Source organism: Dyadobacter arcticus (assembly GCF_011762185.1).
GTDB lineage: Bacteria > Bacteroidota > Bacteroidia > Cytophagales > Spirosomataceae > Dyadobacter > Dyadobacter arcticus.
In genome coordinates this window covers 403,043-460,713 of record NZ_JAASQJ010000001.1, presented here as the reverse complement: position 1 = coordinate 460,713, position 57,671 = coordinate 403,043, and the positions used below count along the sequence as shown (strand labels likewise).

At 44.1% G+C, this 57,671-nt stretch carries 45 protein-coding genes and 1 riboswitch (2 of these 46 running past the window's edge); of the genes, 21 read left to right on the top strand and 24 right to left on the bottom strand.

Annotated features, from left to right (window positions below; genetic code table 11):
* A protein-coding gene (locus FHS68_RS02030) for an aminopeptidase P family protein (RefSeq protein ID WP_167266784.1) crosses the window boundary here: on the top strand, positions 1-732 show its 3' portion. It extends 651 nt beyond the left edge of the window; only the last 732 of its 1,383 coding nucleotides appear in the window; the start codon falls outside the window, past its left edge; the stop codon is at positions 730-732.
* A gap of 318 nt (positions 733-1,050) precedes the next feature.
* Here the strand turns inward: FHS68_RS02030 and FHS68_RS02025 are convergent, their stop codons facing one another.
* From FHS68_RS02025 to FHS68_RS01995, 7 genes are all read right to left on the bottom strand, one after another.
* Entirely contained in the window at positions 1,051-2,604 is a 1,554-nt protein-coding gene (locus FHS68_RS02025; protein WP_167266782.1) for a M20/M25/M40 family metallo-hydrolase, read from the bottom strand.
* A 22-nt stretch (positions 2,605-2,626) separates the two neighbouring features.
* Positions 2,627-4,063: an APC family permease gene (locus tag FHS68_RS02020; RefSeq protein ID WP_167266780.1), complete on the bottom strand. Its 1,437-nt coding sequence runs from the start codon at positions 4,061-4,063 to the stop codon at positions 2,627-2,629.
* A gap of 50 nt (positions 4,064-4,113) precedes the next feature.
* Entirely contained in the window at positions 4,114-5,895 is a 1,782-nt protein-coding gene (locus tag FHS68_RS02015) for a DUF885 family protein (protein WP_167266778.1), read from the bottom strand.
* A 214-nt stretch (positions 5,896-6,109) separates the two neighbouring features.
* Positions 6,110-7,366: an NAD(P)/FAD-dependent oxidoreductase gene (locus FHS68_RS02010; RefSeq protein ID WP_167266776.1), complete on the bottom strand. Its 1,257-nt coding sequence runs from the start codon at positions 7,364-7,366 to the stop codon at positions 6,110-6,112.
* Between the two features lie 125 nt (positions 7,367-7,491).
* Positions 7,492-8,493 carry a 4-hydroxyproline epimerase gene (locus FHS68_RS02005; RefSeq protein ID WP_167266774.1) on the bottom strand — a complete coding sequence of 334 codons (1,002 nt, stop codon included), beginning with the start codon at positions 8,491-8,493 and terminating at the stop codon, positions 7,492-7,494.
* Between the two features lie 32 nt (positions 8,494-8,525).
* Complete coding sequence (locus FHS68_RS02000; protein ID WP_167266772.1) at positions 8,526-10,004, bottom strand: aldehyde dehydrogenase (NADP(+)); 1,479 nt, start codon at positions 10,002-10,004, stop codon at positions 8,526-8,528.
* A gap of 2 nt (positions 10,005-10,006) precedes the next feature.
* Complete coding sequence (locus FHS68_RS01995; protein ID WP_167266770.1) at positions 10,007-10,945, bottom strand: dihydrodipicolinate synthase family protein; 939 nt, start codon at positions 10,943-10,945, stop codon at positions 10,007-10,009.
* 271 nt (positions 10,946-11,216) lie between these two features.
* Between FHS68_RS01995 and FHS68_RS01990 the strand changes: the two genes are divergently transcribed.
* From FHS68_RS01990 to FHS68_RS01975, 4 genes are all read left to right on the top strand, one after another.
* On the top strand, positions 11,217-12,308 hold the full coding sequence (locus tag FHS68_RS01990; protein WP_167266769.1) for a Gfo/Idh/MocA family protein: 1,092 nt from the start codon (positions 11,217-11,219) through the stop codon (positions 12,306-12,308).
* Between the two features lie 517 nt (positions 12,309-12,825).
* Positions 12,826-16,041, top strand: coding sequence for a SusC/RagA family TonB-linked outer membrane protein (locus FHS68_RS01985; RefSeq protein ID WP_167266767.1), 3,216 nt, complete (start codon positions 12,826-12,828; stop codon positions 16,039-16,041).
* A 39-nt stretch (positions 16,042-16,080) separates the two neighbouring features.
* On the top strand, positions 16,081-17,658 hold the full coding sequence (locus FHS68_RS01980) for a RagB/SusD family nutrient uptake outer membrane protein (protein WP_167266765.1): 1,578 nt from the start codon (positions 16,081-16,083) through the stop codon (positions 17,656-17,658).
* A gap of 226 nt (positions 17,659-17,884) precedes the next feature.
* Positions 17,885-19,888 carry a sialate O-acetylesterase gene (locus FHS68_RS01975; RefSeq protein ID WP_229211741.1) on the top strand — a complete coding sequence of 668 codons (2,004 nt, stop codon included), beginning with the start codon at positions 17,885-17,887 and terminating at the stop codon, positions 19,886-19,888.
* A 57-nt stretch (positions 19,889-19,945) separates the two neighbouring features.
* Here FHS68_RS01975 and FHS68_RS01970 read toward each other — a convergent pair whose 3' ends face one another.
* The 7 genes from FHS68_RS01970 to FHS68_RS01940 all read right to left on the bottom strand — a co-directional run bounded on the left by FHS68_RS01970 (position 19,946) and on the right by FHS68_RS01940 (position 27,159).
* The gene (locus FHS68_RS01970; protein ID WP_167266763.1) at positions 19,946-20,725 is read right to left on the bottom strand and encodes a TIGR00266 family protein; all 780 of its coding nucleotides are present in this window, start codon (positions 20,723-20,725) and stop codon (positions 19,946-19,948) included.
* Positions 20,726-20,777: 52 nt separating this feature from the next.
* The gene (locus FHS68_RS01965; protein WP_167266761.1) at positions 20,778-21,023 is read right to left on the bottom strand and encodes a hypothetical protein; all 246 of its coding nucleotides are present in this window, start codon (positions 21,021-21,023) and stop codon (positions 20,778-20,780) included.
* A 74-nt stretch (positions 21,024-21,097) separates the two neighbouring features.
* Complete coding sequence (gene gltX, locus FHS68_RS01960) at positions 21,098-22,648, bottom strand: glutamate--tRNA ligase (RefSeq protein WP_167266759.1); 1,551 nt, start codon at positions 22,646-22,648, stop codon at positions 21,098-21,100.
* 162 nt (positions 22,649-22,810) lie between these two features.
* Positions 22,811-23,179: a Rid family detoxifying hydrolase gene (locus FHS68_RS01955; protein WP_167266757.1), complete on the bottom strand. Its 369-nt coding sequence runs from the start codon at positions 23,177-23,179 to the stop codon at positions 22,811-22,813.
* A gap of 53 nt (positions 23,180-23,232) precedes the next feature.
* Positions 23,233-23,751 (bottom strand): acyl-CoA thioesterase, encoded by a 519-nt coding sequence (locus FHS68_RS01950; protein WP_167266755.1) that lies wholly within the window; start codon positions 23,749-23,751, stop codon positions 23,233-23,235.
* A 16-nt stretch (positions 23,752-23,767) separates the two neighbouring features.
* On the bottom strand, positions 23,768-24,610 hold the full coding sequence (locus tag FHS68_RS01945; protein WP_167266754.1) for an outer membrane beta-barrel protein: 843 nt from the start codon (positions 24,608-24,610) through the stop codon (positions 23,768-23,770).
* Positions 24,611-24,714: 104 nt separating this feature from the next.
* A complete protein-coding gene (locus FHS68_RS01940) occupies positions 24,715-27,159 on the bottom strand; it encodes an outer membrane beta-barrel protein (RefSeq protein ID WP_167266753.1) in 2,445 nt (814 codons plus the stop codon).
* Positions 27,160-27,401: 242 nt separating this feature from the next.
* Here FHS68_RS01940 and FHS68_RS01935 point away from each other — a divergent pair, with 242 nt between their 5' ends.
* From FHS68_RS01935 to FHS68_RS01880, 12 genes are all read left to right on the top strand, one after another.
* The gene (locus FHS68_RS01935) at positions 27,402-28,439 is read left to right on the top strand and encodes a sensor histidine kinase (protein WP_167266752.1); all 1,038 of its coding nucleotides are present in this window, start codon (positions 27,402-27,404) and stop codon (positions 28,437-28,439) included.
* Position 28,440: 1 nt separating this feature from the next.
* Positions 28,441-29,157 carry a LytR/AlgR family response regulator transcription factor gene (locus tag FHS68_RS01930; protein WP_167266751.1) on the top strand — a complete coding sequence of 239 codons (717 nt, stop codon included), beginning with the start codon at positions 28,441-28,443 and terminating at the stop codon, positions 29,155-29,157.
* Between the two features lie 286 nt (positions 29,158-29,443).
* The gene (locus FHS68_RS01925) at positions 29,444-30,718 is read left to right on the top strand and encodes a Glu/Leu/Phe/Val family dehydrogenase (RefSeq protein ID WP_167266750.1); all 1,275 of its coding nucleotides are present in this window, start codon (positions 29,444-29,446) and stop codon (positions 30,716-30,718) included.
* Positions 30,719-30,908: 190 nt separating this feature from the next.
* On the top strand, positions 30,909-32,000 hold the full coding sequence (locus FHS68_RS01920) for a sensor histidine kinase (protein WP_167266749.1): 1,092 nt from the start codon (positions 30,909-30,911) through the stop codon (positions 31,998-32,000).
* Between the two features lie 29 nt (positions 32,001-32,029).
* A complete protein-coding gene (locus FHS68_RS01915; protein WP_167266748.1) occupies positions 32,030-32,329 on the top strand; it encodes a Dabb family protein in 300 nt (99 codons plus the stop codon).
* Positions 32,330-32,554: 225 nt separating this feature from the next.
* On the top strand, positions 32,555-32,863 hold the full coding sequence (locus tag FHS68_RS01910) for a hypothetical protein (RefSeq protein ID WP_167266747.1): 309 nt from the start codon (positions 32,555-32,557) through the stop codon (positions 32,861-32,863).
* An 83-nt stretch (positions 32,864-32,946) separates the two neighbouring features.
* Positions 32,947-34,590 carry a fatty acyl-AMP ligase gene (locus FHS68_RS01905; RefSeq protein ID WP_167266746.1) on the top strand — a complete coding sequence of 548 codons (1,644 nt, stop codon included), beginning with the start codon at positions 32,947-32,949 and terminating at the stop codon, positions 34,588-34,590.
* A 104-nt stretch (positions 34,591-34,694) separates the two neighbouring features.
* A complete protein-coding gene (locus FHS68_RS01900) occupies positions 34,695-34,943 on the top strand; it encodes an acyl carrier protein (protein WP_167266744.1) in 249 nt (82 codons plus the stop codon).
* 49 nt (positions 34,944-34,992) lie between these two features.
* Complete coding sequence (locus tag FHS68_RS01895; protein ID WP_167266743.1) at positions 34,993-36,198, top strand: cytochrome P450; 1,206 nt, start codon at positions 34,993-34,995, stop codon at positions 36,196-36,198.
* Positions 36,192-37,601 (top strand): MBOAT family O-acyltransferase, encoded by a 1,410-nt coding sequence (locus tag FHS68_RS01890; protein ID WP_167266741.1) that lies wholly within the window; start codon positions 36,192-36,194, stop codon positions 37,599-37,601. The genes FHS68_RS01895 and FHS68_RS01890 overlap by 7 nt, the downstream gene beginning before the upstream one ends.
* Before the next feature lie 28 nt (positions 37,602-37,629).
* Positions 37,630-38,598 carry a hypothetical protein gene (locus FHS68_RS01885; RefSeq protein ID WP_167266740.1) on the top strand — a complete coding sequence of 323 codons (969 nt, stop codon included), beginning with the start codon at positions 37,630-37,632 and terminating at the stop codon, positions 38,596-38,598.
* Positions 38,599-38,609: 11 nt separating this feature from the next.
* The gene (locus FHS68_RS01880; RefSeq protein ID WP_167266738.1) at positions 38,610-39,995 is read left to right on the top strand and encodes a high affinity choline transporter 1; all 1,386 of its coding nucleotides are present in this window, start codon (positions 38,610-38,612) and stop codon (positions 39,993-39,995) included.
* Here the strand turns inward: FHS68_RS01880 and FHS68_RS01875 are convergent.
* Positions 39,988-40,782 (bottom strand): SDR family NAD(P)-dependent oxidoreductase, encoded by a 795-nt coding sequence (locus tag FHS68_RS01875; protein ID WP_167266736.1) that lies wholly within the window; start codon positions 40,780-40,782, stop codon positions 39,988-39,990. The genes FHS68_RS01880 and FHS68_RS01875 overlap by 8 nt on opposite strands.
* 112 nt (positions 40,783-40,894) lie before the next feature.
* On the opposite strand from FHS68_RS01875, the gene FHS68_RS01870 reads away from it, so the two are divergent.
* Positions 40,895-41,773 (top strand): PIG-L family deacetylase, encoded by an 879-nt coding sequence (locus FHS68_RS01870; RefSeq protein WP_167266735.1) that lies wholly within the window; start codon positions 40,895-40,897, stop codon positions 41,771-41,773.
* 5 nt (positions 41,774-41,778) lie between these two features.
* Here the strand turns inward: FHS68_RS01870 and FHS68_RS01865 are convergent, their stop codons facing one another.
* The 9 genes from FHS68_RS01865 to rocD all read right to left on the bottom strand — a co-directional run bounded on the left by FHS68_RS01865 (position 41,779) and on the right by rocD (position 53,956).
* Positions 41,779-42,549 carry a class I SAM-dependent DNA methyltransferase gene (locus FHS68_RS01865; protein WP_167266734.1) on the bottom strand — a complete coding sequence of 257 codons (771 nt, stop codon included), beginning with the start codon at positions 42,547-42,549 and terminating at the stop codon, positions 41,779-41,781.
* Positions 42,546-43,466, bottom strand: a complete 921-nt coding sequence (locus FHS68_RS01860; protein WP_167266732.1) for a glycosyltransferase family 2 protein — start codon at positions 43,464-43,466, stop codon at positions 42,546-42,548. Before FHS68_RS01860 ends, FHS68_RS01865 begins: the two co-directional genes overlap by 4 nt.
* The gene (locus FHS68_RS01855; RefSeq protein ID WP_167266729.1) at positions 43,463-44,560 is read right to left on the bottom strand and encodes a DegT/DnrJ/EryC1/StrS family aminotransferase; all 1,098 of its coding nucleotides are present in this window, start codon (positions 44,558-44,560) and stop codon (positions 43,463-43,465) included. The genes FHS68_RS01860 and FHS68_RS01855 overlap by 4 nt, the downstream gene beginning before the upstream one ends.
* Positions 44,557-44,943, bottom strand: coding sequence for a sugar 3,4-ketoisomerase (locus tag FHS68_RS01850; RefSeq protein WP_167266727.1), 387 nt, complete (start codon positions 44,941-44,943; stop codon positions 44,557-44,559). Before FHS68_RS01850 ends, FHS68_RS01855 begins: the two co-directional genes overlap by 4 nt.
* A gap of 250 nt (positions 44,944-45,193) precedes the next feature.
* Positions 45,194-46,393 carry a hypothetical protein gene (locus FHS68_RS01845; RefSeq protein ID WP_167266725.1) on the bottom strand — a complete coding sequence of 400 codons (1,200 nt, stop codon included), beginning with the start codon at positions 46,391-46,393 and terminating at the stop codon, positions 45,194-45,196.
* A 42-nt stretch (positions 46,394-46,435) separates the two neighbouring features.
* The gene (locus FHS68_RS01840; RefSeq protein WP_167266723.1) at positions 46,436-49,531 is read right to left on the bottom strand and encodes an AAA family ATPase; all 3,096 of its coding nucleotides are present in this window, start codon (positions 49,529-49,531) and stop codon (positions 46,436-46,438) included.
* Between the two features lie 143 nt (positions 49,532-49,674).
* Positions 49,675-51,189 carry a GH3 auxin-responsive promoter family protein gene (locus tag FHS68_RS01835; RefSeq protein WP_167266720.1) on the bottom strand — a complete coding sequence of 505 codons (1,515 nt, stop codon included), beginning with the start codon at positions 51,187-51,189 and terminating at the stop codon, positions 49,675-49,677.
* Positions 51,190-51,305: 116 nt separating this feature from the next.
* Positions 51,306-52,697, bottom strand: coding sequence for a S41 family peptidase (locus tag FHS68_RS01830; protein WP_167266718.1), 1,392 nt, complete (start codon positions 52,695-52,697; stop codon positions 51,306-51,308).
* Entirely contained in the window at positions 52,694-53,956 is a 1,263-nt protein-coding gene (gene rocD / locus FHS68_RS01825; RefSeq protein WP_167268676.1) for an ornithine--oxo-acid transaminase, read from the bottom strand. The genes FHS68_RS01830 and rocD overlap by 4 nt, the downstream gene beginning before the upstream one ends.
* A gap of 113 nt (positions 53,957-54,069) precedes the next feature.
* Positions 54,070-54,163: riboswitch (TPP riboswitch) on the top strand.
* A gap of 73 nt (positions 54,164-54,236) precedes the next feature.
* On the opposite strand from rocD, the gene FHS68_RS01820 reads away from it, so the two are divergent.
* From FHS68_RS01820 to FHS68_RS01810, 3 genes are all read left to right on the top strand, one after another.
* A complete protein-coding gene (locus tag FHS68_RS01820; protein ID WP_167266716.1) occupies positions 54,237-56,681 on the top strand; it encodes a TonB-dependent receptor in 2,445 nt (814 codons plus the stop codon).
* A 91-nt stretch (positions 56,682-56,772) separates the two neighbouring features.
* Positions 56,773-57,444, top strand: coding sequence for a DUF433 domain-containing protein (locus FHS68_RS01815; RefSeq protein ID WP_167266713.1), 672 nt, complete (start codon positions 56,773-56,775; stop codon positions 57,442-57,444).
* Positions 57,441-57,671, top strand: the 5' portion of a protein-coding gene (locus tag FHS68_RS01810; protein WP_167266712.1) for a PIN-like domain-containing protein. Its footprint extends 171 nt past the window's final position; 231 of the gene's 402 nt are visible here — the first part of the coding sequence; its start codon is at positions 57,441-57,443; the stop codon falls past the right edge of the window. The genes FHS68_RS01815 and FHS68_RS01810 overlap by 4 nt, the downstream gene beginning before the upstream one ends.

Sequence of the window (57,671 nt, the reverse complement as noted above, 5' to 3'; positions counted from 1 at the left end):
TCGTATCCAGTAATCATGACGGTGAACGGGGAAATCTTGCACACACACGCCCGCGATCTTGCCATGCAGGACGGACAAATGAGCCTCTGCGACGCTGGCGCTGAAACCGCCATGCGTTACTGCGGCGACTTAACCCGCACAATTCCAACCGGCAAAAAATTCACTACGCTGCAAAGGGAAATGTACGAAATTGTGCTCCATGCCCAGACATCGGCCATCGAGGCTTGTAAGCCAGGGATTTTATTTAAGGATGTCCACACATTAGCCGCAACCAAATTATTGGAAGGGTTGAAATCCCTGGGAGTCGTCAAAGGCGATCCTGCCGAAGCGGTTGCAAACGACGTGCATACCTTATTCTTCCAATGCGGCCTGGGTCACATGATGGGACTGGACGTTCACGATATGGAAAACCTGGGCGAGCAATATGTAGGTTATACCGACGATCTAAAAAAAGGAACCACATTTGGCTGGAAGTCACTGCGATTGGGCCGCGCATTGGAACCTGGTTTTGTAGTAACTATTGAGCCTGGCTTATACCTTATCCCAACATTGATCGATCGCTGGAAAGCGGAAAACAAACGATCGGAATTCGTGGACTATAACAAGCTGGAAATGCTCCGGGACTTTACCGGCATCAGGATTGAAGATGATATTGTCATTACCGAGGATGGCAATCGGGTGCTTGGAAAGCATTTGCCAAAGGAAGTTGACGAAGTGGAGGCGATGAGATGACCCTACACAAAAGTCAATTTGGTTTGTTAACTTTCTCAAAATATCAAATCCCACATGGATATCCGCTGGCAGCAAAGGTTTCAGAATTTTGAGAAGGCATTTTTGTTTTTACAAACCGCTGTAAATCAAGAAGAATACAGTCCAATCGAGTGCTAAATGACGAGTTAATGCTCCCTTACAAATTTGATGTGCTGAACATCGATTCAATTACTAACCCTGATCTTCTCGACCACATCAACCGTGTAGGAATTTCCCTTTTCAAAACCAGTAGCCACCGTATCCCCCTGCACGGCTAACATATCTCAACTGTCTTGTAATTTACCGGCCTACGCTGTTTGCAGGGCGTGGCTTTGGTAATTCCTTTCTCGGAATTTTCTGATCCATTTGAGCAGTATTGTATACGAACGCTGCTACAACAGTCGCCATTTGCTTCAGATCGTCCATGACAAGCCTCTCGTACGTATCCATGTTGGTATGATGCGTGCGGGTACCATATTCAATTCCATCCTGGATAAACTGAAAACCAGGCAAGCCTAGCGCATCAAAGCTTTGATGATCGGTACCACCGGTATTTCGGGAAGTAATGGTTGGATGATCGATGATATCGGAGAAAGAGGCCAGCCACTTTTCGAAAATGGGACGTGGGCCTTCATTTCCTTGCAAATAGATTCCACGGATGCGGCCGGTACCGTTATCAATGTTATAATACGCTGATAATTTCTCATGAGCTGGAAGTAATTTCATCGTCTGCGGGTCACCGAAAGTGTTTTTAACATAATTTCTGGAACCGTGCAGGCCTTGTTCTTCACCAGACCATAATGCAATGCGGATTGTTCTTTTTGGCTTCAAACCGGCAGTCTGCAAAATTCTGATTGCTTCCAGCATTACCGTACAACCCGCAGCATTATCTGTTGCTCCGGTGGCGCTGTGCCACGAATCCAAATGCCCGCCAAGCATTATAATTTCATCTTTCAGTTTAGGATCTGAGCCTGGGATTTCAGCTATAACATTTCCGGTAGTGAGTTTTTTATCATAAAAAGTCGTTGCAGATTCGGCTTCCAGCATCACCGGAATGCCGCTTTCTATCAAACGGGCAATCAGACCGGCGTGCTCGGGAGCGATTTCAAATGCAGGACCTGCCAGCGGCGAATCGCCCTTGTATGACGCGCCGTTGCTGGTAAAGAATGTGCCGTGCCTGCCAGTACGACCTGCAAGTTCCAGCTTGATTTTTTGGGTTTTCAATGTGCTGTCAACCTTGGTCCGGAATGAGCGCATTGTTCGGATCCGTTCCATTTGCTCAGCCGTAAAGTTCCCCTGACCAAAAGGTGCAGAGTTGGTCATTTTTTCAAGATCTTCGGTAGTATATCTTGTTGCGTCGGCTTTAAAATTCGGGTCCGTATCAGCGGCGCCTTTGGTAAGAACGATTTTCCCGGTCAACGTTCCTTCTGTATACTTTTTAAGATCCTCTTCATTTTGGATATCCACAATAGCCACTTCGCCGCTGATTGGGCCAGAAGTGCCGGAAGTCCATGCTTTTGGAATACCAATTATTGGCATATAATAAGGTTTAGTCATCGCGAGATAGCTTTTTTCTACCTGCCAGCCTTTCCCGAATTCACCCCAATCCTCTATTCTTGAATTCTGCAATCCCCATTTTTTCAACTCGCTTACCGACCATTCAGCAGCGCGCTGAAAACCGGGGGAATTGGTCAGTCTGGGTCCGGAAATGTCTGTCAAATGGTGCGCGATCTCCTTCACTTTTGAGTTGTCAAGCCCTTCCTTGCGGATCTTGGCGAGAGCTTCCTGGTCTATTTCCTGGGCAAACAGGAAGCCCGGGCAAAGCAGTAACAAAGAATAGAATGTCGATTTCATAGGAGTGATAAATTAATGGCTGTTATACTGTAATCTCTTTCTTGGCAATAACATAATAAACAGGAATGCCGAGTAATACAATGATCAACCCTGGCCAAGTGTATTCGGGCTTATAAATAATCAGAAGCACGCAAAAGGCAACTCCCATGATAATGTAGATAATGGGCAAAAATGGGTAACCAAAGGCTTTATAGGGACGAGGCGCATCTGGCATTTTTCTTCTTAGTATAAATATTCCGACAATGGTCAGCATGTAAAACACCACCACTACAAAGGAGATCATATCAAGCAGGTTACCATACTTCCCGCTGAGGCTCCAAAGGCACGCGATCACGCATTGTACCCACAACCCAAATTCAGGTACAGCGTTCTTGTTTAAAGTCCCTACTTTTTTGAAAAACATGCCATCTTTCGCCATGGAGTAATATACCCTCGCACCTGACATGATCAGACCATTGTTACATCCAAATGTGGAAATCATGATCATAATGGCAATAATGATCGTTCCTGAGCTGCCGAAGATAACTTGTGATGCTGTAACAGCCACCCGATCTTTATCCGATGAAGCAATTTCCTGCAAAGACAAAACACCGGTGTACATTACATTGGTCATCACATATATAACGGTGACAATGATCGTCCCCAGTGCAAGGCTTAGCCCAATATTACGCTGTGGATTCTTAATTTCGCCGGCAATGAAAGTTACATTGTTCCAGGAATCGCTGCTGAAAATAGACCCTACCATGGAAGCTGCAATCGCTCCAAATGCCGCAATGGTTGTGTAAGATTCCACGCTGCCATCAATGCCCAGTTTATGTAAATCCCACATGGTTGCCGAGTCCCAGTTAGCAGCCCATATTTCAGGTTTCATGAATATCAATCCAAAAACAATAAGACCTAGAAGGCTCAGCAATTTGGTCAGGGTGAATGTTGTCTGGATGATTTTGCCGCTATTTACACCACGTGTATTGATAAACGTCAACAGGATAATGAGTACCAGTGAGAGCAGCTGGGCGGGGGATATTTTGAGAAAACCCAGATTAATGGCTACCAAATCTTCACTGAACATAGGTAGGAGATAGGCCGTAAATTTTGCAAAAGCAACGGCTACTGCGGCGATGGTTGCCGTTTGGATTACGGTGAAAAAGCTCCATCCATAAAGAAAGCCTATCAACGGGTTATAGGCTTCTTTAAGATAAACATATTGCCCTCCGGCCTTTGGAAACATGGCACTCAGCTCGCCATAACTCAACGCGGCCGTCAATGTCATGAAACCCGTGATCAGCCAAACAAACATCAGCCAACCGACACTTCCCGTATTTCTAGTGATATCTGCACTTACAATAAATATCCCCGAACCGATCATGCTCCCAGCAACCAGCATGGTAGCGTCGACTAGTCCTAACGAAGGTTTGAATGAAGTTTTTTCAGCGGCATCGACAGTACTTTCCGGTGACATAAAGAGGTTTAAATTGGTTAGGCTGATTTTTGAAAATGTAAGCTACAATATTATTTGAAACTATAAAACTTCCATTTCGTTTTGAAATCAGGCTTTAAAGGCTGGTTGATTAGCGTCGCCCTGACCATCTCGATAGGCATATTGTTCTCCTTCATAATCGCTTCATGGAATTGTTTGTAAGTCATTTTGCCGCTTTCGACCAATTCCTTTTTCAGGCCGAATATTTGCAAACCTCCCAATAAATAGGCGATCTGGTAAAGCGGGCCGTAACTTCCTTCAAAAGATCGTCGTACTTCGCCTTCCGCATTGGCGCGTTCGTGTCCTACCCTGTCTACCAGGAAATCGATACATTCCTGAGGTGTCCATTTTCCCAAATGATAGTTTAACGAAAAAATGATCCTGGCGCAACGGTGCATCCGCCAGAACAGCATCCCGATCCTCTCCTCGGGCGTTTTGGCAAAGCCTTTTTCATAAAGTAACAATTCCCAGTACAACGCCCAGCCCTCCGTCCAAAACGGCGTGCCGAATTCGTCGCGGTAAGGTTTGTATCGGCTGCCCATATAATATTGCAAATGGTGGCCGGGTACCAATTCGTGATGGACTGTGGAACGCGAAAAGTAAGGATTATTCCCGCGCATGCTCATCAGCTTATCCTCATGCTCCATGGTGTTGGTAGGATAGGAGATAATGATATCCCTGCCTCCAAGGAAAAATGGATTAACCAGCTGTCTTTCAGGAGACATCATTTGCATTCCCCACGTTTCGTCGGCGATTTCCGGGTAGTCGTAAAGGTTATTTTTTGTGATAAAATCTTTGGCGTCATTGTAAAGCTTCATGATCAGCTGCGGCTGCTCACCAGCAGGCACATAGCTGTTCTTTACTTTTTCCTGGGCCTTTTTCCAATCGGTACCATAACCCATCTCCTGCGTTGCTTTCAACAATTCTTTGTCGCACCACGCGAATTCCTTGTTAGCAAGCTCAATCAATTCGTCTGGAGTATAGCTGATCATTTCCACGCCCAATTGCCGCATCAATTCATCACGTCCAATCGGCGTCCCTTTGATGCCGCTTTTGTCCTCCTTCTGCGTTGAATTGAGTTTCCCTTTTGCTTTTATCGTTTTTGCATAAGCGGTAAGCGCGCTGTCCAATGCTTGATAAGGTTTGGGGACCCACCATGAAAAGAGTGGATCATAGCCGTTGTAAAATTCATAAGTGCCTTTTAACCTGGTTTCGATTCCGGTAACTGCTTCTTCCCCACGTATCGCCAGCGGCATATCAATGGATTCTACTTTTTTAACAGATTCAGCAGATTCCTTTACGATTTTTAATAGATCATTCAAGTCGCCAGCTATCTTTTGTCCGTCCACCTTATTGCCACGTCGACGCTGTTTTTCCAAGTCATAAATCACATTTGCGAAGGGAATGTATTTGGCGATTTGGGCATATTCCTTTTCTTCTAGAGATAATGTTAATAAGTGATCCTCGATGTTTCTTTTTAGCAGAATGTAATCGACTTTACCATAAATGCTCATGGCTTCGAAGTCGACTTTGGAGAGTTTGTCGAGGTAGCTTTTGTCTACCTCGTTTAGCCTTTTTCGCTGTTCGGGCGAATTGAGAACCGTTACTGGCGTTGCAAAACCGCGGCCTCTGACGAGCATTGGAGAATAAAAGGAAGTGACTTCCCTAATGTCCTGGGTGTATTGGATCACTAGTCCAGCCACCTCGCTGCTTTGCTCGTAGAGGTTGAATTTGGATTTTGGGGTTTGGGAGAAAGATTTGGCTGAGACTAGAAGTATTAAAGTGAGAATTTTTAGAAAGTAATGGTACCGCATTGAAGTGATGTTTATTTGCCACGAATACACGAATTTTCACGAAGTTGAACGTAGTCCGAAGTTGGTCGTAGTCTCCGAACTACGACCCTGCGTCAACCGGTCTCCAGACCGAAACTAGCATAGTGCAACTGGTCTGGAGACCAGAAGACGCGCGAACGTATCGGGCCGCCGGGCGGTCAGGAGACCACGTTCAACTTCCAATATTAACGTTGCCTCAATTATACCTTTCCGGATCGTAAAGCTGAACATCCAATGCCGTGGACGCTCGATCTGCCAATTCCGCCACAACCTTCCCCGTCGCAGGTCCGAGACTTATCCCCATCATGCCATGTCCGCCTGCCACGATCAGGTTTTTCAATTTCTTGCTATAACCCAAGTACGGCAATCCATCTGGCGAACAGGGCCGAAAGCCGTACCATATCTTCTCTTTCACAGGAACCGGAATGTCTAGTTCAGGATAATATTGCGGAATTGCGTTGGCGATCCCTTGGACCCGGTTCATATTGACCTTATCATTTACAGCGGCCAATTCCATCGTTCCACCAAACCGCACCTGACCATTCATTGGCGTCACGGCAACGCGCGCTTCGATCAATAATGCGGGATGTAGGATAGGATGTGACGAGTTGGATTCCATAAAAGAATATCCCTTTCCCGGCATCACCGGAATCGAAAGTCCGGCAAGTTTGGCCAGTTGCGGCAGCCAGGAGCCTCCGGTCATGACGACAAGGTCGCCTTCAATTTTTCCTTGCGAAGTAACCACCGATTTAATGTCACCATTTGAGATCTCATAACCTGTTACCTCTGCATTGGTAATGACATTTGCACCTTTACTTTTAATGTTTTGCAAAAGCTGGTTGAATAAAGCTGTTGGATACAGGTGTGCATCACAATGATAATGAACTGCACCAGCAATATCGAGCTTAATATTTGGCTCGATTGCCTGTACCTGTTCTTTGGAAAGCATTTCAACATCCAAACCCAATTTTTGCGCATCCTTCGCAACGTGTGCCTCCTCCTCGCCCGCTTTTTCGGTTTTGTAAAGCATCAGTATGCCTTTCTTTTCCAGGCCAAAATCAAAACCTTGTTCTCCGGCAATATCTTCATAAAGCTGTTTGCTCAGCAAATGGTAATCTCGCAAATATGGTGCTGCACGCTCCACATTGGCGGGTGTTGCGCTTTTCATGAATTTCAATCCCCAGGAAATAAGGGAGAAATCGAGGGAAGGCTTCACGTAAAAAGGGCTTCTACTGTTAAACATCCATTTAATGCCTTTAGAAATCATCCCCGGAGCAGCCAGCGGGATAAAATGGCTCGGGACGATCATTCCCGCATTGCCTTGCGAGCAATTATCCGACAAATCGCCTTTATCTACAAGCGTAACTTTCCACCCACTTTTCAGCAGATAATAAGCCGAAGCCAACCCGATAATTCCGCCACCGATGATTGTTGCTGTTCCTTTGTTTGTCATTTTTAGAAATAGGGAGGAAAGGGAGAAATGGGAAGAACGGGAGGAAGGATTAAAAAGCTGACGGATCTTAACCCTTCGTCCCTTTCCTCCTTTCCTCCCTTTCCTCCTTTTTCCCCTCTTCCTTTTTAAATAACCTGAAACCCATACGCATACGGATCTTCTTCGTCGTCTATGAAAATATTGTTGTATCCTGTCACTACTGCCCAGCCTTCTATTCCTGGGATGATGGCGGGCTTATCGCCGATTGTAACTTCGTCTTCAACCGTACCGATGAACTTGGAACCTATAATGCTTTCGTGGATAAAGTGATCGCCTTTTTTCAATTTCCCTTTAGCATGCCATTGTGCCATGCGGGCTGACGTGCCCGTGCCGCAGGGAGAACGGTCAATTGCTTTATCTCCGTAAAAAACCGCATTTCTGGCAGTTGAAGTAGGGTCTAAAACAGCTCCTGACCAGAGAAAATGGCTTAGCCCGTTGATATATTCGTTTTCGGGATGTACAAATTGATATTGCTCGTTCATACGCTTTCGGCAAACGCGGCTCCAACTGATCAGCTGATCGGCGGTATAATGTTCCAGGCCTTTGAAATTTTCCTGCGGATCGACGATCGCGTAGAAGTTACCGCCATATGAAACGTCCACCGTTAATATTCCTAGATCCGGACATTCGACTGTAAGATTTTCAACGGCAAGGAACGACTTAATGTTGATGAGCTTTACCGAAGTTACCCTTTTTCCTTCTTGTTTATATTCCACCAAAACCAAGCCGGCTGGCGTTTCCAGGCGCAGTTTGCCGGGAATCTTTGGAGTTACCAGTCCTTCCTGAATGGCAATTGTAACCGTACCGATCGTTCCATGTCCGCACATTGGAAGGCAGCCGCTTGTTTCTATATATAGTACCCCAATATCATTTGCGGGATCGACGGGCGGGTAAAGTATGCTCCCGCTCATCATATCGTGGCCACGCGGCTCGAACATCAGGCCTTTACGGATCCAGTCAAATTCTTTCAAAAAATGAAGCCGTCGCTCCATCATGCTGTTTCCGTTAAGCAATGGTCCGCCTCCAGCAACAACACGGACGGGGTTGCCACAGGTATGGGCATCGATGCAGAAAAAAGTTTTACGCATTTTTTTGGCTGTTAGCTATTAGCTGCTAGCTATTAGCTAACAGCTCCCTTGCTCATTTCATTATCAACCATTCTCCAAATCCCTAACGGATTCTCATCTTTTAATTCTTCGGGCAGAAATTCATTGGGCCAGTTCTGGAAGCTGAGCGGTCTTACGAAACGTTTGATCGCATCGGCGCCGACGGAGGTGTATTGGCTGTTGCTGGATGACGGGAAAGGTCCGCCGTGGTGCATGGATTTGCAGACTTCTACGCCTGTCGGGAAATTGTTGAAAATGATCCTTCCGCATTTATTCTGAATTAGCGCAACCAGGTCCTGATTTGCAGCAATATCTCCCGTTGTAGCTAGCAATGTTGCAGTAAGCTGACCATGTACTTTTGAAGCCACGGCGTAAACTTCCTCTGCACTTCTACATTTAACAATCAATGCAAATGGGCCAAAAACTTCCTGCTGTAAATCATCATTGATCAAAAAATCCAGTCCGGATACCGTAGCGACGGTTGCGGTTCCCTGTCCTTCTTCGGCTTCGGCGGTTGCGTTGGCCAGCAGGCTCACGCCCGATTGTGAAATGACTTTTTCGCGATTGCTCCAATATCCCTTTGCTATGCCGCTATTCAACATAAATGCAGGTAAAGCTTTCAAAATTTCTTCTTCCAAAGATTCTGTAAACTGATCTAATCCAGCACCTTCCTCGCTGATCAACAGCCCAGGATTGGTGCAGAACTGCCCCACGCCCAGTGTGAGCGATGCAGCATATTGTTTCGCCAGTTCAGAAGCCGAAGTGCTTAATTTTTCAGGAAATAGAAAAACAGGATTAATGCTGCCCATTTCGGCGAAAACGGGAATAGGCTCCGGGCGCTTGCTTGCGATTTCGACCAATGCCAGGCCTGCACGGTTTGAACCCGTAAAACCAACTGCTTTAATGATGTTATGACTTACCAATGCCTGCGCCTCTTCATTGGTTTCACAAAAAATGTGTGAAAAGGTACCGCTCGGAAATCCGCTTTTTTCAACTGCCCGAATGATCGCGTCAGCCATGATCTGGGATGTTTCGGGATGGCCGGGGTGCGCTTTGACAACAACGGGACAACCTGCTGCAATGGCGCTAGCGGTATCACCACCGGCCGTTGAGAATGCAAAAGGAAAGTTACTGGCGCCAAAAACCGCTACTGGTCCCAATGCGACGTTCGTTTTGCGGATATCAGGTTTTAGAGGTGTGCGTTCGGCATTGGCGGTATCAATGCTGGCATCCAGCGAATATCCCGACTCCACAGCTTGCGCATAGCTTCTCCATTGAAAAATAGTCCGCCCTTTTTCGCCGGCTAACCTGGGTTCGGATAAATTGGATTCCTTTTTCGCGGTTTCAATCAGCTCAGGGCCAAGTGCCTCTATCTCGTCCGCGACTGCGCGCATTAATGCGACACGTTTTTGGATGGAATATGTGTTAATCTCAACAAAAGCCTCCTGAGCGTTCTGTAGAGTTTTCTCTAAACGTTTCTGAAATTCAGTCATAGTTAAGCCGGATACGAATCTGCTGTCAAATTCAAATATTCTGGCAATGTAGGTTGTGTTTCGATTGCCTTGTCAATAATTGCCAAAACTTTTTCTCTCTCAGCACCTTCTAAAATCAAACGGGGAGCACGAACATATTCTGATCCGATACCCATTTTAGCTGCTGCCAATTTAATGTTTTGAACCAATTTAGGGTGGATATCGAGTTCAAGCAACGGCAGGTACCAGCGATAAACCGCCAATGCTTCCTTATACATTCCCGCTTTAACCAGATTAAAAATCGCGACGGTTTCTTTTGGAAATGCATCCACCAAACCACCTACTACGCCATCCGCACCAAGCATTACCTCTTCCATAATCAGCGTATCCACTCCACAAAAAATCCTGAAACGGTCGCCAAAACGGCTAAACAGGCGGGTAACATTGCTCACATCACGGGTCGATTCCTTAATCGCATGAATATTAGGCTCTTTTGCCAATTCTTGAAACATTTCAAGGGTTACTTCTATCTTATAATCCACCGGATTGTTATAAATCATCAGCGGAAGCGCAGTGTTTTGCGCAATGGTTTTGAAATAGGTAACTGTCTCATGATCATCCGCTTTGTAGCGCATGGGAGGTAGCAACATTAATCCATTGGCTCCAATTGACTCGGCTTCTTTTGCAATGCTCACCGCCTCGGCAGTAGATTGCTCAGCGATACACAATACCACTGGGATGTTTTCAGGAAGTGCCTTTTTAGCATATTTGACAAGCTCCGCTTTTTCGGCCCTTGTCAGCGTACTGGCCTCGCCTAGGGATCCGGCAACAATTATCCCGCTAATGCCGGCTTCCACCTGCGCATCGAGGTTTTTGCCAAATAGTTCAAAATCAATTGTATCATCTGCTTTAAACGGTGTTACCAGCGCAGGAAAAATGCCGTACCAAGATTCTTTGTTCATAATATAGTTACGTTGGAATTGCCAAGGTTGAATTTAGTTCAAAGGTAAAACAATGGCAAACGCAATGCATTCTCGGCTTTTGATCAATTCTTTACCGATTTTAACTTAGACACCTTCTCAATTTAGGAACGATCATCCATTTTTTTTCATTCAAATAGGGGTGTCTGCCAAAACAGATTAAAATCCCTATTTTTGAAACACAAACTACGCTTGGTTTTATTGTTCTGTAATCTGTTCCTGCTAGCCCGGAATCTTAACATTATCTATTATTATGTCATCTTTTGAAAATGAAAGCCCAATTCGGGTATTGGTGGTGGGCTGTGGCAACATGGGCGCGTCCCACGCATTCGCATACCAGCTTCTGGACGGTTTTGAAATTTGCGGGATCGTTTCCACCGGAAAAAGCAAAGAAATCTTAAATGAAAAACTGGGTGGTGGATACAGCCTGTTCATTGATTATGATGTGGCATTGGCGGATACAAAACCGGATGCGGTTTGTATCTCCACTTATCCCGATACCCACGAAGAATTTGCTGTGAAAGCATTGGAAAGCGGTGCACATGTATTCATTGAAAAACCTTTGGCCGATACCGTTGATGGTGCCAAGAGGGTTGTGGAGGCTGCTGTGAAGGCAGGTAAAAAGGTAGTTGTCGGATACATTTTACGCGTACACCCTTCCTGGGAACGCTTTGTGGCGGAAGCGCAGGGGCTGGGCAAGCCGCTCGTGATGCGGATGAACCTCAACCAGCAGAGCCATGGATACATGTGGGGCGTGCACCGCAACCTGATGAAAAGCCTGAGTCCGATCGTGGATTGCGGCGTACATTATATAGATGTAATGTGCCAGATGACCCGTTCGAAACCACTCCGAGTGAATGCGATCGGCGCGAGAATGACTGAGGATATACCGGCAGGAAATTACAATTATGGTCAATTGCAGATCTGGTTTGAAGATGGTTCCGTCGGCTGGTATGAAGCGGGCTGGGGGCCAATGATCAGCGAAACTGCCTTTTTTGTGAAAGATGTGATCGGGCCAAAAGGGTCTGCCTCCATTGTTGCCAAGGATGCAGGCGGCAGCGGAAAATCTTCGTCCGTAGAAGCACATACTAAAACCGAATCGATCCGGGTACACCATGCGGAACTGAATGACCAGGATGAATTTGTACACCAGGATACCTGGATCAACCTGGAAGATGAGCCGGATCACCAGGAATTATGCAACCGGGAACAACGGTATTTTCTGAAAGCAATCAAAGAAGATTTCGACCTTACCGATCACTTGCAGGATGCAGTGATGAGCCTGTCGATTGCTTTTGCGTGTGATGAATCGGTTCGTTCGGGTCGCACCGTAGATTTGGTATAGCTGCAAAGGTGCCCGTTTCGTCCCAAAAAGTAACATAACTACCTGATACATTGAACTTAAATAGCAATGTTAAGTTAATATTATGCAAACGTTTGCACAAATATTTATGTTTTTTCATCAAACATGTTGAAAAATTCTTTTTAAATATTATAATATTGCAACGCATTTTTAAGACTTTATAATAAATGCGTCTGACATCAAAAGCTTTTCACAACTCAAGCCCGCAGATTATCCCCAATGATCTGTTGTCATTTAAAATTTAGGTCAGCAAAAATTTATCGCAGCCAAGGCCTTAATAGTGCATAATCCAACTAGCAGATATGCAATATCGAAAATCCATCAAACTGGAGAACTGGATCAGCAAAAATGTAATTAATTAAACATTACCTATAACTTTTTGATAGCTCACTTAATTCTTAAACTATTAAACATCCACCTATGACAAGAAAATAACCTAACGCAGTTTTGCAGAACGCTTAAAAAGAAAAAGAAAAGTTTACTACTTAACCGACCTTAAATGAAAATTACCAATACCAACTTATGGTTGTTCCGCATGCGGGGCATCCGAAATTCTCTTTTACTCCTGCCCATACTCACATGCTCTTATGTGGCAGTCGCCAGTAATAAAATCGACTCCGATGCTACCGTTCTTAGGGTAGATAAAATATTAAAAGGAAAAGTAACAGACAAAGACAATAATGACGCGCTTCCAGGTGTGAACGTGGTACTGAAAGGTACCAGCACAGGAACAACCACCGACGGTACAGGAAATTACACATTATCTGTGCCTGACAATGGCGGTACCCTGGTTTTCAGCTTTGTGGGCTATATCGGCCAGGAGATGGAAATTGGAAACCGTTCTACGCTCGACCTTGCGCTTGTGTCAGATTCAAAAGCACTTAGTGAAGTGGTGGTTATTGGTTATGGTACTTCCAAAAAATCAGATTTGACGGGATCCGTTGGTTCAGTTAAGGAAGATCAATTGAAAGAACGTCCGTCCCCGTCCCTAAACCAGGCTCTACAAGGCAAAGTATCAGGTGTACAAGTGAACGTGAATTCGGGCCGCCCGGGAGGAAGAGCAAATGTGCGTATCCGGGGATTTAGCTCCATCAACTCCTCCAACAATCCGTTGTATGTGATCGATGGCGTTATGCTTCCTCAGGGAAATCAGAATCAGCAAAGCCAGGCGATCGACTTTATTAACCCGAACGACATCGTTTCGGTTGAAGTTTTGAAGGATGCCTCGTCTACCGCCATTTATGGTGCCAGAGGCGCAAATGGTGTTATCTTAGTGACAACCAAAAAGGGGAAATCTGGCGAGGGTATTGTTACGTATAACCTTGACATTAGCATACCGACAGCTGGTCCAAAAAGAGCGAAAGTCCTGAATGCAAAGGAGTATCTGGCTGTTGAGGATCTGGCTTATGCCAATATTCAGAAGTATGACCCTGCTGGCTGGGCAGCCGGAAAATACGCGCCGCAAGATCCGAAAGTACGTCGCGAGGCATTGAGAAAAGCACACCCTGATGTTTTCGATGCCAACCTTAACCCAATGTATGATACGGATTGGTTTAAAGAAGCAACGCAAAGCACTGTTTCCCAGAACCATCAGCTTGGTTTTAGTGGGGGAAATAACAAAACAACCTATTCGTTGTCCCTTAACTATCGCGATGATCAGGGCTTAATCAAAAAATCTTATTTAACGCGTTATGCGACTCGTTTCAGCATTGATGACCAGGTTAAGAAATGGCTGAAAATTGGTGCGACACTGAGCTATAACAACCAGGCTGAAAATCTTGTAGATATCAATGATGCCGTTCCTCGCCAGATGGTGGAGGATTTCCCTTTCCTTCCTGTGAAATATCCGGACGGAACTTATGCGAACAACAGGGATTATCCTCAGGCAGAAGGCGCCTTCAGTTCGATTCACAGATTAAATGGTCGTAAGTATATCCGTAATACACAAACAACTTTGGGAAGTTTGTATTCAAATATTACGCTGGCACCTGGCCTGGAGATGCGTTCTATCCTTGGGGTGAACGTTTTGACCCAGGAAGTCAATCAGTCGCAAACGCGGACGCTGGCTATCGGGGAATCGGGTACAGCCAGTAAGGAGAACAGAAAGGAAACGTTCTGGTCATTTGAAAACTATCTGACTTACAATAAAACCTTTGGAGGCATACACGCGATCAACGCGCTTCTTGGTATTTCATGGCAGGAAACGAACATTTCGACTACCGGTGCCAGCATTCGTAACTTCTCTACGGACTATTTTGGATTCGATAACTTGGGAGCAGGTGCCACATTGCCTGGCGCAGGTTCTGGCGCTGCAAGGTTTGCATTTAACTCTTACTTTGGACGTATCAACTATACATTGAAGGAGAAATACCTTTTGACAGTAACTGGTCGGGGTGACGGATCTTCCAAATTTGGGGAGAATCATAAATTTGCCTTTTTCCCGTCTGCGGCGTTGGCATGGAAGGTTTCCGATGAAGAATTCATGAAAGCAAATTCGCTTATTTCCAATTTGAAAATCCGGACTAGCTATGGTTTGACAGGTAACTCAGAAATCCCGTCGTATTCGTCGTTGTCATTGCTGAGCTCAACCTATGCTACTGTTTATGGCGATGCAAGGTTCAATGGAACAGGTATCAACAGGCTGGCAAACCCTGATCTAAAATGGGAGAAGACAGCACAAACCGATGCAGGTCTGGAAATCAGCTTCTTAAAAGGAAGAATCTCGGTTGAAGCAGATTACTATTACAGAAAAACAACAGACATGCTTTTAGATGCCCCAGTTCCCCGTACCACTGGTTATGCTGTAATCAGGAAGAACATTGGTTCGATGGAGAACAAAGGGGTTGAGCTTGCGATTAATACGGTCAACATTGAAAGAGGAAATTTGAGCTGGAACACCAATTTCAATATTTCCTTTAATAAAAGTAAAGTATTGTCGCTTGCAACACCTTCTGACATCTTCGGTGTAGGCGGACCTGGCATCACGAATCAAACAAGCATTATCCGTATCGGGGAACCGGTAGGTGCTTTCTGGGGACTTACACGTCTGGGTGTTTGGAGTGAGGCCGAAAGAGACCAGGCCGCTAAATTCACAAGCTATCGTAACAACCTCACCATGTTGCCAGGGGATATCAAGTACAAAGATTTCAACGGTGACGGTGCAATAACAGATGCTGACCGCAGCATTATCGGTAATGGTAGCCCGAAAGGCTGGGGAACATTAGCCAATACGGTTCGTTATGGAAACTTTGATTTAACATTTGATATGCAGTTCTCGTATGGAAATGACGTGATGGACATGAACCTACACGCCAGCGAAGACCGCGTTTCTATTGCAAACAGCTATGCGACTGTTCTTGATGCATGGACTCCTCAAAACCAGAGCTCTCCAATAGCCGAAATTCGCGAAACACGGGCGGGTTACGTAACTAACGTAGATACACGCTGGATTTTTGATGGATCTTTCCTTCGCGGAAGAAATTTATTGCTAGGGTATAATTTCCCATCCGAAATGGTTAGTAAGATTAAGTTGAGTAAACTGAGAATCTATGTTTCAGCGCAGAACTTCTTCCTGTTAACCAAATATCCACATGGAGACCCTGAACAGACTCCAATTCGTGGTGGAGATGCCGATAATGTATTCTCACAAGGTATGATCTGGCATAGTTATCCCAAACCAACCACTTACATGGCTGGTCTGCAGATCGCATTTTAATGAACGGATTATCTAATAAAATCAAAACAGGTATTCATTATGAAGTTATATAATTTAAAAAGAATAGGATCAGCACTTCTCTGCGGCGCTATTTTGCTGGGGCCGACGAGCTGCTCAGACTTCCTTGACGAAAAAGATCCGTCTAACCTTACGCCAGAAAGCTTTTATACCATTCCAGACCACGCGGAGGCAGCAGTTGCCGCAACTTATTCGGGTTTGAGGTTCTATGGCGATGGAGCAGGTATTTTCTCGGCTAATTGGCAGTTGCTCGAAGCGGTAACAGGTACAGCGACAACGGAGACTGGTCAGAATTCAGATTTGAACAACCTTTACTCGTTGACATATGATGGTAATACCGCGCATATCAACAACTGGTGGAACGGGTTATACCGTCTGATTGCGAATGCCAACCTTGCATTGGAAAAGATCCCTACGATTCCGTTTCTGGCTCCTGCAACAGATGCTCAAAAAGTTAAACTAATTGGAGAAGCGCGCTTTCTAAGAGCTTGGGCTTACTTTACTGCCGTAAGGTTATGGGGAGACGTACCTCTGGTTACGGTACCTCAAACTGCCACTTCCGAGGATTTTTTCGCAAAAAGAGCCCCTCAGGAAGAAGTCTACAAACTTATCGTTGAGGATTTGTTGGCTGCTGAGACAGCAGGACTCCCGGTTTTTGAAACAAGTGGCCGCGCGACTCAAATGGCTGTAAAAGCATTGTTGTCGAAGGTTTATCTTACAATGGCCGGATTCCCGTTGAGCAAAGGTGCATCGTACTACAAGCTTGCGGCTGACAAAGCATTTGAAGTAATTACTTATTCCAAAGCGAATCCTGCAACGGTTAACCTTTTTGCTACCTACAAGGAAATTCACCAGGAAAATCTTAAAAACAGGCTCGAGCATTTGTTCCAAATCCAATACAACACAATCGTTGCCGGTTTTCCTTTGAACGATTATTTCCCAAATTTCAAGGCGGTAACCTTTGCAGGTCCCGGAGGCACCGGAAGTACGATCCCAACACTTTCTTTCTATAATTCCTATGAGAAAGGCGATCTAAGGACAAAAGATCAGGAAGGTTGGTTTTATACATCTTACTTTACCAATGGTAACGGAGCAAAATTTGAGCTGGGAGCCCCTTATGTCTTCAAACACTTCAACATTACAGCACTGGGTGGAGAAGGTGTAACGCCGACAAAGCTGAACAACCTCAATGTGAACCTGATCCGTTATGCAGAAGTGTTATTGATCTATGCAGAAGCACAAAATGAAGTAGGCGGGCCAACAGCCGAAGCTTACGATGCATACAAAAGGATCCGTGACCGTGCGAAACTGGTGACTCCAGCAATGGGTACTTTCACTGCTGCTACCTTCCGCGAAGCGGTTTGGAGGGAGCGCTGGTATGAATTCGCCTACGAAGGCATTACCTGGTTTGATATGGTGCGTTTGCGCAAAGTGTTCAACGATAAGACAAAAGGATTTGACAATTTCGTTGGTCACCTTAATCTGAATGTAGGCTCTGGTGTTCCATTGCAGGAAAAACATTTGCTATTCCCGCTTGGAACCCAGGAAATGAAGAATAATCCTGGCCTGACCCCTCAAAACCCAGGTTACAGCCAATAGTTAGTAATATTTTTTTTAGAAATCCGGCGGGAAAGCAAGTGCTTTCTTGCCGGATTTCTCTTTTCAAATCGGTTCAATTGCTAAACTGGCTCCAATTTCATTTAAATTGAAGCGTTGTAGAAGTTCCAAAGAGCATATGGAAATGGGGGAAAGGATTTTTATAAACAGTTTCATAAATCGTTTCAGGCGGCCGGCACATCGACTTCTACTTATTTCGATTTTCTCTTTGTCCATTGCTGTGGGCAATCTTTATGCACAGCTCAACATTACTTCTCCCACCAATAACCAGGTGATTCAACGGGATTCGGCCGGATTTGCAACCTTATCTGTAACAGCCTACGCCTACTTTCCTTATTCTCAAATAAAGGCTCACCTCACGCCCGTTGAAGGTAATGTGCATAAGGCGAAAGAATGGCTATTCGATGAAGATCAGGTTCGCCAGGGATTTCTTAACACAACCTTTCACGCTGAAACCGGATGGTATCAGCTAAAACTAATAGGTTCTACCCTTTTAGGATTTCAAGATTCGATTATTGTCGCGCGTGTGGGTGTAGGGGAAGTCTTTCTGGTTGCAGGTAATTCAAATGCAATGGGCCTGCCCGGCCTCGGTTCGAAATCTGCTTCCAGCTCCGTGATTTCATTTAACGCGGTCAATAAAACGCTTAACAGAGAAAATATCACCGTTGCGCCCGATGTCCCGATGCAAATTCCCACGTTCAGCGTTTTGGAAAAAGATCATTTTATTTTTCCAGGCGGCGAAGCTTCTTGGTATTGGGGAGAATTAGGGGATATGCTTTCTAAAAGGTGGAAAACTCCGGTCTTGTTTTTCAATGCCGCCTGGGCAGCAGCTAACTCTGAAAATTATCGTGATGCCGGTTCCGGAAAGGATGCCTACAACTTATACGTTGGCAAATTCTGGCCGAACCGGCAGCCGTATAGCAATATTGTCAACACACTTCGCTACCAAACTTCTTCAACAGGGCTCAGGGCAATTTTATGGTCGCACGGAGAAAACGATGCCCAATTGGGTTTTAAGGAAGAAGATTATTTTACCAATATCCGCACACTCATTCAAAACAGCCGGACTGACGCTGGCTATAACGTCCCCTGGCTTATTGCCCGTAACTCGGCAAGCAACCGAATGAAAGATCCGTACCTGCCTGTTTTAAACGCGCAAAACCGCTTATCCGAAATCAAAAATTTTAATGTTTTCAAAGGCCCATACCTGGACACGATTCAGATTCCCAGACCTCCGTCCGAGCATTTTGAAAACATTACAGGAGGTATCCAGGGTCTGACATTGGCCGCATCGGCATGGAACCGGAGCTTATCCGATTCAATAGTAAAAAAATTGATACCCCACCAGCTAGAATATTCCATTCACACCGGCGTAACACCTGCCAGACTTTTCCCGGGGGCCACTTTCTCCCTACCTTATCGTCTGACTGGTCAGATTTCGGGAAATATTTTCGTGCAAGCAGAGCTAATGGATAGAAACGGACAATTTGTGAGCACCGCAGGCTCTGGCAAAGACAATTCCGTACAAATCAACCTTCCTGCTGACTTGCCTAACGGAACTTATCGCATTCGATTGACAGGGACGAACGCTGTGAATTCGGGAACGCCGATTCCCGGAAAAGTGCTTCCTGGTAGCGTTTCGGACTCATTTTATATTGATCACAACCACAAAAGCATTGAATTTGTAAACAACATTCAGGCGCGTTTGATTGGAACGGATATACATATCTCATGGCTTTTGGCAAGCAATCCGCAACTCAGTAGAATGGTTTTGCAGAAAACGATCGACGGATATCGTTATTCTGATTTGCAGGAGTTTGAAAGCCCGCCTAGTCAATCACAGGTTTATGGCTATTCTGATAAAAACCTGGGTGAAAACGCCATTTTTTACCGACTTAAAATGGAATATCTTGATGGCAAAACAACCTATTCGACCGTAGTCACGATTTTTCAGAACGGAGGCCCGGATGAGTTGATAGTTTTTCCAAATCCTGTTTCCGAACAACAATTTTACCTAAATCCACAAATGGACGCCCCATTCCAATATTCCCTTTTCGACATTACCGGGAGAGAGCACCCTATCACCGTTTCTGATCGGGAAGTAGTGGGTTTGATATCTGTAAGGCCGGTGTATGCATTGCCTGCCGGGAATTACATTTTCAGGATTGTAAATGATTCGGAGGTGAAAACCCAGAATGTTCTTTTCAGATAGCACATAAAAAAAGGCAGACACCTTCGCGCCTGCCTTTGCAAGTATTTGTAATGCTGATTAATCTTCGAATAAAGTCCCTAATCCGCCAATAATTGAACCGCCTTCTTTGCGTGAATTAGGCCCCATTACGGAAAGTCGTTGAATGAGCTTTGAAATCGGCATGGACTGGATCCAGCACCGGCCAGTTCCTCTTAATGTAGCCAGGAACATTCCCTCTCCACCAAAAACCATCGATTTTAAACCGCCGGAACGTTGAATGTCAAAACTCAACGATTGCTCAAATGCAACTACACAACCCGTATCGACCCGAAGTGTTTCATTATTAAGCGAGCGTTCAATGACCACTCCACCTGCATGCACAAACGCCAGTCCGTCACCTTTGATTTTTTGCAGGATAAAGCCCTCTCCACCGAAAAGCCCGGAGCCAAAACGCTGGTTGAAGTGGATTTTCATGCTGGTACCCATCGCTGCGCAAAGAAAACCGTCTTTTTGAACGATCAGCTCATTGCCGTAAATTTTAGAAAGGTCAATTGGCATAACGGTACCCGGATAAGGTGCAGCAAATGCTACCTTTTTCTTGCCCGCGCCATGGTTGGTAAAATGCGTCATAAAAAGCGATTCGCCTGTAATCAGACGTGTTCCGGCCTGGAAAATCTTCCCCATAACGCTTTGGTTCGCTTCCGATCCGTCGCCCATTTTGGTTTGGAACTGAATGCCGTCCTCCATAAAAAGCATGGCGCCAGCTTCCGCAATGACAGTTTCGTTTGGATCAAGTTCAATTTCAACGACCTGAATATCGTCGCCGATAATTTTGTAGTCAATTTCGTGTGAGATCATCTCTTTTCGTAAAGGTTAAATGGATGGTAAATTGGGATTACTTACAAACTGGTTACTCCTCTTCCTCAGACGTTTTCTTTTTTAATTTCTTCGTTTTCCGGCCTGGGATATCTTCGCGGTCACGAAGCTTTTTATCATCCACATTCTTGTTCAGGAACTCGTTGATGCGGTCCATATCAAAACTGGTAGTGATTTCGCCAAATGAATTGATCTGAATATTGAAACCATCCAGGTCTTTGTGCACCCTGGGCTTTTCAGCAGCAGGTTTCGAGGTGTCGCTTTGTTTCTTCTTAGCCATTTGTTCAACGTTTACGAAAATATGTAATGATCAATCCTGCATGAAAAGAATTTGATCGTACGGTTCTAACACAACTATGCCAGCCTAATTTGCGCGGATAAACGGTTCAGCGCATTTTCCAGCCGCATTATCACCTCTTTTTTACCAAGAATTTCCATAATGATCATCAGATCAGGGCCTACTCCCGCTCCGGTCAGCGCCAAACGAAGCGCCTGCATGATCTTGCCCATTTTAATTCCCAGAGACTCCATTGTTGCAAAGATCAATTCCTTGATATCATGGGCCATAAAGTCTCCGCTAAAACCGTTTAATGCATCCTTCAATCCTGAAATAGCGTTAATCGCCTCTTCGTTCCATTTTTTAAGAGCCACATCGGGATCATAAGTATCAGGCGCATCAAACAAAAAGAGCGACTCTGTTACGATCTCCTTGACGAAATGTACCCTGTCTTTTAATAAATGTACAATCTGCGCCAATTGTTCATCCGATAAGACTATTTCTTTGGCCAGATACAGCGGTTTCAATGTCTGGATCACTTCCGCATCATCCAGCATTTTCAAATATTGCTGATTAAACCAATTGCCTTTCTGAATATCAAACCTCGCCCCAGCTTTATGCACGCGATCAAAACTGAACAGACTGATCAGCTGTTCCATACTAAATATTTCTTGCTCGGTTCCTGCGTTCCAACCTAAAAGCGCCAGGAAATTTGCAGTTGCGTCGGGGAGGTAACCTTCCTCACGGAAGCCCTTTGCCTTCTCGCCGCTCACCGGATCTGTCCATTCCAATGGAAAAATCGGGAAACCGCCCAGATCAGCATCACGTTTCGAAAGTTTACCGTTACCGTCTGGTTTTAGTAATAAAGGAAGATGTGCAAACTGGGGCATAGTACTTTCCCAACCAAGATAACGATAAAGTAAAACATGCAATGGCGCGGATGGGAGCCATTCCTCACCACGGATCACATGGGTAATGCCCATCAAATGATCGTCTACAATATTGGCCAAATGGTAAGTCGGCATGCCATCGGATTTCAACAATACCTTATCATCAATCTGAGATGAATGCACCACTACCCACCCTCGGATCAGATCATTGAACCGAATGTCTTCTTTCGGCATAATCTTCATCCGGATCACATACGCGTCGCCACTTTCAAGACGTGCGGCTGTTTCTTCCTGAGATAATGTCAGCGAATTTGTCATTTCCATCCGCGTGATGGCGTTGTATTGCGCAGCCGCTACTTTCGCAGCTTCCAGCCGTTTACGCATGTCATCCAATTGCTCGGGAGTATCAAAAGCATAGTAAGCTTTCCCTTCTGTGATAAGCCTGTCCGCGTATTCGCGATACATTTCCTTTCTTTCGGACTGGCGGTAAGGTGCGTGCGGGCCTCCCTGCTTAGGGCCTTCGTCGATTTCAATCCCCAGCCATTCCAATGCTTCGAGTATATATGCTTCTGCGCCCGGCACAAACCGGTTTTGGTCTGTATCTTCAATTCGCAGCAGCATTTGTCCACCCTGCTGGCGCGCAAACAGATAGTTATACAAAGCAGTACGCACACCCCCCGCATGCAGCGGCCCAGTTGGGCTAGGGGCAAATCTTACTCTAACGGGTGTTTTGGTCATTTTCGTCACTTAGTAATATTTAAATTTTGTCATTGATGGTCATTAATGTTCATTATTTGTCATTGATAGTCATTTGTTGTTTCTGTATCTGAAAAAACTATTAATGACTATAAATGACCATCAATGACTACAAATGACTAATACTAACCAATAATGACTTTCTTACTCAATCGCAATCACCGAAATCTCCACATTAACATCCCTCGGCAATCGTGTTACTTGGACGGTTTCCCGGGCTGGGGGGTCTTTGGTAAAAAAGCTCCCATAAATTTCGTTGACAGCCGCAAAGTCATTCATGTCACGAAGGAAGATGCTGGCTTTCACTACATTCTGAAATCCCAGTTTTGCGGCTCCGAGGATATGTCCGATATTTTGCATGACCAAACCCGTTTCCGCTTTGATATCGCCTGATTTGGAAATGTCTGCGGCTATTTGCCCGGACACGTATACGGTGCCATTTACTTTTACGGCCTGGCTGTAAGGGCCGATCGGGGCAGGTGCTTTATCTGAAAATATGATTTCTTTCGGCATAGTAATAAAGGGTTGATCCCGCAAAATTACCGAATTATGCCGAGCGGATTAACTTATGCGACTTGAAAAAGCGCTTTCAATTCCGTAGCCTCAGTGGGACTCATGCGGCCGGCCAGCACAAGCCTTAATTGCCTGCGGCGCAAGGCGCTTAAATGCAGCTCTTTTTCTTCGTCAGTCTCTGGTTCCAAAGCTGGGACTTCAATGGGCCGGCCGTTTTGATCCACGGCAACGAATGTGTAAAAAGCACGGTTTGTACTGATGCGCAGACCCGCAGGAATATCCTCCGCCCACACTTCGAGAAAAACTTCCATGGAGGAATTGAAAGACCGGGTGACTTTTGCGCGCATAGTCACAATGTTACCAAGACGGATAGGCTCAGTGAATGATACATTGTCCACCGATGCCGTGACCACAATCCGGTTCGAATGCTTTTGTGCGGAGATAGCGGCACAAATGTCCATCCAATGCAAAAGCCTCCCTCCCATCAGATTGTTTAATGTATTGGTATCGTTGGGAAGTACCATTTCGGTCATGGTCACTTCAGACTGATAGGGTAATTTTGGCTTTAACATATTGATTTTGAATAACTTAAAATTTCGGACAGCGTGTTTTCCTTCTTTCCAAAGCCTGCATCCGGTTACCAATCATGTAACTGGCTTTTACCTGCAAAAATAGGTAGCTGTCTTTGCTTTTCGCACTTCCGCGGTTGAAGCCGGGTTGCCGTGGCTGCTCACCTATTTCAGGTGCACGGTCCGAAAGCCTGATTGCCAGGTCATTGGGCAGCTGGTCCGGATTGGGGTAAACGGTGCTTACATCGTCCAGATAATCGGAATTGAGAAAATTGTTGCAGAGTTCGACACCCAGACTTAAACGTTCGGTTGTTTTATAGGACACGCCTATGCCAGCAGTAAAAACCAGCGGGAGACGTTTGTACTTGACGCCTTCCGTTGTTAAAGGTGCCAGACTAACCCATTCGCCGTCGATTTTGGCTTTCGGGTTTAGTAATGTCATGCCTGCGCCTCCAAAAAGATAAGGATTGATGGGAGCCTGCCGGTTAAAAGAAAATAGGTCCGCTTGAATGCCCAGATTGATGTCGGGATTGAAAGTTTTGAAAGAGAGGTTGTTTTGGAAGTTTTTAGAATATTTCTGATCTGCCGAGACCTGATAAAACCTAAGTTCTCCCCTGGCGCTGATATGCTCTGTCAATCGGTATAAGCCCCCTAATGAAAAAGATGGACCAAGACCAAGATGCTTCATATTAATACCGTCACTCAAATCACCCATGTAGTAAGCCACTCCCACACCCGCCGTGACGCTGACAACTCCAAAAGGATTGATATATCGATTGCCAAACTCGGATCTCCCCTGTGCAAAACTGAATTGTAAACAGCCCATTAAAAGCACGATCAGAACTGTACATTTCCCTTTCATAACTCACTACGTTGATTAGCGCAAGTTGTAAAAGAAACTGATTTATCCCAAATCGTATATCTGAATAGGTATAAACTACAATCTGAGCCACTTCCATGCCCAATTTAAAGCCTTTCTTTTTCCTCGTCGGAAGCATTGTTATTGTGCCTGCGTTTTCTGGTAAATGTATCCTTCCCGAAACGATACGTAAATGCAACCCCAATTCGCCGTGTATCTGTTCTGTTAGTCTGGAAATACTCTGAATTGATCAACCCAATCGACCGGTTATGATAAACCCACGAATGGAAAATATCCTCAGCAGACAATCTGATGCTTCCTTTTCCATTCCATATTTTTTTCTGTATTGACGCATTGATCCGGTACATCCCGCTAGTGACAGTCTGGCCGGTGAAGTCGCGGCTTGCATAATAGCCGCCCAACTCAGCGGAAAGTGTTTTGCCAAGTGTGAAATAATTATTCACTTCCAGCCTGGCGATATTGCTTTTAAAATCAAGATCCGCATTCAGCACCTTTCCTTTCAGCCCAACCCGTGATAACCGTAAAGTTGTATTCGTGTACCACCATTTGGTAAGCGACGCAGAAACGCTCGTATTTAATAATACCATAAAACCTCCGGCAATGTTGTCCGGCTTATTGACGAAAATCGTGTCAATGGTTTGTGTTGTCGGGAAGATCGAGTTTGTAAACTTATTATAGCTCAAACCCATGTTCAGCCATTGTTTGCGCTGGTATTTCAATTCCAGTCGGCTTTGATATTGCGGGTTGAGATTTGGATTGCCCGAGCTGTAAGTATATTGATCGCGCAAAAACAAAAAAGGATTGAGTAATTGATAATTAGGCCGGCTAATTCGTCTCACAGCCATTAACCCCAAAGTATTGTTCCCTTTTTGATCTGGTTTGAAACTCAAATAGGCACTTGGAAACAGACCAGTATAATTTTTGGTAAAGGTCGATCCTGCGATTTCAGCATTGCCCAGCTGATTGCCTTCAATATTCGTATTCTCAACCCTCAGACCCAATTGCAAACCTATCTTTCTCCATGATTTCTGTCCATTCAGGTAAGCGGCGTTGATGTTTTCCGAGTATCTGAAATGATTGGATTGAGTGTTGTTGAGCATCTCACCGCCATCTTCCAGATCATAATAATTGAATACATTATCGGTTTTGATCAGACTGGACTTAACACCCGCTTCCAGTTTGGCTTTGCTTTTAAGCGGATGTGCGTAGTCCGCTTTGGCGGTATAAATGTGAATGTCGGAAGGAACGTGATACCTAAAATCTTCCTGGTCCAAAAGCTCGCCACCCGGCTCAAATGCGCGATTTCGCAAGAGTTGATTTCCGTTATTGAGATAATGCAGGTAATTAATATCGATAGAAAGATCTCTCCCGCCCGGATTGAATTTATGCAGCATATTGAAATTGACACCATTGTTATCCCTTTTGTCGCCACCATTGGTACTCCCTGAACCGGTCACCGCCAATTGATGCGCAGCATCATAGTTTTTGCTTTCGTATTCAAACACCCCACTTCTTCTTCCCTTATTCACATTGAAGATCAAACCATAAGTCGTTTTCGCAGTTGCGGCAAAATCAAGGCCGAAATTGGCATTGAAACCCCTGTTTTTGTAAACCTGGTCATTAGTTAAATCCACAGATGATAACAGCTTCGAAGATCCGTTGTAAAACCGTCTGTCAAAGACATCCTGAGTGTAATTTTTCTCGTACCCGTAACCCAGGTTCGCGAAGACATTTAGTTTTTTGTATGAATAATTCAGGTTTAATGCATCATTGCTCCTCATATATCTGCCCTGGCTCATCCCTGCTGATACACTTCCTGTTAATCCGCCTATTCTGGTCTTTTTTAGTCGGATATCAATGACTGCATTACCGGCGGCATCGTATTTGGCGGACGGATTATCTATTAATTCGATCTTATCCAGCAATCCACCTGGTAAAGATTTGAGATAAGCCGCAAGATCGGAACCCGACATATAGGTACTTCTGCCGTCGATTAGCACCAAAACCCCGTTTTTACCATTAAGGCTAATTTCTCCATTTGCATTAACCGATACCCCTGGCGTTTTTTCCAAAACTTCCAGCGTATTGCTCGTGGCGCTGCTGATCATGGATTCTACATTTACGATCGTTCTGTCGATTTCCTGTTCGATCAAAGGCTTTTTAGCTTTCACGGTAACTTCCTTTAATTCAACACTTTTAGCAGTGAGTAAAATAATTGCGGGCAATACAATGGTTTGGTGCACACTGTCAATTGTCAGCGGCACACTGATAAATCTTTTTTGACCTAATGCAGAAATGTCCAAAAGATATGTCCCGTTTTCAAATCCGTTTATCCTGAATTTTCCGGATGCGTCCGTGATTTCGCCCTTTATAAATATAGAATCCGGCGCTTTGAGAAGTCGGACAGTAGTCCCCGGCAAAACTTCATTGCCGCTGTCCTTCACGGTGCCGGAAATAGTATTGACTGTTTGTCCGTTCACGGCAATTGAATAGAATAAAATAATAACTAGGAATTTGCTTATCGTTTTCATGGCTTCATAATGAATGGTTGTTCAATTATTATGAAGCAAATATTGGCTGTACAGGTGGGTAGGGAAAATAATAGTGTTGTAACTTCCCAAATTGCTGACGGAACCTGTTTTGAGGTTGACCAAACTTTTAGAAGTGAATTATACGGCGTTCGTCACCAATCAAACCCTGTCCGCCCTCATCATTTTGAATACAATATGGAGAAGCTGACATTTGGAGCTATATAAGATTAAGCAATGGAATAATGAACCTGCCAAAAGATATTCAACATAATGAGTTTCTGATCAAAGTACCGATGGTAATCGTAGCGGCCATTGCAGCAGTTCCGATTTGGATTGCTATGGACTTTCTGATGAATACGATGCATGTGTCTAATGATGAAGCTGTTTCGACCGCGATTACTGTGTTTTTGATGGCCGGGATTTTCGTGGGCAGATACTTTGCAGAATTGTTGATTATCCATTTCAAAGACCTCAGAGGTCTCGCTTTGGCTATATTTTCAGTACTAGTAGTCAGTAGCATCGTGCTGTTTGCACAGCTCGCATTTCCATTCGAAGGATCTCCCGCCCTTCATTTGCTACTATATTGGCTACCATTCGTGATAAGCAGTATTATGCTGGGCATGCTGATCAAGACAGTGAGGGCTTTTGGGAAAAGAGAATTACAGGAAGCCCGGAGCGTGGCGGCGCACAACCAAAGTGAGCTACACCTTTTACAATCTCAATTAAGCCCGCATTTTTTATTCAATACCCTTAATAATTTGTATGGACTTTCGCTTACCCAGCATGAAAAGATCCCACCGCTTTTGCTGAAACTTTCGGATTTGCTGCGGTACTCTGTTTATGATTCCAATGAAATATTCGTCCCGCTGAAAGATGAACTGGCTTACATTGATAACTATACTGAATTCGAGAAAATAAGGATTGGCGAAAGATTGGTGTTGAAAACCGACATGGATAAACCGACCGATCCCAACATCAAAATCGCCCCGATGCTTTTAATTGTTTTTATTGAAAATGCATTTAAACATTCCAAAAACACGGCTGACGAGTTAATTTATATTGATATGTCTTTGAAAACCTGGAATAACCTGATTTTATTTTCTATCAAAAATTCGTTTAGTAAGTCGGCGGAGGAACATAAGATCATGAATAAAAGCAGCGGATTTGGTCTGGCTAATGTGAAAAAACGACTGGAAATACTTTATCCCAAAGATCATGAATTGACGATTAACGAGGACGCCACATCTTATGAGGTTATTCTTCGATTAAAATCAAAATAACATGAACAAAATCAACTGCCTCATCGTCGATGACGAGCCGATTGCAAGGGATATCATTAAAGCTTATTGCGCGCACCTACCGTATCTGAATGTTCTGGCTTCCATTGGCAATGCATTGGAGGCCAAAACACTTTTATTTCAGCAGAAAATCGATATCCTTTTCCTTGATATCAACATGCCTGTGATCGATGGGGTTACGTTTCTGAAAACATTAAAAAATCCGCCACAAGTAATTTTTACGACTGCATACAAGGAATATGCACTGGACGCTTTTGAATTGTCAGCATGTGATTATTTGCTGAAACCGTTTTCACTCGAACGATTTATTACAGCGGTAGACAAAGCTGTGGAGCGATTGCAAATTGTCCCGGCGTTAACCTCTGAAAACACGGATCCAAGAACAGAAGATTATATTTTCATTAAGGCAGACGGCAAGATTTTCAAGATCTTTTTCAACGATTTGCTGTATGCGGAGGCAAACGGTAATTATACGAAAATCGTCACTTCCCAAAATACCTTGCTACCGTCAATGACATTTTCCGGATTTGAAGAATTATTGCCCAAATCTATCTTCATAAGAGTTCACCGGTCTTTTATTGTCAACAAATCAAAAATTGAACACATTGAGGGAAACCGTCTTGTCATTAATAAAACTGAGTTGCCCATAGGCAGTAATTACCGTGAAAGCTTCCTAAATGAGCTTGGCCTCGGCTCATAAAAATGCTTTAATCCCACTTTCATGAAAAAATCTTTCTTAAAATCCCGCTTTCTGGAATTTTACAATTTGCGCAAAACCTTCTATCATATTTGGGTTTATGCCTCCTCACAACACATTCATTTTAGGGATGCAGGCAGATGTAGAACAATCTCCTTTAAGTTTATTATTATACTATTTCAAGAATTTTTAGTTTTTTGTTTTTATAGAAACAAATGGCGTAAGTTTGTGTTATTGAAGATAGAATATTCATTAACATACTTATTATCAATACTTTAAATAATTAAAAATGTCGTACATAGAACCGGCTCCAATCAAGGACAAAGAAAATCCCCTGGAGTCAATGATGCAGCGATTTGATAAGGCCGTAGAACTCCTCGGGATTTCAGAAGAAATGTATCATATATTAAAAGTGCCGCGTAAGCAAGTCATTGTTGGTCTGCCAGTTATGATGGATTCCGGCCAAATCCGCACATTCGAAGGATATAGGGTTATTCACTCTACCATCCTGGGTCCAAGTAAAGGAGGTATCCGTTTCGATCCGGATGTAAACCTGGACGAAGTTCGCGCCCTCGCTGCCTGGATGACCTGGAAATGCGCGGTTGTAGATATTCCTTATGGTGGTGCAAAGGGCGGTGTCGCCTGTAATCCAAGAGAAATGTCAGCCGGCGAAATTGAACGTCTGATGCGCGCATACACCACCGCACTACTCGATGTTTTTGGTCCAGATCAGGACATTCCAGCTCCCGATATGGGCACTGGCCCAAGAGAAATGGCCTGGCTCATGGATGAATATTCAAAATCAAAAGGCATGACTGTACCCGCCGTTGTAACCGGCAAACCCTTGGTACTTGGCGGCTCGCTGGGGCGCACCGAGGCTACGGGTCGCGGCGTGATGGTATCAGCATTGTCTGGAATGGAAAAGCTTAGGATTAACCCTTACCGCGCAACCGCGGCTGTGCAGGGATTTGGAAATGTGGGTTCCCATGCTGCTTTGCTCTTGCGAGAACGCGGAGTGGCCATTCATGCAGTGAGCGATATTTCTGGCGCGTACTATAACAACAAAGGAATCGACGTTGCCGCAGCAGTAGCTTACCGTGACCGTAACAATGGTTCACTCGAAGGATTTACAGGTGCTGAGCTGATTCCTGGCGAAGAATTGTTGATGCTGCCTGTGGATGTTTTGGTGCCTGCCGCCAAAGAAGACGTAATTACCCGCAAGAATGTATCGGGAATTCAGGCTAAAATGATTGTGGAAGGTGCCAATGGCCCTACTTCGTCGAAAGCCGATGACATAATCAATGAAAAAGGCATTATGGTTGTTCCGGATATTCTAGCCAATGCAGGAGGCGTCACCGTTTCATATTTCGAATGGGTGCAAAATCGGATCGGCTACAAATGGACCCTTGAACGCATTAACCGCCGCACCGATCGTATTATGAAAGATTCGTTCGATAAGGTTTACGAAGTTTCCCTTAAATACAAAATTTCCCTTCGTATTGCGGCTTATATCGTAGCAATCGATAAGGTTTCAAGCACTTATAAGTATCGGGGAGGGTTTTAGGACAAGTCATTTTTGGTCATTGGTAGTCATTCATTGTTTGGGAAATCATAAGAACAAGAAATGACTACTAATGACAAATGGATACACGGCAATTCCAACATTACCAAACCATTAACTAAGTCTCTTAAATAATAAATTCATGCGTTCTTCGGGGCAGAAATGTTAACTTTAAGGCTATAATGTCGAGGTTATGTCGCTAAGTCCCCGCTCTATTGCTTTTATTCTTGCTTTCCTTATATCACTGATCACCACTTCTTTTCTGGCTTTTGTGGAAGGTGTTTCAAAAGGAATGCTTTTCGTGTCCGCCATCGCTTCTTTTATTTCCTCTTTTTTTCTGATCCTTTATACGGTCGATATCCTGGTTTTCCGGGAGGTCAACAATATGTACCGCACCATTCACAAGCTTAAAATGAAGGATTTTAGCATGACTCCCCGTAAAAAGCTGATCCAGGAGTCTAACCCGATGAAAACCATTAATGATGAGATCTTCGTATATGTAACCAAAAAACAGAAGGAAATTGACGAGCTAAAAAAACTCGAATTATTCCGGAGAGAATTCCTGGCTGATGTTTCCCACGAGTTTAAAACACCCATTTTTGCGGCACAAGGTTTTATCCATACGCTCCTGGACGGTGCCATGGAGGACGAAAATGTACGCGAACGGTTTCTGAAAAAAGCAGCCAAAAACCTCGATAGCCTGGATGTTCTCGTCAAAGATTTACTTGTGCTTTCCCAAATGGAGACGGGTGATATCAAGATGAATTTGTTGCCTATGGATATGCGCTTGCTCACCAACAACATCTTCAGCCGACTCGAAAACATTGCCCAGGATAGGGGAGTAAGCCTGAAAGTGAAGCCAGATGATATCCCCGAAGTTTGGGTAAAAGCCGATGCAGATCGCATTGAGCAGGTAATGCTAAACCTGATCGAGAATGCAGTGAAATATGGAAATGAGGGCGGAAAGGTGATCGTGCACTTTAATGAAGGCAAAAAATATGTAGAAATAGCGGTGCGCGATAATGGACCGGGCATTCCACATGAACACTTGAACCGTATATTTGAAAGGTTTTACCGGGTCGATAAAAGCAGGAGCAAGGAAATCGGAGGGACAGGACTTGGTTTGGCGATCGTAAAACATATCCTGAACGCACATAATACTAAAATTGCAGTCATGTCGAAACCTGATAAGGGGACCACTTTCTCGTTCAAATTGGAAAAAGCATTTACCCAAACATTGATCGAAAAGACTGAGAATGAGGCATTATCACCAGTGAGTCCTTAACCAACTTATAACTCCATAATCCAATATCCATGTTTGTACATAATGTATTTTTTTGGCTTAAAGAAAAAGGCAACGAAGAGGCAAAAAGTGCATTGCTTGCAGGAATAAAATCCCTGGAAGCAATTGAATCCATTGAATCTGTTTTTATTGGTCCTCCCGCAGCTACCCGCCGACCTGTTATTGACTCAACATACGATTTGGCAGAGATTCTGATTTTCGCAGACGAAGCGGCGCATAACGAATATCAGGTTCACCCGCTGCACACACAGTTCGTTTCTGATTGCGCACATCTCTGGGAAAAGGTTGTGATTTATGATGTTGAGGCTTAATATAATCCCTAATATTTGTTAACAGGTTATCCACATTGGTAATGTGGATAACCTGTTACTTATTTTATATTTAATGCCATTTCAGCGCGTTATATGACATTTATGTTGTGTTAATGCTGTTGATAACATTATGAAAACCCTTATCCAGAAAGCCTCAAGACTTCTCTCAGGGCACTTTTACTTTCCGGCAATCGTTTTAACATTACAACAAAACGACCTAAAGCCGTGAAGACAAACAAATTCCTGCTGACAGTTATCGTTACGATTATTGCAGCAATAAGCATTTCATCTTGTACATATAGGTCCTCGTATAACCCCGGTTATGATTACGGATACAGACCAAATTACGGTTACGGCTACGGCTACCGTGTTGCTCCTCGTCCACGGGTTGTGGTCGTAAGACCTCCGCACAGAAGGGTCATTCATGCGGACCATTACAGATCCAGCCGAAATGATAACAGGCAGTACAGACAGCAATATAACCGCGGAAACCGTTACGGACACGACTCACGAAGCAGAGGTCCGAGAAGGTAATAAAAGGCTTTTTTATAATAAGAAAAGGTGACAAGTTAAGACACACGTCTTAGTTTGTCACCTTTTCTTATATTTTTGCTTTTATGGATATATTGGAAATACTGGAGTCGAATGCAAAATTATATCCTTACAAATCGGCTTACCGGTACATTGATAAAAACGGCGAAGTTGCTGAAAAGCTAAATTACCTGGACTTAAAAGAAGAAATTTCAGCGGCTGCGGGACAGTTGGCAGCCCGGTACGAGCCAGATTCCAGGGTTATCATCCTGCTACCGGCAGAAGCGGCATTCATTCGATTTTTTTTGGCTTCGCTTCACACCGGATTGGTGGCGGTACCCTGTCCGATCGGCTATTCAGAATCGGGTGTCAACCGGATATTAAATATCATTGGCGACTGCCGGGCGGCTGGTATCATCACCAATAGAAAGACTTACAAAATGCTTTTTCAGCGTCAAAATGACGCTTCCAGAGCATTGTTGAAACATGAAATTGATTGGTTTTTTACAGATGATTTTGCTGCGGAACTTCCTCCTGTCCAGCGGGATCGAATTAAGCCAGATACCAGCAAACCCGCCTATTTACAATATACCTCAGGCTCCACCAGCCGCCCGAAAGGGGTCATGATCAGTCACGCTAATTTGGTTGCTAATCTCAGTGCGATCAATCATTGCTTTGGGCGCACCGCCGCGGATACTTCCGTGACCTGGCTACCACATTATCATGACATGGGACTGGTCGACGGGCTATTATCACCCATTTACACCGGAGGTTCGGGGATCGTCATTTCGCCGCTGATTTTCATTACAAAACCTTTTCTATTGCTTCAAGCGATCAGCCAATATCGGGCTGGTTTCTGCGGCGGACCAGGTTTTGGGCTGGACCATTGCTTGGCCCGGATAGCTCCCGAACAAGTGTTGATGCTGGATCTCAGTTCATTGCGCGTACTTTATGTAGGAGCTGAACCCATCCGGATTTCCACCCTCGAAAGATTTGCCGAAATAATGAAGGTCACCGGTTTTAAAAAAGAAAGCCTGGTACCTGCTTATGGCTTAGCAGAAGCAACGCTGGCAGTTAGTCTGCACTTAAATGGGACACCATTGATTTATCAAAAATTTACGGATTCTGGCTCGAAAGAAGTGGTAGCCTGCGGCCCACCGGTGGAATATACCGAGGTGCAAATTGTTGAACCTGTACAAAAAATAACCCTCGGCAATGCCAAAATCGGGGAGATATGGGTTAAAAATGCAGGCGTAGCATTAGGGTACTGGCAAAATGAAGAAATTACAAATGATACATTCCGGGCATTTACAAATTGCGGGAAGGGCCCATTTCTGAGGACTGGCGATCTCGGGTTTATGAAAAACGGAAAACTTTTCATTACTGGTCGTATCAAAGAACTGATCATCATCAGAGGCGTAAATTATTACCCCCAGGACATTGAAGAAGTTGTAAGCGGATGTCACGACGCCATTCAGCCCAATGCGACGGCGGCTTTTTCGATAGAAACCGAAGAGGGAGAGGCTTTGATGATCGTCAGTGAAGTAAGGAGAATCGCACTATTAGACGATAATATTGATTCAATTAAGTCCAGGGTTGCTCATAGCATTGGACTGGCATTCGGGCTTATTGTGCATAGAGTAGTGCTGATAGATCCAGGGAAACTGCCGAAAACTTCAAGTGGTAAGATCCAGAGGCTGAAAGCGCGGCAGGCTTTTGCCGAAAATTAACTTTTAGTTATCTGAAGTTACATTAAACAGCTTTACGATTTTTTTTGACAAAGTTTGATATTACATTCACAAACAATAACCCTTTACCCAACTCAACTTTATTGATGCCTAAAACTTTTAACGAAATATCCGACTGGATCGTCAAGCATATCTCTATCCAAGCCGAGATAGATCCATCCGAAGTAGCCCTTGACACCGACATTGTCAATTTTCGCCTGGACTCTCTCATCCTTGTCAATATTACCACCGACCTGGAAGAATGGATCGGAATGGAATTGAGCCCGTCCATTTTTTGGGAAATGGGCACTATTGCTGCTACCACACAATGGATTATTGAAAATCAGGAAGTATAAACAGCACTATTTTTTCTTGGATATGCAAGGCCTCCCTTAATACTAGCTTATGTCTGTAGCCGCTATTTGGTCCTCGCACACCGAAATCAATCAGAACTATTCCGAACTGATCGGTGACCTGCGCAAATCCGATCCGGTCCACTTGAATATGTTTGGTGATCTGGTAGTGATGGATTACGGAAACGTGAAAAAGATTTTATCTGACCCGGGTAATTTCAGAAACTTCGACTTTGCGGAAAGATTCAAAATTGTCTCCGCGATCGCAGATAATGACCCCGGACTGCTCCAATTTGGCGAAAGCCTCAGTCACTGGCTATTGTTTATGAATGGCGAAAAGCATGCGGAACACCGGCGTTTTGTAAATCAGAAGTTTTATCAGGCCGATTATGAGAAAATCACCACCGAATCCGTCAACGAGATTGTCGCGACATTTGCAGAACAGGAAGAAGCCGATCTGGTAGAAATAGCACGACAGTTCAGCTTTTTGATGATCAGTAAGATCATTCATCTGAAAAAGTCGGATTATGATTTTATTCAAAAATTCTCCTATGTCATCACATTGATATTTGAGAAAACATTATCAATCAATAAATTGCGCGAATGTGCCGATATGTCCGGCCATTTTCATAGTTATCTTTCAGAGACATTTGACCGGCACGAAAGCCATGTTACCAATAGTCTTCTCCTCGAAATGCGAGAAATAATGGGCAGTGGCAGGGCCAGCCAGCTCATCGGTACCTGGGAATTCCTGGTCAACGCAGCAACCGAAACGACTACCTTACTGCTGACGAGAAGTATTGCAACATTGATTGAAAACCGGGACAAAAAAGTCGACTGGAATACCCATCAGGATTGCGCCATTGCGGTTGAAGAGCTGATCCGTTATGTCAGTCCCGTCAACTGGATTCCACGGCAGATCAAAGAGGATATGGAATTTGCAGGGCTGCAACTGAAAAAAGGCAGGACTGTATTGCTGGGCCTGGCGTCTGCGAACAGAGATCCCGCTGTATTCAACAATCCGGATGAATTTTTACCTACACGTAAACCCAATCCGCACATTGGTTTTGGGTTTGGCATTCACCATTGTCTCGGCGCCCGGCTATCCCGGTTTGAATTGCAAAAATTCCTTCCCAGCTTCATGGCAGCGTTTCCTGACATCCGTTTGCATCCATCCAAATCACCTCAGTGGGATTCGAAGGTGTTTTTTAGAGGATACAAGAGTTTGCCCGTGTTATTACAACAAGCACGATGGTAAAATTCACGGATTTCACTTATCTCCTCTTATTACTTCTCATTGTTCCGGCATATTATAAGGTTAAGAATACCTGGAAATGGGCTTTTCTGCTGATTATCAGTACGCTCTTCAACCTTAGCTGGAGTGGAAAATACCTTCCCGTGTGGCTGATTCTGGTGGGGATCTTTTACGTAGCAGGCAAGTATCTGGGCAATGCGCAATATTCTAAAAAGCGACGAAAAGCATTACTCACTATTTCAATCATTGTCTGCCTCCTACCCCTTGTCTTTTTCAAATATCTGGTTCCCATCCATGATTCAGCATCCCCGGTGGCGCTGAACTGGCTCGCACCCATCGGCATTTCCTATTATACTTTTCTAATCATCGGATATCTCTACGACGTCCACCGACGCTATATTAAGCCGGAAAACCACCTGGGTTATCTCATGGTTTACCTCGGCTTTTTTCCGACCCTACTTGCCGGTCCGTTGGAACGAGCACGGCAACTCATTCCGCAACTCCGAAATCCGGTTTCGTACCAGCAGGAAAATATCAAGGCCGGCATTTGTTTCATTGTATGGGGATTATTTAAAAAAATGGTGTTAGCAGCACGTTTTTCTGACATTACCAATCCCGTGTTTGATCAGCCCGGCGCATACACTGGCATTTCGGTCACCTTCGCCATTCTGCTCTTTTCAGTCCAGCTTTACTGCGATTTCTCAGGTTACTGCGACATTGCCATGGGCTCTGCCAGACTTTTAGGAATAAAGCTGAGCAAAAACTTTGCAAACCGGTATTACTTTACGCCATCACGCACCGAATCGTGGACGTCCTGGAATATAACCGTCACATCCTGGTTCCGGGATTATGTGTTTTTTAATATCAGTAAAGGGGTTACTAACAGGAACCGCCTGGAATTCAACCGGCTCCTTACCTTCATTATCACCGGATTATGGCATGGACCAAGCTGGTCATTTGTCATTTGGGGTTCCCTCCAATGGGCCTACATCAATTTTGAGATGCGGACAAAGCAATTCTGGCTGATATTTTATTCAAAACTCGGCCTTACCATCGGTTCGCAGGTACATTATGTATTGCGCGTGGTGATCAGACTCCTCACAGGAACATTGATCATGGGATGGTTCCGTGCTGCGGAACTGAGCAGCGGGATACATTTATACAGCAGCATGTTTGGCTTTACGTCTGGCGCGGGATCATTGATGACTCCGGGCTTCTTTCTGGCAATTTGCCTTTTTTTTGTAATGGATGGTTTTAATTACAAAATGGGTGAAAAAGAGGATATAGCGTCTTTCCTGCTCAAAAGAAAGCCTCTGTACCGCAGGCTATCCATGTTGTTACTTATTCAGCTTGTACTGGTATTCGGAAGACCAACCGTTACCAATTTTTATTACATACAATTTTAAAATCAACCAGCCGGATATCACCTGACCAATGATTGCGAAAATTACAAAGTGGCTGGTACTGATCATTTTCGTTAAAATAATATCGGTACTGATCATTGCGAGAGTTTACACAGATCCCAGGCGCGACGTGAATGCGAGAGAAAATCTCTGCCGAACATTTAACCCCAATGTTATTTTTATCGGAACCAGCAGAACTCTATTTGGCATTGATCCTGCACTGTTCGATTCATTAAATCATCAAAAAACGCACAGTTACAATTTTGGCATTTTTAGTCTGTCACCACAAAGCTCCCTTCGGATAGCGGATCAAATTCTGGTGAATAACCTGGCAGTCAAAGACATATATGTCGAATTGAGCGCGCTGGATTACAGTACCGTTGCGTTAAAACCAGAATATGTGATACAAGATGCCATTTTCAGGGCAAACGTGATGGCCGATTGTTCTAACATTGATTCGTCCGATAAAGTCAGCAGCTTTTTGAGGGGGTTAAACAGCACTTTATTTCAAATGCTTTCCATTGCTCCCCAGATCGAAACCGCTAAAAAGATCGTCAATCCCGTCCACGACCCCATCGAAGGCCGGGCAGCATTAATTGATAATGGGCACCAATCCGTTGCTTTGGCTCTTTCCCAAACTAATGATCGTCTGCTCGCAAACAAAAAAGCAACACAACAAATGTTGGCACAGGTCCGGCGATCAAAGCCGAATACTTATTATATTTCAAAAATCAACCAATTGATAGCGAATGCAGCTTCGGCCGGGAAAGAAGTCATTTTCTTTTATCCGAATAACATTACAGAGGCTGAATACCTGATCCTGGCGCAGGTAGCGCCTTACCTGCCTGAAAAAAACCTGATTCGTTTACCATCCGGATCAATGCTGAATGAGTTTTTCAAACCCGAAAATTTGTTCGACCCACATCATCTGAATCGAAAAGGAGCGGCTATTTACACACAGTTTTTACAGAAGGAATCTTTGAGACTTAGCAATTTGTAGACCCATCATAAATGCTTGCATTCTCCATTTTCGCCTATTTCCTGGCCAATTTAGGTATAGGGCTCTGGGCCTCGCGCAGAATTTCCAGCACCCAGGATTTTTTATTGGCAGGAAGACGACTCCCTTTGGTACTAGCGGCATCGGCAACTTTCGCAACCTGGTTTGGCTCTGAAACCATCATGGGTGCGCCTATCGAATTCGTCGAGCACGGGTTATTGGGTGTTATTGAGGATCCGTTTGGAGCCGCGCTCTGTCTGTTGCTGATCGGGTTATTCTTTGCCCGAAAGTTTTACAAAATGAACATTATAACCTTCTGTGATTTTTTCAGGATCAGATATGGAAGAAGGGCTGAATTAATTTCCGCGATCCTGATCATCCCATCCTATTTTAGCTGGATTGCCGCCCAATTGCTGGCGATGGGAATTGTACTGAAAGTCATCATGGGCTGGTCATTGACTGCTTGCATTCTGGGCAGTTCGTTCGTCGTCATCGTTTATACGATCTGGGGCGGAATGTGGTCCGTATCGATTACAGATTTTCTTCAGACCATCATGATCATTGTCGGCCTGATTATCGTTTCGGTGGTTCTCTACCAAAAAGTAGGTGGTTTTCAGCCGCTTATTCAGGCAGCCCCCGACGGATTTTTCCGTTTTTATCCTGAATTCACATTCAAAGGTTCGGTTGAATATTTCGCCTCGTGGATTACCATTGGGTTAGGGTCTATCCCGCAACAAGATGTATTCCAGAGAGTTATGTCATCAAAATCGGAAAATGTTGCGGTGAGATCAACATTGCTTTCATCATTTATGTACCTGACAGTAGCCCTTCTCCCTCTTTTCATCGGGCTTTGTGGCCATCACCTGTATCCCGACGTCCGGAAAGATGGGCAGATGATTATTCCGAACATGATTTTACAACATATGAGCCTGCCTCTTCAGATTCTTTTCTTTGGCGCATTGGTTTCGGCTATCCTCAGTACGACCAGCAGCGCGATCATGGCACCTTCCGCTGTTTTGGGTGAAAATATTTTCAAGTTTTTTAATCCGGCCCTGACCGATGAGCAACTTTTGCGCATCATCCGGCTTTCAATCATCGTCATTACCCTCATTTGCATTGTGTTAGCGGTCACGCGCGAAAGCATTTTCGACCTCGTGGCCGAATCTTCTGCTTTCAGTTTAGTATCGCTTTTTGTACCGCTGGCAGCAGGCATTTATTGGAAGGCAACCAATGAATTGGGATGCATTCTGTCGATGATAATGGGGCTGGTCACCTGGTTGATCTGCCAATGGATTGAGACAACCTATCCGCCATTGATCTATGGACTGCTGGCAAGTATGGGAGGAATGATTATGGGAATAATCTGGGCCAGACTATTCCCAAAAATTAATATTAGATGATGAACTTGGCAACGCCGCCATCTACTTTCAAAGCAGATCCATTGGTTGCCGAAGAAAGTGGGCTGGCAACGTAAGTAACAAGGTTTGCAATCTCTTCAACGGATGAAAAGCGCTGAAGTAGGGAAGTTGGTCTCGCTGTTTTGAAAAAGTCCTTCTCCGCTTCCTCGGTTGTGATATTATTTTCGGCAGCGAATTGCTTTACAAATTCCGCAGCTCCTTCTGACTTTGTCGGGCCAGGCATCACCGTGTTTACTGTGACATTGGTACCTTTTGTCAGTTCAGCCAATCCTCTGCTGACCGAAAGCTGCGCTGTTTTTGTAGTTCCGTATTGGATCATTTCCTCTGGGATATTGACCGCCGATTCACTGGATATGAAAATGATCCTGCCCCAATTTTTTGCCAGCATTTTTGGCAGGAAATGACGGGATAAGCGTACGCCGCTCAATACATTCACTTCAAAAAACTTAAACCAATCTTCGTCCGTGATCTCTGTGAATGGCTTTGGCTCGAAAATTCCCGCATTATTGATCAAAATGTCTATTTCTGAAAGGTTTGACAATAATGCATTCACCTCTTCTACCTTGGAAAAATCTGCTGCATATCCTGAAACATTTCCAACCGGAAGAAGCGCTTTGAGCTTGGCGACAGCATCGTCCACTTTACTTTCCGATCTGCCATTTACAATCACGCTGGCCCCTTCTCTCAAAAGGCTTTCAGCAATCGCATAACCTATACCTTGTGTTGAACCGCTGATAAAAGCGGTTTTATCATTTAGTTGTAAATCCATAATTTTTTATTGTTATTCAAAGAAATTACGTAATCTAATCAGTTTTGAAAATTCTTGCCACTACCAAGCAGAAATCGACAATTTGATAACACCTCACCCCATGAAAATGTCCATGAAAAACATTTATCTGCTCCTTTTTTTATCACTGTCATCATTCGTTGTCGCTCAAAGTCCACGAATTCTGATCGTTACGGCACATCCCGACGATGAAACAATGTTTCCCGTTACTATTTTCAAAATTACGCATGAACTGAAAGGTTCGGCAGATCTGGCGTTGATGACCGATGGCTCCGGAGGTTACAATGGATTGGTTGCTTCCAGTTTTTATGGAATGGATATGGTCGATTCCACGGTAGGACGCAAACATTTGCCGCTGATTAGGAAGAAGGAAATCATGGCCTCAGGCGAGATCATGGGAATTGGAAATTTCTTCTTTTTGGATCAGACAGATGATTACTATAATCGCGACGAAAAACCCTATCTGGAAGGAAAAAACTGGGACATTAAGTTTGTGGAAAAACGACTGGATCAGATCCTAGCACGGGGAAATTACGATTTTATCATTTGTCTGATTCCCAGCGAAGGCCAGCACGCCCATCACAAAACCGCTTCAATCAGCGCAATACGGGCTGTTCAACGTTACAAGGGCCAAAATAAACCCGTCATTTTGGGAGGACAATCGCGCAATAAGGACAGTACCATTAAATTCACAGGTTTGCCGGGCTATCCTGAAACCAACGTAAGTGAATCAGTTCCTGCGCTTGATTTTGATCGTTCGTATAGTTTTGGGGAAGATAAAAAGCATAGCTACATGATTGTAGCGGATTGGGTAAAAGCTGCGCATAAATCACAAAGCGGCGATATGAACCAGGCAATGCATCGCGGAGAGCTGGAAACATTCTTATATTTCTCAGTCAATGGTGAGGCTGGGATTGGAAAAGCAAAAGCGCTTTTTGAAACGATCAACAACTCGGGATTTTCAAAGAAGTAACCTGGTTAGTCAGTTGCTTTGAGTGTCATAAACAGGGAACTGCCAAAAGGTGCGCTGCGAAGCAAGGCCGATTCAGCTTTTACGATGCCTTTGAGCAGGCCATTGATGGCGTCTCCCGGATATTTCACATCAGAATCCACGTGTTCAACATTGATCTTTTTCCGACCGATCTGGAATTTTTGCCATTGCCTCACGGCCAGTATTGGCAGCGAAAGCGCGAAAGGCCAGTAAGTATTGTAATGGATCTTCAAGCCGGCGACGTGGCTAAAATTGATAAATTGTTTCAGCTCAAATCTTCTCTGACTGCCTACCGCCAGATCATGGGTTCCTGAAAAGGCCTCAAATGAATGGATATTGATAATCAGTAGCCCGTTTTTATTCAGGCGATCTTTAAAAGCGAGTAATGCATCTATAATTTCCTGATCGGTTAAAAAATATAATGCATCATTGCAACATATCACGTCAAACGTTTGAGCTGATTTGAATTCTTCAACTTTTCGAAGATCTCCGAAGCTTACGGATAAGTTACGCTCGTTTGAAAATTCGATGGCGTATTGGGAATAATCAAAACCTGAAAGATTACAGTAACCATTTTCCTTCAGGAATGTCAGTAACCCGCCGGTGCCACAGGCTGCGTCCAAAATGCTTAATTCAGATCCAGAATTAGAAAAGTGTTTACGGATCTGGTTTAAAACTTTTTCATGCAGCACCTGATACCACCACAACTTCCGCTCTACCTCGTACATGCGCTGGTATTCCAACCGGTTATCGATCATGTGGCTTCTTCGCTGTTATATTTGATTACATACTGTGGCTGGCCACTTTGTGCCATGAAACTTTTCCCGATATATTCACCCAAAACACTCAGTAAAGTACATTGTATCCCACCAATGAAGATAAATGTGGCTGTCACTACCTGCCAGCCCTTCGGGTCGGGACCCATAAACCATTGAACGGTAAGAAAAAACAAAAGGCAAAATCCCAGCCCGAACAAACCAAGGCCAATAGGCATAAAAAGGCGGATCGGTAAGGAAGAATAACAGAACAATATATTAAGGAATAGCGAGATCAGTTTTTGCCAGGTATAATTAGAGATACCCTCTTCGCGCTTTAAATGCGTGACCTGAACGGTGCCGATATTTCGTGTCATCCTGAAAATCAGTCCGTCGATATAGGGGTAAGGGCCCTGGTATTTGATGATTTCCTGGACAACCTCTTTGCGGATCAGTTTGAAACTTGATAAATAAAGATCTTTTGGTTTGTTCAACAAATAGCTGGTCAGCCAATTAACGAATTGGCTTCCGAGGTTCCTCCCTACTGAATGCTGCTTTTTAGCGTAGTAGGTATAAACCACATCGAAATCACCACTTTCGGCTTCTTGGATTAATTTGAGTATTTCCTCCGGAGGGTTTTGAAAATCATCATCGATCATCACGCAATAGTCGCCGTCAGCCCAATTGAGCCCGCACATGACGGCGTTAAATTCGCCATAATTGCGCCTCAGGGAAATAAAACGAACATTGGGGTAAGCCTCTGCTAATTGCCTCCCCATCTTTTCGGAACCATCACGGCTTCCATCATTGACCAACACAATTTCAAACGTGATTTCTGCCAATGTATTCCGAAGTCTTTCAACCAGAGGCCTTATCGTTTTTTCACTATTATAAACCGGAATTACGACTGACAACTTCATGTCTGATGATCAAATTGATTTACCGTTTGGATAATATACGCAACTTCCTCATCAGTCAGAACTGGATTTAGAGGAAGGCTGACAACCTGCTCGTGAATTTGCTCGGTGAGCGGCAAACTCAAATGTCGGAATTCCTGATAAGCTTTTTGCAAATGAATCGGTAATGGATAATGAATATTGGTCTGAATGCCCATTGAATCCAGAAATCTGATCAATGCGGAACGTTCGGGGTGACGAACTACAAACAAATGCCAGGCGTCTTCATTCACGCGATCCGCTGGCGGCAATGTAAGATCTTTGACTTTTATCTCCCGCAGATATCGTCTTGCAATTTCCCGTCTACGCTGATTTTCAGCATCCAGATAAGGCAATTTGACCTGAAGAATCGCCGCCTGAATCTCATCTAAGCGGCTATTTACACCCTGATAGTCATTTTGATACCGGATTACCGAACCGTAATTTCTTAAATTTCTTATTTTCTCTGACAGTTCAGCATCAGAAGTAGTAACTGCACCGGCGTCACCCAAAGCGCCCAGGTTTTTGGTCGGATAAAAACTAAATGCAGTTGCATGGGCAAGGCTGCCTGCCTTTTTACCTTTATAGGTTGCCCCGTGCGATTGCGCGGCATCCGTAATCACCCTGAGATGATAGCGTTCAGCAATTTCCAGGATCTCATCCATTTCACAACTTCTCCCATACAGATCCACAGTGATGATAGCTTTGGTCAGCGGTGTGATTTTGCTTTCTATCTGGCTGGTATCCAGCAACATGGTGCGAATGTCTGGCTCAATGAAAACGGGTTTCAGGTGAAGAAAAGAGACAGGAAGGACGGAAGCAATGTAGGTATTGGCAGGGACAATCACCTGGCTGCCCGCGGGAAAGTCCATTGCTTTTAAAATAAGTGTTATGGCGTCCAGACCATTGGCAACTCCAATGCAATGAGTCGAATTGCAGTATTCGGCAAAAGATTTTTCGAAAGATTTTAATTCATTTCCGAGAATGTACCAGCCGGATTTGATAACGCGGACTGATGCCTCTTCAATAGCCTTGAGGTACGGTGCGTTGACCTGATTTAAATCCAGAAAAGGGATCATTGAGATAAAATCTGCTTCATCGCGTAGGGCTCATCAATGTAATCTGCCTTATCGTAGTATTCGTTACTCAATACCAGCAATATTGCATCCTCCGAAAATGAGTCCATAATATGCCAATCCTTGGGTTCAAGAATCAGGCAGGATACCGGATTATCAAGTGTAAAATATTCTTCTTTGGTCCCGTCATTGGAATAAATCCGGCAATTTCCATGAATACAGATTAATGCATTCCAGGTCTTATGGTGCCTGTGGCCTCCACGTTGCGTTTCTCCGGCCCCATATATGTAAAAAACACGCTTTATTGTCCCCGGAATAATTTTCTCGAACACCGTCAAGTTTCCAGAATCCGTGTTAAAAGTATCTAATTCAACTAATTGTGGCATACCAGAAATCTTATGTTAGGGTAATTATAGTGCTCCTAATGTGCGATAATTTTATTAAGCAAGAACGTCAACTACTGACATTTTCCCTTGAAAATACAAAATTACCCTTTACATAAAAAACTGATTTATTCTAAGGCTGTTATTAATTATTTTATAATCAACGCTTTACGTAAATTATTTTTTTAAATCTTAACATCTCTCTAGAAGCCAATATTCATTTTGTTATGAAAATGTTGGAAATGTCACCATCCTAGCTGAAATAATTCCAGTGAAGCAGATTGTCCAGATACATCATGGCTTTAACCGGCAGTGGTTCAAGCCATAGTATTTTATTGTAGCCCATGTAGAAGACTTGCGGATGACTGACACAAATGACCATCGTAAAGAAAAGGACCAATTTAACCGACCTGTAAGACGCGGTTTTAATTAAAATGTAGCCAGCAATTAATAGGAAGGGAAAGCCATATGCCAATGCTCTGTCAATGTCATGAACGTAGATGCCCGTCGCTAACAATATGCAGAAACCGACCACCAATGCAATGAAAAGCCAGTAATGCTTTGATAAAATAAGGATTAATGCTGCTGCTATCATCAACAACCAAGTTCCTTCAAATGCACCCCAGACGCTGCTTCCCAGTCCGTTCCGGTGCGCATTGGCAAATAGTACGGGTGTTCCAATCGTAGAATAGCTGTGATGTGGAAAATATTGAGTCTGGACGTAAAACCTGATGCTGAAATAAACCAGCCAGGCAACTATAACGGTCAGACTTTCCCTCGCAAAAACCGTTTTGAAAAGGAAAGAAAAACTGAAGTCATTTTTCTCGTAAGCCTTGGTTACCATCCACCAAAGCAGTAGATAACCTCCCGCTACAACCGCTCTTTCGTCTGTAAAAAAAGCGACTTGCAACGACAGAAAAATCGCAATTGGATTTCTGTTTAGCAATGCAAAAAGTAAGAAGAAATACGCAAAACCATCTCCATAACCGTGGACGTCCGCAAATGTCCAAACGCAAACAAAGGTGTTAGCCAATGCAATTACAAAAAGCGCGGTGGTCACCTTATCCTTTGAGATATTATAAATGTATGCTCCTATTTTTTTAAGAAATAATATCCCTAAAATCGCCTGCAAGGCCAGGATCAGCACGATATTGTGATGGGTAAGAAGTGACAATAGTGGCAGCGTCCACCGGAAAATCATGTTTTCCCTCCTCACGTCGTAGTCCATGTCTTTTGGATGCAGGAAGTCCTGGCCTTGGTTTTGGATAAAAACCCAGGCATCAAGTTTGACCCCGTTTTCCCGGAGATGATCAAGAAGAAGTGTGTAAGGTGGGAAGGCCAAAAACAGCGAAAGCGCCAGCGAAAACAGGGTCAGTTTCCATAACCAGTTTTGCCCTGTTAACTTTGATTCAATCCAGTTGATGAGTGTTTTGTAAAAATTCTCTAAAATCATAAACGTTAAGAGGCAAAGCGCTTCAAATATACATCTTTGATTTTACTTCCAGCTAGCCAGGATACGGCTGCCTTCCTCGGTTTCCGTTATGCGTAAATAAGTCTGGATTTCCTGTTGTAAATCCTCAACATGACTAATGATCCCGACAATCCTGTTCTCTTTTCGGAGCGATTTAAGGGTATCAAAGACGGTTTGCAAGGCATTTTTATCCAAAGAGCCAAAACCTTCGTCCAGAAAAAAGAAATTATGTCTGGACTCATTCCGGACATGGATATGATCTGCCAACGCAAGGGCCAATGACAATGCAGCCTGAAATTTCTGGCCTCCTGAAAGTGTTTTGAGTAACCTCATATGTCCTCCGTTCAGTAAGTCCCTCACCCAAAAGCTGTTACTTTCTCCTAATTCCAGATGCAATTGCTGATGGGTCATTTGATGAAAGCGGTGGTTGGCGGCCTGGATAAGGTTTTGCAGATAAATACTTGACGCATAATCCACAAATCCGCTGGAACGGAAAAGCTTGGTTAGATCGTCCAAATGTTCTTTTCTTAACTGCAAAAGGCCTTTTTCTTTGAGTAGCAATGCTTTTTTGGCCAAATCCTCTGCCATTTTTTTAAGGAGTTTGTCCAGTCCCCCCTCTTCCTTTTGCAAGATCTGAAGATTTTGCGACAGCGACTCTTTTGCATTGATCACGACTTGGTGCTTTTCTGCATCGTATTGTTCCTCCGGATTTTCGTTAAGCAAATTTTGCAACTCCCGGCCAGTCGTTTCCAAAGCGAACTTGAATTCATCAATTACTTTTCGCTCCTGATCGGTTTGAAGGTTCTTTGCAAGGATTTCTGCCACCTGGCTTTCTGAATCGAAGCCGAATGCCGCTAACTTTTCATCTAACTTGATTTGCAATTCGGATAAATCCTTTTGATTCGCTTCCAGGGCAGTTTTTAAGGTTGCCTGGCTTCCTGAAAGCATATCTTTTTCCTTTTCCAGCAGATCGGTTTGTTTCTCCGTCTCTTCAAAAAGGCTTATTATTTCTTTATATTTTGTTTTAAGAGAAGTGATCTTTTCAGAGATTTCAGAAACCTGCTGCCCTTCAAAGTCCTGATATCTAACTTTTATTAACTGATTGGTTAGTGTTAAAACTGTATTTTCCAATCGAAGGATCTCGTCTCGCAGCACTTGTAAAGGTTTTTCCACCTTTTCCGTTTTTTCCAGCATTTCGGAATCGATCTTTGCCGAAAGTATTTTCACTGCAGCCTCTCCATTTTTAATGTCTGACTGAATTTTGCTGGTTTCCTCAAATTGCTTTTCAAATCCCTCTCGATCGCCCTTACTATATTGAACCCAAACAAATTCTTTGTCATGGTCTTCCAAACGCCTTTTTGCCTCGACAAATCTTTGCTTAATGCTGGCTTTTTGCCTTTCAAGGTTTTCAATCTGTGTAAAAACTTTTTCAACCGGCGTCTGAGCCTGCCGGATGGCCTTTTCCTGCTGTTCCAACCCGGCAATCTGCTTTTCCAAAATGGTGAGTTCATCAGTGACATTATGATCAGCATGAAGGATAGCCGGATGATGCTCGGCCCCGCAAAGCGGACAAGGTACACCGTCTTCCAGCTCGCCTGCATATCGGTGAAGGGCAAGCCTTGTGTTTATTTGAAGTATTTTTTTGCCAAGTTTTTTTTGATCAATGTCATTGATTATCAGAAAATTCTGAACAGCATTTTGAAACAATTCGGGTGACAGGCTAGCCAGATTAATTGAAAAATTTCGGCTAAGTTCTTCTGCTTTTCTAGTAAGATCTTGTTGCAGCTTCGCAATTTCAGCCTGCAGAGTTTCTGCCTCGGTCTTAATGGATTGCCTTGTTTCAGAAAGGTTGTCCAATGTGGTAAACCAGGACTTAGCAAGACTTAGCTGCTGAAAATCAGCGATTTTACCTTTCAGCAAATCATTCTCAGCCTCATTTTCCAGCTTTTGTTTTTTTAGTAAATCAATGGCTCTTTCTTTTTCGGCGAGGTGTTGTTCCCCTCTGGCAAGTGCTTCTTTGCGTTTGGCGCGGGCAGCATTATTTTCCAGGATCTGCATTACTTTCCCCAATTCGTCCGCAGTATCCAGCAGCTCCTCCCGTTTTTCGTATTGTGGCTTTAACTGGAGCAATGTGCCTTTTTGTTTTTCCAATAAACCTGCCAGCTCAGTAATTCTGACGAGATTAGACTGATATGCAAGCTGGTCCCTGCCTACCGCACTACCAAGGCTTCTTATTTGATCCAAAACTGATCTGAAATGCGCCGAACAGGTTTCGAAAGCTCTTAATTCCTGCTCCCGAATCTGCATAGAAGATCTTTGGCCTTCCAAAACATTCAATTGGCTGCGAAGCTGATGGACTTTCTCAAAAGCCTGTTTTAATTTTAAAAAGTGGCTTTCGAGGGTCGTTTGCACCAGCAACTCCTGACTGACCGTTGTGATCTGCAAACGCACCGACTCGCGCGCTTTTTCCTCTGTTTCAATCATTTCCTGGGTCACCTCACCCAGTCCCAGCAACTGCCCGTCGACGTGGGACAATGCCAGGTCGTTCTGCTTGCTTAACGAACCTACATTGCGGCTTAAATCATACTTTTCCAGCTGGAAAAGTTCTTTCATCATACGCGTCCGCTCTGCATCCCGCAGCTCAATAAATTCCTGAAAACGGCCCTGTGGGATAATGATCGTTCGCCGGAAATTATCATAGCCTAATCCAATAATGCTTTCGGCGGATTCATTCTCCGGGAGCGGTACCCATTGTTCATCCTGCCATATGTACGCCCTCCTGTCAAAAGTCTTGACTTCTTTAAAATTCTTGCTACTGCGCTTTCCTCTTACGGTAAACCGGTAGCGATCGCCATTTTTGCCCGCAACGCATTCGAAGTCAATCAACAAATCATCCGACCTGAGGTTCATCATATTGTAGGTCCGATCATCGCCTGATTTATTCAGTCGTTCAGTGTCTCCATATAAAGCAAAAGTAATGGCTTCAAGAATAGAAGACTTCCCGCTGCCTACCGCCCCAAAAATGCCAAAAAGCGAAGCGTCGGTTAAAGGATCAAAATCAATCTCCTGCTCGGTTTGATAGGAATAGAGGCCTTTAATTTTGAGGTATTTGGGGATCATTGGGGAGCTAATGGGTTTTAGCTATTAGCTGTTAGCTGTTAGCTATTTCTATTTTAAGAATGTTAGTGGCCTAAAACATTAATATGAAGGTTCTGAACAAATTAAAGAAGCTAAAAGCTAACAGCTAATAGCTTTTAGCTTATTTACAACATTCCCAGCAAATCATCCAGATATTCCCTGTTATTACTAAGTCTTGGGACTTTGTTTTGGCCGCCGAGTTTGTGGCGTTTTCCCATCCAGGTGTAAAAGGTGCCTTCGGGAACGAAATGGATCAGTGGCGGTAACAATGCCATGTCCTTATAGCGCTTAGCGTCGTAGTCTGAATTGACTTCCCGCAGTGCGACATCCAGCGCGTTTTCAAATTCATTGTAGTCTTCCGGCGTCTTTGTGAATTCGATAATCCATTCATGACGACCTCTCGAACCATCGCCCATGTAAACAGGGCCCGCGGTATAATTGGTAACCAAAGCATTCGTTTTTTGCGCAGCGACTTTGATAGCATAATCGGCATTCTCCACAATTACTTCCTCGCCAAACGCATTGATAAAGTGCTTGGTACGACCACTTACCTTCAATCGAAACGGATATTTAGAGGTAAATTTGACGGTATCTCCAATCAGGTAACGCCACAAACCTGCATTGGTGGAAATGACCATTGCATAGTTTTTCCCAATTTCCACTTCATCAAGCAGCAACGCCTTTGGATGTTTTTTACCGACTTCCTCAACCGGGATAAATTCATAAAAAATCCCATAATCCAGCATCAGCAACATTTCGCCAACCCGCTGCAAGTCGTCCTGAATTGCAAAAAAACCTTCGGATGCACTATATGTTTCAAGGTATAACACCTGATCGGAAGGGAAATATTTGGTCGTGAAAAGATCGCGGTAAGGCTCAAAAGATACCGCTCCATGAACAAAAACCTCGAAATCAGGCCACACTTCAAGCATATTCTTCTTACCAGTCCTTTCGAGTATTTGATCAAGTAGTACAATTGTCCAGGTCGGAACGCCCAAAATGCTGGTAACATTCTCCTGCGAACAAATGGAAGCCATTTTTTCCAGCTTGCTCTCCCAATGATCCATGAGCGCCACTTCTAATGGAGGCGTACGCATAAACTCGGCCCAGGAAGGAAGATTTTGCATGATCACCGCCGATACATCCCCTACCTGTGTGTAGTCGTCAAAAGGATTTGCGTGTAAAGTTCCACCAATAGAAAGTCCTTTTCCATCAAAAACCCGGGTATCCGGACGGTTATTGATCAGCAATGTCATCATATCCTTACCTCCCTCATAATGACATTCTTCCAAAGCCTCAGGAGAAACGGGTAAAAATTTGCTGCGGGCATTGGTGGTCCCGGAAGATTTGGAAAACCATTCAATCGGAGACGGCCAGAGTACATTGGGCTCGCCCCGCATGACCCGCTCCATATAAGGATAAAGTTCCTCATAGGTCAAGACAGGCACCTGCTCCTGAAACTCTTTGATGGATTTGATCTGTCCGTAATTATAGCGACTTCCCCATTCTGTATACCTGGCCGTTTCAATCAATTCGGAAAATACGCGCTGCTGGGTCTCAATGGGGTATTTCATAAACTGTTCTATCCTTTCGAAGCGTCGCTTCAAAAACCAGACAGTCATATCATTTACCAGTTTCATAAATATCAGTTAGGTAGCAGCGCCAGATGCAAGTCTGTAAAAATAGCAATAAAAATGGTGTAGAAGCAGATCGAAACTGCGTCTACACCATTGGAAAAGTTTTAACTATATCGTAATTACTTATAAAACATGTTACTGCCGCCGGCTTTTTTCACAATAGTAGAAGTGATTTCCTGTGATTCCTCTTCCTGTAAAATTCTGGCCCCCCTAACCTGCCTTGCAATGCGGGTGCCAGTAATCTGAAACAATGCTTCTCCCAGCAACGGATCCTTCGGACTGCCGTAAGGATAAAGGATATTACCCTCAGTTACAGGAAAATCAGGATTAAAACCAGTACTGTAATCTGACTTGCGGTCCTTGTTTAGCGATTTAGAAACAATGGGCTGCAACCCCCATTTGATTCCTTTGTCTTCACCCGTTAATGTCACGGAGCCGACGTTTTTACCCACTGTTTTACTTCCTACCAATTTTACGTCCATATAAGGCTTTAAGCCATTGATCAGCAACTCACTCGCAGAAGCGGAACGCGAAGAAACGAGAAAAAACAACTGGTTCAGATTAGCTCCAATGTTCTGGCTTTTTGATATAAACTTGTCGTAGAAATAGGTTTCCCCGAATTTCTTCCGATTGGTTTCGGTCACCTCATCATTGTATTCTTTATAATAGAAAATATCGTTTGCGGTCGCCTTTGCAATCAGGCTAGCGAGGTTTGTTGCCGAACTCACGTACCCTCCCGGATTGTACCTCAAATCAACAACAAGCGCATTCACATTACGATTTTTGAAAGAGGTAAAAATGTCGTCCAACTTTTTATCATACAATCCGTTTTTCGCCTGATAAGGCTCCGGAATGAATTGATGGTAAACCACATAGCCTATTTTATCGGCACCAAATGTAAAAACTGTATCAAAGAAAACAGGATCTTCCTGCAAGACGATTGGCGTAACTTCTCTTTTTGTCGTGCCTTCTTCCAATATGCCGTCTTTGTCAAGTTTGGCAAGGGTATAAGTCTTTTTATCTTGCGTATTAAGGAGTTGGCTATAATTGGTTCCTGTCAGCTTTTGATCATTTACACTACTAAAAATATCTCCACGTACAAAACCCGATTTGGCAGCAGGCGAATCAGGAATTACATAAAGCACCACTCCAATTACATTGGTGGTGCCGCTCGGGTAATAAGTTAGCTTATATTCCATACCCGGCGTTTTAGATTCACCGCCCAGGGATGCCTGCAATTCATCCGCACTTTCCTGGATCCAGGAAAAACGGTCTCCGTCAGGCCTTAAAGTGGCGTCATATCTATAAAGCAGGGATTCAAAAAAGCTTGCAGGGTCTTTGGAAAGATCGGGCGAAGTTGGGATGTGATCGTTCCAATAGTACCAATACTTCATATTGGCGAGGATCCAGTTGTTCGTCTCCGTCTCGTTTGCGGGATCGACATTTTTATCTTTGCAGGAAGTTAAGAGCGACCCCAGCAGAATGACAGGCAGGAAAAATTTCAGTTTCATAGAGTGTTATTCATTTCCAAAAATACTTCTTCAATAATATCACAAGCCTCATTCATCTGCGCTTCATTAATAACCAGCGGAGGTGCAAAGCGGATTTTATTTCCATGAGTCGGCTTACACAAAAGGCCTTTTTCCATCATCTTGTAACAAAGGTTCATTGCAGTTGCACTTTCCTCGTGATCTTTGATGACAATGGCATTCAAAAGTCCCTTACCTCTAACGATTTCGATCAGCGAACATTGCTTCTGCAAATCAAGCATTCTGGCCCTGAATAAGATCCCCATTGCTTCGGCATTTTCTGCGAGATTTTCGTTTTCCACCACCTGCATTGCTGCAATGGTAACTGCGCATGCCAATGGATTTCCGCCATAGGTTGAGCCATGCTCGCCGGGCGCGATCGTCAGCATAATTTCGTCGTTTGCCAATGCTGCCGAAACCGGAATAGTACCGCCGGAAAGCGCTTTTCCCAAAACCAGAATATCCGGTTTTACACCTTCCCAGTCGCACGCCAGCCGTTTGCCCGTGCGCCCTATGCCCGTTTGGACTTCGTCCGCAATAAAAAGCACATTGTATTGGGTGCATAAATCTCTGACGCCTTTGAGGTAACCCTCTCTTGGAACAACCACACCAGCCTCCCCCTGAATAGGTTCCACCATAAAACCCGCAATGTCGGGATCATTTTTGAATGCATTTTCCAGCGCGTCGAGGTCATCGTAAGGCACGATAGCAAAGCCGGGAAGAAATGGGCCGTAATCATTGGTGCTGGAAGGGTCGGTGGATGCGGATATTGCTGCCAGTGTGCGGCCCCAGAAGTTACCGGACGCAAAAACCATTTTTGCGCGGTCCTGCTGAATGCCTTTTACTTTATAGGCCCATTTCCGGGTAAGTTTCAATGCAGTTTCGCCTGCTTCTACGCCCGCATTCATCAATAATGCCTTATCATAACCAAAATACTCACAGAGAAACTTTTCACATTCTCCCAGACGATCGTTGTAAAAAGCCCTGGAAGTTAATGTCAGTTTTTGGGCCTGCCGGATCATTGCATCAATAATATGCGGATGGCAATGTCCCTGGCTTACGGCACTATATGCCGACAAAAAATCAAAATATTGTTTGCCCTCTACATCCCAGACGTACACGCCCAAACCTCTCTCCAGAACAACTGGCATTGGTTTGTAATTATGCGCGCCATATCGGTATTCCAGCTCCATTGCCTGCTGGGAAGCACCAATGTCCATCGTGTCTGTATAGTTAGGCATCATTGATATCGGAAAAATAAAAGTTCGTATTGCGTATTGTAAAAATAAGGAAAAGCTTCGAGTGATTTTAGCGATCTGTTTTGCTATTCAGCGATTCTCACGTAGCTTTGCAGCATAATCTCAAGGGGTGCCCTACCAAACGGGCTGAGATCATACCCACAAACCTGATCCGGGTAATGCCGGCGTAGGAAGAGAAAGCCAAAACATGTTTGGCTGACCAAATTCAATTTTTATTCAACCTAAGATAGGCGGCCCCTGCCTGTTGTAACATTTTATCGCAATGCGAAACGTTACTGCCTATCTGCTCATGCTGCTCTGCAGTGTCTTGCTGTCCCCTGTTGTTGCCCAAAAAACCATATCTGGTCGGATTACCGACGCGGAAGATGGCAAATCACTGCCCGGCGCTTCCATTAAAGCAGGGGAAGTCCGTGGTACCAATTCAGACCAGGAAGGACAGTTCAATCTTAAAAACATTTCCGAGAACATTACTTCGCTGGATGTTTCCTTCATTGGATATCAATCCGTGAAAATTGAAGTTTCAACAAATCCGATGGAAATCAAGCTTGTAAAAAGCACTTTTCAAGCTGATGAGGTCATTATTAATGCAACCCGGGTCAACGATAAAACTGGGATGGCCTACACCAACGTAACCGCCGCGGCTATTGACAAGCAAAATCTCGGGCAGGATTTGCCAATACTGCTCAACTTTACGCCCTCACTCGTGAGCACAAGTGATGCGGGTGGAGGCGTCGGCTACACAGGTATACGTATTCGTGGTTCGGATGCGACCAGGATCAATGTCACGGTCAATGGGATTCCTTACAATGATGCTGAAAGTCAGGGGGTTTTTTGGGTTAATATGCCTGATTTTGCCTCATCCATGAGCAGTATCCAGGTTCAGCGCGGCGTAGGTACGTCGACGAACGGATCAGGAGCTTTTGGCGCAACGGTCAACATTAACACCAATGCTTTCAGGCAGGAGGCTTATGCAGAGCTCAATAATTCTTTTGGTTCTTTCAATACTTTTAAGAACACCATCAAGCTTGGCTCGGGCTTGATAAAAGAAAAATTCACTTTTGATGCCCGCCTGTCCCGCATTTCGTCGGACGGATATGTCGATCGCGCGTCTTCGGAATTGCATTCCTATTATTTATCCGGCGGGTACTTTGGAAAGAAAAGTTTTGTCCGCGTCAATGTTTTTTCCGGAAATGAGCGTACATATCAATCCTGGAACGGAGTACCGGAAGCAAAGTTAAAAGGCGACCGTGAAGGTATCCTGGGCTACATTGGACGAAACGGATTGGGGGAAAAAGATGCGGATAATCTGCTTAATTCAGGCGATAGGACCTTTAATTCCTACACTTACAAAGACGAAGTTGATAACTATCGGCAGGACCATTACCAGATCGTTTCGTCTCATAACCTGAGCGATAAATGGACTTTCAATCTAAATGGTTTTCTGGTGCGCGGACTTGGTTATTATGAGCAGTATCGTTCGCAGGATAATTACAGCAGTTATGATCTGCCCAATGTCGTTATTGGTAATGATACTCTCGCGCAGACTGATCTAATCCGCCGCCGCTGGCTTGATAATTACTTTTATGGCTCCACTTTTTCATTGGATTTCAACAATTTCAAAAAGCTGACTGCCAGCATTGGTGGCGGCTGGAATAAGTATGACGGTGATCATTACGGCCGAATTATTTGGGCCAGAAATGCAGGCAGCATTGAAACGGACCATCAATATTATTACAGCAAAGGCATCAAAAAGGATTTCAATATTTACGGAAAGCTGTACTATCAGTTTAAACCCAAACTGAATGCATTCGCCGATTTTCAATACCGGAATGTGAGCCACAATATTGCTGGTACAGATAATGATCTGGTCCAGCTAGCGTATGATCAGTCTTACAATTTTGTAAATCCAAAGGCTGGACTTACTTATCAGTTGTCGGATCGCAGTTCGGCATATGCATCTTACAGCATCGGAAACCGGGAGCCAAACCGGGATGATTTTACTTCATCCACAGCGGGGTTATTTCCGAAAAGCGAGCGCATGCAGAACGTAGAAGCTGGTTTCAGGGCACAAACCGGGAAATGGGCATTGTCGGCCAATTATTACCTGATGAGCTACAAAAATCAGCTTGTGCTAACCGGCCAGATCAACGATGTAGGAAATTCTATCCGGGTAAATGTTCCAAAAAGTTATCGGACAGGTATTGAGTTGGAAGCAGCTACCGCTTTGAACAAATTCATTAAATGGAATGTAAATGCCACTTTTAGCAAAAACAAGATTGATAACTTCACTGAGTATGTGGTGAATTATGATGACGGCGGCTATAACACCGTAAATCATGGCAAGTCAGATATTTCATTTTCTCCAAATGTGATTGCAGGAAGTCAGCTTACTTATATCATCGATAAAAATCTCGAACTGGCCCTTCTTACCAAATATGTCGGAAAACAGTTTCTTGACAATACTTCAACGGAAACCCGAAAACTGGACGCCTATTTTACCAATGATATCCGTCTCTCCTGGACCATTAAACCAACCTGGGCAAAGGAAATCGTATTTAACTTATTGATTAATAATGTTTTCAACGAAAGCTACGAATCCAATGGCTACACCTTCGGCTACTTCGCCGGAGGCGCTTTAACGCAAGAAAACTTCTACTTCCCGCAAGCCGGAACAAACTTCCTGGTCGGGCTGAATTTTAGGTTTTGATATAAATAGGTCTAAAAGGAATTCTTACCTTGCTTCAAAGATTTACAAAGTCTTTGAAGCAATTTTTTTTTTCACACACAACCCACAATTTATGACCTCCACGAATCAGGATATCTTTGGAATTGGTTCAGGCATTTATACAATCCCTGACGTTTCCATCATTTTAGGCCTTCCCCCCGCCAAAGTTCGGAGATGGCTAAATGAGTACTGGAACGCCCAATTTGGTGGGTCTGACAAAATCTTTTCGGAAGGCTTAGGAAAGAGTTTGACAACAAATTTTTTCACGCTCATTGAGTTTTTTACCTTTTATCAGTTGAGAGAAGAAGGGGTATCTACGCAAAAAATCGTAAAGGCCCATAAAATCTTAGAAGAAGTTCTTGGAACAAAATATCCGTTCGCCAAATCGAATATTCTTACCGACGGAAAACAAATTTTATTTACTGGTCAAATTGGAGAAATCATCAGGGCGGACGAAACATTGCAAATTACAATCAAGCATGTTTTTGAGCCATTTTGCAAGAAAATTGATTTTAATAGTCACGATTTGGCTGAAAGGTTGTATCCAATGGGAAAAGATCATGCTATTATCATTGACCCTAAAAGACAATTTGGTCAACCTTTAATCGGCACAACCAACATTCTCGCTGAGACTGTTTACGGCTTGTTCCAAGGCGGCGAATCGATTGAAGTCATCGTCCGCCTTTACGATTTGTCGATAGCTGAGGTAAAAGACGCGATTAACTTCTACCAAAATGCCGCATGACGAAAATTTATATCGATGAAAACATTTCACCTCATATCGCTTCCGGAATAAATAAACTTGAAAAACCTACAGGTGAAGGTTTTGAAATAGTATCCATTGAAAGTGTTTTTGGAAAAGGGGCTTTGGACGAAGACTGGTTACCAAAAATTGGCGCAGAAGGAGCCGTTGTCATCACACAGGATCTTAATATTCACAGAACCAGGCGTCAAAGAGAATTATTTGAAGAA

Bases quoted from the DNA above. Each gene is read 5' to 3' on its own strand.
- FHS68_RS01985 (WP_167266767.1), top strand. From the start codon at position 12,826: ATGAAAATTACCAATACCAACTTATGGTTGTTCCGCATGCGGGGCATC.
- FHS68_RS01930 (WP_167266751.1), top strand. From the start codon at position 28,441: ATGAACAAAATCAACTGCCTCATCGTCGATGACGAGCCGATTGCAAGG.
- FHS68_RS01885 (WP_167266740.1), top strand. From the start codon at position 37,630: ATGATTGCGAAAATTACAAAGTGGCTGGTACTGATCATTTTCGTTAAA.
- FHS68_RS01940 (WP_167266753.1), bottom strand. From the start codon at position 27,159: ATGAAAACGATAAGCAAATTCCTAGTTATTATTTTATTCTATTCAATT.
- FHS68_RS01815 (WP_167266713.1), top strand. From the start codon at position 56,773: ATGACCTCCACGAATCAGGATATCTTTGGAATTGGTTCAGGCATTTAT.
- FHS68_RS01990 (WP_167266769.1), top strand. From the start codon at position 11,217: ATGTCATCTTTTGAAAATGAAAGCCCAATTCGGGTATTGGTGGTGGGC.
- FHS68_RS01880 (WP_167266738.1), top strand. From the start codon at position 38,610: ATGCTTGCATTCTCCATTTTCGCCTATTTCCTGGCCAATTTAGGTATA.
- FHS68_RS01955 (WP_167266757.1), bottom strand. From the start codon at position 23,179: ATGCCGAAAGAAATCATATTTTCAGATAAAGCACCTGCCCCGATCGGC.
- FHS68_RS02005 (WP_167266774.1), bottom strand. From the start codon at position 8,493: ATGCGTAAAACTTTTTTCTGCATCGATGCCCATACCTGTGGCAACCCC.
- FHS68_RS01950 (WP_167266755.1), bottom strand. From the start codon at position 23,751: ATGTTAAAGCCAAAATTACCCTATCAGTCTGAAGTGACCATGACCGAA.
- FHS68_RS01995 (WP_167266770.1), bottom strand. From the start codon at position 10,945: ATGAACAAAGAATCTTGGTACGGCATTTTTCCTGCGCTGGTAACACCG.
- FHS68_RS01870 (WP_167266735.1), top strand. From the start codon at position 40,895: ATGAAAAACATTTATCTGCTCCTTTTTTTATCACTGTCATCATTCGTT.
- FHS68_RS01845 (WP_167266725.1), bottom strand. From the start codon at position 46,393: ATGATTTTAGAGAATTTTTACAAAACACTCATCAACTGGATTGAATCA.
- FHS68_RS01855 (WP_167266729.1), bottom strand. From the start codon at position 44,560: ATGATCCCTTTTCTGGATTTAAATCAGGTCAACGCACCGTACCTCAAG.
- rocD (WP_167268676.1), bottom strand. From the start codon at position 53,956: ATGCCTAACTATACAGACACGATGGACATTGGTGCTTCCCAGCAGGCA.
- FHS68_RS01965 (WP_167266761.1), bottom strand. From the start codon at position 21,023: ATGGCTAAGAAGAAACAAAGCGACACCTCGAAACCTGCTGCTGAAAAG.
- FHS68_RS01865 (WP_167266734.1), bottom strand. From the start codon at position 42,549: ATGATCGATAACCGGTTGGAATACCAGCGCATGTACGAGGTAGAGCGG.
- FHS68_RS02020 (WP_167266780.1), bottom strand. From the start codon at position 4,063: ATGTCACCGGAAAGTACTGTCGATGCCGCTGAAAAAACTTCATTCAAA.
- FHS68_RS02000 (WP_167266772.1), bottom strand. From the start codon at position 10,004: ATGACTGAATTTCAGAAACGTTTAGAGAAAACTCTACAGAACGCTCAG.
- FHS68_RS01980 (WP_167266765.1), top strand. From the start codon at position 16,081: ATGAAGTTATATAATTTAAAAAGAATAGGATCAGCACTTCTCTGCGGC.
- FHS68_RS01895 (WP_167266743.1), top strand. From the start codon at position 34,993: ATGTCTGTAGCCGCTATTTGGTCCTCGCACACCGAAATCAATCAGAAC.
- FHS68_RS01830 (WP_167266718.1), bottom strand. From the start codon at position 52,697: ATGAAACTGAAATTTTTCCTGCCTGTCATTCTGCTGGGGTCGCTCTTA.
- FHS68_RS02025 (WP_167266782.1), bottom strand. From the start codon at position 2,604: ATGAAATCGACATTCTATTCTTTGTTACTGCTTTGCCCGGGCTTCCTG.
- FHS68_RS01900 (WP_167266744.1), top strand. From the start codon at position 34,695: ATGCCTAAAACTTTTAACGAAATATCCGACTGGATCGTCAAGCATATC.
- FHS68_RS01890 (WP_167266741.1), top strand. From the start codon at position 36,192: ATGGTAAAATTCACGGATTTCACTTATCTCCTCTTATTACTTCTCATT.
- FHS68_RS01945 (WP_167266754.1), bottom strand. From the start codon at position 24,610: ATGAAAGGGAAATGTACAGTTCTGATCGTGCTTTTAATGGGCTGTTTA.
- FHS68_RS01835 (WP_167266720.1), bottom strand. From the start codon at position 51,189: ATGAAACTGGTAAATGATATGACTGTCTGGTTTTTGAAGCGACGCTTC.
- FHS68_RS01860 (WP_167266732.1), bottom strand. From the start codon at position 43,466: ATGAAGTTGTCAGTCGTAATTCCGGTTTATAATAGTGAAAAAACGATA.
- FHS68_RS01905 (WP_167266746.1), top strand. From the start codon at position 32,947: ATGGATATATTGGAAATACTGGAGTCGAATGCAAAATTATATCCTTAC.
- FHS68_RS01820 (WP_167266716.1), top strand. From the start codon at position 54,237: ATGCGAAACGTTACTGCCTATCTGCTCATGCTGCTCTGCAGTGTCTTG.
- FHS68_RS01970 (WP_167266763.1), bottom strand. From the start codon at position 20,725: ATGATCTCACACGAAATTGACTACAAAATTATCGGCGACGATATTCAG.
- FHS68_RS02010 (WP_167266776.1), bottom strand. From the start codon at position 7,366: ATGACAAACAAAGGAACAGCAACAATCATCGGTGGCGGAATTATCGGG.
- FHS68_RS01840 (WP_167266723.1), bottom strand. From the start codon at position 49,531: ATGATCCCCAAATACCTCAAAATTAAAGGCCTCTATTCCTATCAAACC.
- FHS68_RS01850 (WP_167266727.1), bottom strand. From the start codon at position 44,943: ATGCCACAATTAGTTGAATTAGATACTTTTAACACGGATTCTGGAAAC.
- FHS68_RS01915 (WP_167266748.1), top strand. From the start codon at position 32,030: ATGTTTGTACATAATGTATTTTTTTGGCTTAAAGAAAAAGGCAACGAA.
- FHS68_RS01935 (WP_167266752.1), top strand. From the start codon at position 27,402: ATGAACCTGCCAAAAGATATTCAACATAATGAGTTTCTGATCAAAGTA.
- FHS68_RS02015 (WP_167266778.1), bottom strand. From the start codon at position 5,895: ATGCGGTACCATTACTTTCTAAAAATTCTCACTTTAATACTTCTAGTC.
- gltX (WP_167266759.1), bottom strand. From the start codon at position 22,648: ATGACCAAAACACCCGTTAGAGTAAGATTTGCCCCTAGCCCAACTGGG.
- FHS68_RS01920 (WP_167266749.1), top strand. From the start codon at position 30,909: ATGTCGCTAAGTCCCCGCTCTATTGCTTTTATTCTTGCTTTCCTTATA.
- FHS68_RS01925 (WP_167266750.1), top strand. From the start codon at position 29,444: ATGTCGTACATAGAACCGGCTCCAATCAAGGACAAAGAAAATCCCCTG.
- FHS68_RS01875 (WP_167266736.1), bottom strand. From the start codon at position 40,782: ATGGATTTACAACTAAATGATAAAACCGCTTTTATCAGCGGTTCAACA.